The organism is Streptomyces sp. NPDC003042 (assembly GCF_053591315.1).
In genome coordinates, this window is sequence record NZ_JBSFTP010000029.1 from 1 (window position 1) to 54,955 (window position 54,955).

53 protein-coding genes (1 of these 53 cut by a window edge) are annotated in these 54,955 nt (G+C 72.5%); 18 read left to right on the top strand and 35 right to left on the bottom strand.

Annotated elements, in window-relative coordinates; translation table 11 throughout:
* Window positions 1-227: 227 nt before the first annotated feature.
* Window positions 228-1,181 (top strand): pirin family protein, encoded by a 954-nt coding sequence (locus ACWDYJ_RS16695; protein WP_451566279.1) that lies wholly within the window; start codon window positions 228-230, stop codon window positions 1,179-1,181.
* Window positions 1,182-1,267: 86 nt separating this feature from the next.
* Here the strand turns inward: ACWDYJ_RS16695 and ACWDYJ_RS16700 are convergent, their stop codons facing one another.
* The 14 genes from ACWDYJ_RS16700 to ACWDYJ_RS16765 all read right to left on the bottom strand — a co-directional run bounded on the left by ACWDYJ_RS16700 (window position 1,268) and on the right by ACWDYJ_RS16765 (window position 17,587).
* Complete coding sequence (locus tag ACWDYJ_RS16700) at window positions 1,268-1,567, bottom strand: response regulator (protein WP_451566280.1); 300 nt, start codon at window positions 1,565-1,567, stop codon at window positions 1,268-1,270.
* A 21-nt stretch (window positions 1,568-1,588) separates the two neighbouring features.
* Window positions 1,589-3,421, bottom strand: coding sequence for an ABC transporter ATP-binding protein (locus tag ACWDYJ_RS16705; protein WP_451566281.1), 1,833 nt, complete (start codon window positions 3,419-3,421; stop codon window positions 1,589-1,591).
* Window positions 3,422-3,448: 27 nt separating this feature from the next.
* Window positions 3,449-5,026, bottom strand: a complete 1,578-nt coding sequence (locus ACWDYJ_RS16710) for a transporter (RefSeq protein WP_451566282.1) — start codon at window positions 5,024-5,026, stop codon at window positions 3,449-3,451.
* Window positions 5,002-5,799: an ABC transporter ATP-binding protein gene (locus ACWDYJ_RS16715; protein ID WP_451566283.1), complete on the bottom strand. Its 798-nt coding sequence runs from the start codon at window positions 5,797-5,799 to the stop codon at window positions 5,002-5,004. Before ACWDYJ_RS16715 ends, ACWDYJ_RS16710 begins: the two co-directional genes overlap by 25 nt.
* 55 nt (window positions 5,800-5,854) lie before the next feature.
* Window positions 5,855-6,877, bottom strand: coding sequence for a T3SS effector HopA1 family protein (locus tag ACWDYJ_RS16720; RefSeq protein ID WP_451566284.1), 1,023 nt, complete (start codon window positions 6,875-6,877; stop codon window positions 5,855-5,857).
* Window positions 6,874-8,022, bottom strand: coding sequence for a class V lanthionine synthetase subunit LxmK (gene lxmK / locus ACWDYJ_RS16725; protein ID WP_451566285.1), 1,149 nt, complete (start codon window positions 8,020-8,022; stop codon window positions 6,874-6,876). The genes ACWDYJ_RS16720 and lxmK overlap by 4 nt, the downstream gene beginning before the upstream one ends.
* Window positions 8,019-10,670, bottom strand: coding sequence for an insulinase family protein (locus ACWDYJ_RS16730; RefSeq protein ID WP_451566286.1), 2,652 nt, complete (start codon window positions 10,668-10,670; stop codon window positions 8,019-8,021). Before ACWDYJ_RS16730 ends, lxmK begins: the two co-directional genes overlap by 4 nt.
* Entirely contained in the window at window positions 10,667-11,575 is a 909-nt protein-coding gene (locus ACWDYJ_RS16735) for a hypothetical protein (protein WP_451566287.1), read from the bottom strand. The genes ACWDYJ_RS16730 and ACWDYJ_RS16735 overlap by 4 nt, the downstream gene beginning before the upstream one ends.
* On the bottom strand, window positions 11,572-12,210 hold the full coding sequence (locus ACWDYJ_RS16740; protein ID WP_451566288.1) for a flavoprotein: 639 nt from the start codon (window positions 12,208-12,210) through the stop codon (window positions 11,572-11,574). The genes ACWDYJ_RS16735 and ACWDYJ_RS16740 overlap by 4 nt, the downstream gene beginning before the upstream one ends.
* Before the next feature lie 5 nt (window positions 12,211-12,215).
* Window positions 12,216-13,181: an LLM class flavin-dependent oxidoreductase gene (locus tag ACWDYJ_RS16745; protein ID WP_451566289.1), complete on the bottom strand. Its 966-nt coding sequence runs from the start codon at window positions 13,179-13,181 to the stop codon at window positions 12,216-12,218.
* 159 nt (window positions 13,182-13,340) lie between these two features.
* Window positions 13,341-13,526, bottom strand: a complete 186-nt coding sequence (locus ACWDYJ_RS16750) for an LxmA leader domain family RiPP (RefSeq protein ID WP_451566290.1) — start codon at window positions 13,524-13,526, stop codon at window positions 13,341-13,343.
* A gap of 56 nt (window positions 13,527-13,582) precedes the next feature.
* Window positions 13,583-13,918 carry a helix-turn-helix domain-containing protein gene (locus ACWDYJ_RS16755; protein WP_451566291.1) on the bottom strand — a complete coding sequence of 112 codons (336 nt, stop codon included), beginning with the start codon at window positions 13,916-13,918 and terminating at the stop codon, window positions 13,583-13,585.
* Between the two features lie 213 nt (window positions 13,919-14,131).
* Window positions 14,132-15,190 (bottom strand): AI-2E family transporter, encoded by a 1,059-nt coding sequence (locus ACWDYJ_RS16760; protein ID WP_451566292.1) that lies wholly within the window; start codon window positions 15,188-15,190, stop codon window positions 14,132-14,134.
* A gap of 54 nt (window positions 15,191-15,244) precedes the next feature.
* On the bottom strand, window positions 15,245-17,587 hold the full coding sequence (locus tag ACWDYJ_RS16765) for an ATP-binding SpoIIE family protein phosphatase (RefSeq protein ID WP_451566293.1): 2,343 nt from the start codon (window positions 17,585-17,587) through the stop codon (window positions 15,245-15,247).
* Between the two features lie 136 nt (window positions 17,588-17,723).
* Here ACWDYJ_RS16765 and aspS point away from each other — a divergent pair, with 136 nt between their 5' ends.
* Complete coding sequence (aspS, locus tag ACWDYJ_RS16770) at window positions 17,724-19,541, top strand: aspartate--tRNA ligase (RefSeq protein WP_451566294.1); 1,818 nt, start codon at window positions 17,724-17,726, stop codon at window positions 19,539-19,541.
* A 67-nt stretch (window positions 19,542-19,608) separates the two neighbouring features.
* On the opposite strand, the gene ACWDYJ_RS16775 is transcribed toward aspS, so the two are convergent.
* Window positions 19,609-21,183, bottom strand: a complete 1,575-nt coding sequence (locus ACWDYJ_RS16775; RefSeq protein ID WP_451566295.1) for a VWA domain-containing protein — start codon at window positions 21,181-21,183, stop codon at window positions 19,609-19,611.
* Between the two features lie 412 nt (window positions 21,184-21,595).
* On the opposite strand from ACWDYJ_RS16775, the gene ACWDYJ_RS16780 reads away from it, so the two are divergent.
* Complete coding sequence (locus ACWDYJ_RS16780; RefSeq protein WP_451566296.1) at window positions 21,596-23,671, top strand: PhoX family protein; 2,076 nt, start codon at window positions 21,596-21,598, stop codon at window positions 23,669-23,671.
* Between the two features lie 52 nt (window positions 23,672-23,723).
* On the opposite strand, the gene ACWDYJ_RS16785 is transcribed toward ACWDYJ_RS16780, so the two are convergent.
* From ACWDYJ_RS16785 to ACWDYJ_RS16800, 4 genes are all read right to left on the bottom strand, one after another.
* The gene (locus ACWDYJ_RS16785) at window positions 23,724-24,983 is read right to left on the bottom strand and encodes a sensor histidine kinase (RefSeq protein ID WP_451566297.1); all 1,260 of its coding nucleotides are present in this window, start codon (window positions 24,981-24,983) and stop codon (window positions 23,724-23,726) included.
* Window positions 24,971-25,657: a hypothetical protein gene (locus tag ACWDYJ_RS16790; RefSeq protein WP_451566298.1), complete on the bottom strand. Its 687-nt coding sequence runs from the start codon at window positions 25,655-25,657 to the stop codon at window positions 24,971-24,973. The genes ACWDYJ_RS16785 and ACWDYJ_RS16790 overlap by 13 nt, the downstream gene beginning before the upstream one ends.
* Window positions 25,658-25,918: 261 nt before the next feature.
* Entirely contained in the window at window positions 25,919-27,913 is a 1,995-nt protein-coding gene (locus ACWDYJ_RS16795) for an FUSC family protein (RefSeq protein ID WP_451566299.1), read from the bottom strand.
* Window positions 27,914-27,984: 71 nt separating this feature from the next.
* Window positions 27,985-28,812 (bottom strand): hypothetical protein, encoded by an 828-nt coding sequence (locus tag ACWDYJ_RS16800; protein WP_451566300.1) that lies wholly within the window; start codon window positions 28,810-28,812, stop codon window positions 27,985-27,987.
* A 154-nt stretch (window positions 28,813-28,966) separates the two neighbouring features.
* Between ACWDYJ_RS16800 and ACWDYJ_RS16805 the strand changes: the two genes are divergently transcribed.
* Window positions 28,967-29,377: a hypothetical protein gene (locus tag ACWDYJ_RS16805; RefSeq protein WP_451566301.1), complete on the top strand. Its 411-nt coding sequence runs from the start codon at window positions 28,967-28,969 to the stop codon at window positions 29,375-29,377.
* A gap of 55 nt (window positions 29,378-29,432) precedes the next feature.
* Here ACWDYJ_RS16805 and ACWDYJ_RS16810 read toward each other — a convergent pair whose 3' ends face one another.
* The 5 genes from ACWDYJ_RS16810 to ACWDYJ_RS16830 all read right to left on the bottom strand — a co-directional run bounded on the left by ACWDYJ_RS16810 (window position 29,433) and on the right by ACWDYJ_RS16830 (window position 31,470).
* On the bottom strand, window positions 29,433-29,603 hold the full coding sequence (locus ACWDYJ_RS16810; protein ID WP_451566302.1) for a hypothetical protein: 171 nt from the start codon (window positions 29,601-29,603) through the stop codon (window positions 29,433-29,435).
* A 60-nt stretch (window positions 29,604-29,663) separates the two neighbouring features.
* Window positions 29,664-30,023, bottom strand: a complete 360-nt coding sequence (locus tag ACWDYJ_RS16815; RefSeq protein ID WP_451566303.1) for a hypothetical protein — start codon at window positions 30,021-30,023, stop codon at window positions 29,664-29,666.
* Between the two features lie 102 nt (window positions 30,024-30,125).
* Window positions 30,126-30,371: a hypothetical protein gene (locus tag ACWDYJ_RS16820; RefSeq protein WP_451566304.1), complete on the bottom strand. Its 246-nt coding sequence runs from the start codon at window positions 30,369-30,371 to the stop codon at window positions 30,126-30,128.
* 16 nt (window positions 30,372-30,387) lie between these two features.
* Window positions 30,388-31,152, bottom strand: a complete 765-nt coding sequence (locus tag ACWDYJ_RS16825; protein ID WP_451566305.1) for a CbtA family protein — start codon at window positions 31,150-31,152, stop codon at window positions 30,388-30,390.
* Window positions 31,153-31,254: 102 nt separating this feature from the next.
* Complete coding sequence (locus ACWDYJ_RS16830; RefSeq protein ID WP_451566306.1) at window positions 31,255-31,470, bottom strand: CbtB domain-containing protein; 216 nt, start codon at window positions 31,468-31,470, stop codon at window positions 31,255-31,257.
* A 240-nt stretch (window positions 31,471-31,710) separates the two neighbouring features.
* On the opposite strand from ACWDYJ_RS16830, the gene ACWDYJ_RS16835 reads away from it, so the two are divergent.
* Window positions 31,711-32,223 (top strand): histidine phosphatase family protein, encoded by a 513-nt coding sequence (locus tag ACWDYJ_RS16835; RefSeq protein ID WP_451566307.1) that lies wholly within the window; start codon window positions 31,711-31,713, stop codon window positions 32,221-32,223.
* Between the two features lie 17 nt (window positions 32,224-32,240).
* Here the strand turns inward: ACWDYJ_RS16835 and pucL are convergent, their stop codons facing one another.
* Window positions 32,241-33,158, bottom strand: a complete 918-nt coding sequence (gene pucL / locus ACWDYJ_RS16840) for a factor-independent urate hydroxylase (protein ID WP_451566308.1) — start codon at window positions 33,156-33,158, stop codon at window positions 32,241-32,243.
* A gap of 285 nt (window positions 33,159-33,443) precedes the next feature.
* The gene (locus ACWDYJ_RS16845) at window positions 33,444-34,793 is read right to left on the bottom strand and encodes an aminotransferase class III-fold pyridoxal phosphate-dependent enzyme (RefSeq protein WP_451566309.1); all 1,350 of its coding nucleotides are present in this window, start codon (window positions 34,791-34,793) and stop codon (window positions 33,444-33,446) included.
* 297 nt (window positions 34,794-35,090) lie between these two features.
* Here ACWDYJ_RS16845 and ACWDYJ_RS16850 point away from each other — a divergent pair, with 297 nt between their 5' ends.
* The gene (locus tag ACWDYJ_RS16850; protein WP_451566310.1) at window positions 35,091-35,642 is read left to right on the top strand and encodes an ATP-binding protein; all 552 of its coding nucleotides are present in this window, start codon (window positions 35,091-35,093) and stop codon (window positions 35,640-35,642) included.
* Between the two features lie 19 nt (window positions 35,643-35,661).
* Here ACWDYJ_RS16850 and ACWDYJ_RS16855 read toward each other — a convergent pair whose 3' ends face one another.
* Window positions 35,662-36,459, bottom strand: coding sequence for a SigB/SigF/SigG family RNA polymerase sigma factor (locus ACWDYJ_RS16855; RefSeq protein ID WP_451566311.1), 798 nt, complete (start codon window positions 36,457-36,459; stop codon window positions 35,662-35,664).
* A gap of 161 nt (window positions 36,460-36,620) precedes the next feature.
* Between ACWDYJ_RS16855 and ACWDYJ_RS16860 the strand changes: the two genes are divergently transcribed.
* Window positions 36,621-37,013: a TOBE domain-containing protein gene (locus ACWDYJ_RS16860; protein ID WP_451566312.1), complete on the top strand. Its 393-nt coding sequence runs from the start codon at window positions 36,621-36,623 to the stop codon at window positions 37,011-37,013.
* A 15-nt stretch (window positions 37,014-37,028) separates the two neighbouring features.
* Here ACWDYJ_RS16860 and ACWDYJ_RS16865 read toward each other — a convergent pair whose 3' ends face one another.
* Entirely contained in the window at window positions 37,029-37,667 is a 639-nt protein-coding gene (locus ACWDYJ_RS16865) for a TetR/AcrR family transcriptional regulator (protein ID WP_451566313.1), read from the bottom strand.
* A 96-nt stretch (window positions 37,668-37,763) separates the two neighbouring features.
* Here ACWDYJ_RS16865 and ACWDYJ_RS16870 point away from each other — a divergent pair, with 96 nt between their 5' ends.
* The 3 genes from ACWDYJ_RS16870 (at window position 37,764) to ACWDYJ_RS16880 (ending at window position 39,878) form a co-directional block, all read left to right on the top strand.
* Window positions 37,764-38,813, top strand: coding sequence for an aldo/keto reductase (locus ACWDYJ_RS16870; protein ID WP_451566314.1), 1,050 nt, complete (start codon window positions 37,764-37,766; stop codon window positions 38,811-38,813).
* Between the two features lie 97 nt (window positions 38,814-38,910).
* Window positions 38,911-39,411, top strand: a complete 501-nt coding sequence (locus tag ACWDYJ_RS16875; RefSeq protein WP_451566315.1) for an RNA polymerase sigma factor — start codon at window positions 38,911-38,913, stop codon at window positions 39,409-39,411.
* Entirely contained in the window at window positions 39,408-39,878 is a 471-nt protein-coding gene (locus tag ACWDYJ_RS16880; protein WP_451566316.1) for a hypothetical protein, read from the top strand. The genes ACWDYJ_RS16875 and ACWDYJ_RS16880 overlap by 4 nt, the downstream gene beginning before the upstream one ends.
* Window positions 39,879-39,923: 45 nt before the next feature.
* Here ACWDYJ_RS16880 and ACWDYJ_RS16885 read toward each other — a convergent pair whose 3' ends face one another.
* Entirely contained in the window at window positions 39,924-40,262 is a 339-nt protein-coding gene (locus ACWDYJ_RS16885; protein WP_451566317.1) for a MerR family transcriptional regulator, read from the bottom strand.
* 392 nt (window positions 40,263-40,654) lie between these two features.
* Between ACWDYJ_RS16885 and ACWDYJ_RS16890 the strand changes: the two genes are divergently transcribed.
* Window positions 40,655-41,011 (top strand): hypothetical protein, encoded by a 357-nt coding sequence (locus tag ACWDYJ_RS16890; protein WP_451566318.1) that lies wholly within the window; start codon window positions 40,655-40,657, stop codon window positions 41,009-41,011.
* Between the two features lie 91 nt (window positions 41,012-41,102).
* Here the strand turns inward: ACWDYJ_RS16890 and ACWDYJ_RS16895 are convergent, their stop codons facing one another.
* From ACWDYJ_RS16895 to ACWDYJ_RS16905, 3 genes are all read right to left on the bottom strand, one after another.
* A complete protein-coding gene (locus ACWDYJ_RS16895; RefSeq protein ID WP_451566319.1) occupies window positions 41,103-41,417 on the bottom strand; it encodes an SCO5918 family protein in 315 nt (104 codons plus the stop codon).
* 67 nt (window positions 41,418-41,484) lie between these two features.
* Window positions 41,485-43,044 carry a DEAD/DEAH box helicase gene (locus ACWDYJ_RS16900; protein WP_451566320.1) on the bottom strand — a complete coding sequence of 520 codons (1,560 nt, stop codon included), beginning with the start codon at window positions 43,042-43,044 and terminating at the stop codon, window positions 41,485-41,487.
* 354 nt (window positions 43,045-43,398) lie between these two features.
* Window positions 43,399-43,602 carry a cold-shock protein gene (locus ACWDYJ_RS16905; protein WP_004986771.1) on the bottom strand — a complete coding sequence of 68 codons (204 nt, stop codon included), beginning with the start codon at window positions 43,600-43,602 and terminating at the stop codon, window positions 43,399-43,401.
* A 422-nt stretch (window positions 43,603-44,024) separates the two neighbouring features.
* Here ACWDYJ_RS16905 and ACWDYJ_RS16910 point away from each other — a divergent pair, with 422 nt between their 5' ends.
* The 3 genes from ACWDYJ_RS16910 to ACWDYJ_RS16920 all read left to right on the top strand — a co-directional run bounded on the left by ACWDYJ_RS16910 (window position 44,025) and on the right by ACWDYJ_RS16920 (window position 48,395).
* Window positions 44,025-46,535, top strand: a complete 2,511-nt coding sequence (locus ACWDYJ_RS16910; protein ID WP_451566321.1) for a hypothetical protein — start codon at window positions 44,025-44,027, stop codon at window positions 46,533-46,535.
* Window positions 46,536-46,678: 143 nt separating this feature from the next.
* Entirely contained in the window at window positions 46,679-47,671 is a 993-nt protein-coding gene (locus tag ACWDYJ_RS16915; RefSeq protein ID WP_451566322.1) for a GlxA family transcriptional regulator, read from the top strand.
* Between the two features lie 100 nt (window positions 47,672-47,771).
* Complete coding sequence (locus ACWDYJ_RS16920) at window positions 47,772-48,395, top strand: isochorismatase family protein (RefSeq protein WP_451566323.1); 624 nt, start codon at window positions 47,772-47,774, stop codon at window positions 48,393-48,395.
* 53 nt (window positions 48,396-48,448) lie between these two features.
* On the opposite strand, the gene sigJ is transcribed toward ACWDYJ_RS16920, so the two are convergent.
* On the bottom strand, window positions 48,449-49,402 hold the full coding sequence (gene sigJ / locus ACWDYJ_RS16925) for an RNA polymerase sigma factor SigJ (RefSeq protein ID WP_451566324.1): 954 nt from the start codon (window positions 49,400-49,402) through the stop codon (window positions 48,449-48,451).
* 145 nt (window positions 49,403-49,547) lie between these two features.
* Here sigJ and ACWDYJ_RS16930 point away from each other — a divergent pair, with 145 nt between their 5' ends.
* Complete coding sequence (locus tag ACWDYJ_RS16930; protein ID WP_451566325.1) at window positions 49,548-49,952, top strand: hypothetical protein; 405 nt, start codon at window positions 49,548-49,550, stop codon at window positions 49,950-49,952.
* Window positions 49,953-50,010: 58 nt separating this feature from the next.
* Here the strand turns inward: ACWDYJ_RS16930 and ACWDYJ_RS16935 are convergent, their stop codons facing one another.
* Both ACWDYJ_RS16935 and ACWDYJ_RS16940 read right to left on the bottom strand, forming a co-directional pair.
* Window positions 50,011-50,412, bottom strand: a complete 402-nt coding sequence (locus tag ACWDYJ_RS16935; protein ID WP_451566326.1) for a pyrophosphohydrolase domain-containing protein — start codon at window positions 50,410-50,412, stop codon at window positions 50,011-50,013.
* Window positions 50,409-51,785, bottom strand: a complete 1,377-nt coding sequence (locus ACWDYJ_RS16940; RefSeq protein WP_451566327.1) for a beta-ketoacyl-[acyl-carrier-protein] synthase family protein — start codon at window positions 51,783-51,785, stop codon at window positions 50,409-50,411. The genes ACWDYJ_RS16935 and ACWDYJ_RS16940 overlap by 4 nt, the downstream gene beginning before the upstream one ends.
* Before the next feature lie 169 nt (window positions 51,786-51,954).
* On the opposite strand from ACWDYJ_RS16940, the gene ACWDYJ_RS16945 reads away from it, so the two are divergent.
* The 3 genes from ACWDYJ_RS16945 to ACWDYJ_RS16955 form a co-directional block, all read left to right on the top strand.
* The gene (locus ACWDYJ_RS16945; RefSeq protein ID WP_451566328.1) at window positions 51,955-52,830 is read left to right on the top strand and encodes a helix-turn-helix domain-containing protein; all 876 of its coding nucleotides are present in this window, start codon (window positions 51,955-51,957) and stop codon (window positions 52,828-52,830) included.
* A 256-nt stretch (window positions 52,831-53,086) separates the two neighbouring features.
* The gene (locus ACWDYJ_RS16950; RefSeq protein ID WP_451566329.1) at window positions 53,087-54,088 is read left to right on the top strand and encodes a diiron oxygenase; all 1,002 of its coding nucleotides are present in this window, start codon (window positions 53,087-53,089) and stop codon (window positions 54,086-54,088) included.
* Window positions 54,085-54,955 carry the 5' portion of a 2Fe-2S iron-sulfur cluster-binding protein gene (locus ACWDYJ_RS16955; RefSeq protein WP_451566330.1) on the top strand. The gene runs 77 nt beyond the window's last position, so the window shows 871 of its 948 coding nt (coding positions 1-871); it begins with the start codon at window positions 54,085-54,087; its stop codon lies beyond the right edge, outside the window. The genes ACWDYJ_RS16950 and ACWDYJ_RS16955 overlap by 4 nt, the downstream gene beginning before the upstream one ends.

The window sequence follows — 54,955 nt, forward strand, 5'->3', positions numbered from 1 at the left end:
CGACCAACTCCGCTTGATGGGCAGTCGAGGTGGTGGCCAGATCAAGGTGCACGCGGTTCTTGGGCCGGGGATTCCCCGGCCCGCTTCGCCGCGTCTCCTCCCGGCCACCGGGACCCGCTCGGGGCAGGACGCCGCTGCGGGAATGAGTCGACGGGGGCCGCTGTTCTGCCGGGTGTGGCAGAAAGTTCGAGTTTCAACTAAACTCGACGCAGAAGGAGGTCCTGACCATGCCCGCAGTGACTGTTGAGAACCCGTTGACCCTTCCGCGTGTGGCCGAGCCGCGGACGGCCGCCGCCCGCAAGGTGCTGGCCGTGTCCACGGCCCCGGGTGGATTCGAGGGCGAGGGGTTCCCGGTGCGCCGCGCTTTCGCCGGGATCAACTACGAGTACCTCGACCCGTTCATCATGATGGACCAGATGGGCGAGGTGGAGTACGCGCCCGGCGAGCCGAAGGGGACCCCCTGGCACCCGCACCGCGGCTTCGAGACCGTCACGTACCTGATCGACGGAACCTTCGTCCACCAGGACAGCAACGGCGGCGGCGGAGTCATCAACGGCGGCGACACCCAGTGGATGACCGCCGGGTCGGGCCTCCTGCACATCGAGGCCCCGCCGGAGTCCCTCGTCGTCAGCGGCGGGCTGTTCCACGGCCTGCAGCTGTGGGTGAACCTCCCGGCCTCCGACAAGATGATGCCGCCGCGCTACCAGGACATCGGCGGCGGCCAGGTGCAGCTGCTGTCCACCCCGGACGGCGGTGCGCTGCTCCGCGTGATCGCCGGGGAGATCGACGGACACCAGGGCCCGGGCATCACGCACACGCCCATCACGATGATCCACGCGACCATCACGCCGGGCGCGCGGATCACCCTGCCCTGGCGCGAGGACTTCAACGCCCTCGCGTACGTCCTGGCCGGGCGCGGGTCGGTCGGCGAGGACCGCAGGCCGGTCCACACCGGGCAGACGGCCGTCTTCGGCGAGGGCGGATCGCTCACGGTGCGGGCGGACGAGTCGCAGGACTCGAACACCCCGGACCTGGAGGTCGTCCTGCTCGGCGGGCGCCCGATCCGGGAGCCGATGGCGCACTACGGCCCGTTCGTGATGAACAGCCGGCACGAGCTCCAGCAGGCCTTCGACGACTTCCAGGCGGGCCGGCTGGGGACCATCCCGGCCGGGAGCGTCTGACCGCGCCGCAGAACTGCGCGGCGATTCCGTCTCCCCCCGGTCAGCCGGTGCTCCGGCGCCGGGGAGGGGGCCGCGCAGGCCCGGCGTCAGGTCGCGCCCTCGGAGTTGACGGCTTCCGCGACCAGGTCCGGATGCGCGTACCGCCCGCCGGAATGCGCGATGCGGATCGCCGCCACCAGGTGCTCCGCCGACGCGGACTTCGACGCGACGGCCCGTGCCCCCACCCATAGCGCCTGTTTCAGCCGCCCCGACCGGCCGCTCTCCGTGATGATCACGGTGCGGCAGTCCGGCAGTCCTTCCCGTAGGGCCGCGGCCACTTCGACTCCGTCCGGCCCCGGTTGGCCGATGTCGAGAACGGCCACGTCCGGGCGGTGGGCCCGCGCCATCGCCGGCGCCTGCGGCGCCGGTCAGTCGGTGGCCGGCACCGTCCGCGCCTCGGTGGTGCCGAGCGTCTGGGTCGCGGCCAGCCGCGCGTACAGCCCGCCCTCCCGCAGGAGTTCGGCGTGCGTGCCGGCGGCCCGCACCCGGCCGTCCTCCAGGACGAGGATGCGCCGGGCGCCGGTCACCGTGGACAGGCGGTGGGCGATCACCAGGACGGTGGTGGTGCGTGCGATCTCCGCGATGGCCTCGCGCAGATCGCTCTCGTTGAGCGCGTCGAGCTGCGAGGTGGCCTCGTCGAGCAGCAGGAGCCGGGGCCGTCGCAGCAGCGCGCGGGCGATGGCGATGCGCTGGCGCTGGCCGCCGGACAGGGCCGCGCCGCGGTGGCCGACCTCCGTGTCGAGGCCCTGCGGCAGGCTGTCGACCAGCGCGGTGAGCCGTACCCGCTCCAGGACGCGGTGGAGTTCGTCCAGGCTCGCGCCGGGGGCGGCGAGCGTCAGGTTGTCGCGCAGGCTGCCCGCCAGCACGGGGGCGTCCTGCTCGACGTAGCCGATGGTCCGGCGCAGCTCGGCCGGATTCCAGTCGCGCAGGTCGCGCCCGTCGACGGTGATGCTGCCGCTGTCGATGTCGTAGAAGCGTTCCAGCAGGGCGAACAGGGTGCTCTTGCCGGTGCCGGAGGGTCCGACGACGGCGGTCAGGCCGCCGGGGCTGATCTCGAAGCCGGCCCCGTCCAGGACGGGCCGGCCGTCCTCGCGGTAGCGGAAGACGACGTCCCGGAAGACGATCTCGGCGCCCCCGGCGCCCCCGGCGCCCCCGGTGCCCCCGCTGCTCCCGCCGCCCGCGGCCGGGGCAGCCGGTGCCGCCCGGTGGCCGGCCGCGTCACCGGAGCCGCTCGGCTCCTCCCCGTCCTCGGGGGCGAGTTCCAGCACCTCGTGGACGCGCCGGACGGCGGCGGTACCCACCTGGAGGCCGCTGATCCCGCTCGCCAGCTGCGCGACCGGCCCCACCAGGTAGAACAGGTACAGCAGGAAGCCGATCAGCGAGGCGACGCTCATCGAACCGTTCGCGACCCGTGCCCCGCCCAGGCCCAGCACGGTCAGGAACGCCAGCTGCACCATCAGCCCGCTGGAGGTGCCGGCCACCGCGCCCCAGCGGGCCGCCCGTATGCCCGCCCGCCAGGCACCGTGCGCCGAAACCTCCAGGGCGGCGCTCTCCCGCTGCTCGGCGCCGCTCGCCTTGACCGTGCGGATCGCTCCGAGAAGCCGCTCCAGGCCCGAACCCAGCTCGCCGAGGGCCTCCTGGGCCTCCTTGCTCGCCCGGCCGATGCGGGGCATGACCAGCGCGGTGCACACGCCGGTGGCCAGGACGACGCCGAGTACGGCCAGGAAGAGCACGACGTCCAGCCAGGCCATCAGGACCAGCATGCCGAGCAGCGTGACGGAGCCGATGAGCGTGTCGACGAGGTTGTTGGTCGCCGCCTCGCGCAGCAGAGTGGTGTCGGCCGTCACCCGGGAGATGAGATCGCCGGGTGGGTGCCGGTCCAGGTCCGCGACCCGCAGCCGGGGCAGCCGTGAGATCAGCCGCCCGCGGGCGCCCAGGACCACGCTCTCGGCCGCCCGTTCGACGACGTACATGCCGAACGCGCTGGTCAGCGCCCCGCCCATGATCAGCAAGGCGAGGAGCAGTACCTGGCGGAAGACCGGCTCGTCGACGGCCAGCGCCTCGACGAACGACTTGGCCACCAGCGGCTGGGCGAGGCCGGCGACCCCGCCGAGCGCGCTCAGTGCCGCGCCCGCGATCAGGGCTTTGCGGTGCGGGCGGGCGTGCCCCAGCAGGGAGCGGGTCGCCGAGTCCTTCATCATCGTGGGTTCCTTCGTCCGGTCGGTGGGTCAGGACATCCGCAGGGTGGTGAGGATCTCGGGCGCCCTGTCGAACAGCCGCCGGCCCATGGTCCGCAGGGTGGCCAGGGCGACCAGCAGGCCGTACGCCGTACCCAGCGGCAGCAGCAGCCACGAGGACGCGGAGCCGTTCAGGGCGATCGCGCCCGCGATCACCGGGGCGATCGCCACCACGCCGAGGACGGAGCTGAGGAAGTTCGCCAGGTGGTAGCCGCCGCTCTGGCCGGGCGCACTCACGCTCCACGGGTCCTCGGGGTACGGGTAGGGGTGGAACACGCTGATGACCATGCCCGCCGCCGAGGTCACCCCGAGCAGCGCGAAGCTGACTCCGAGCGCGGCGGCGAGCTGGTCGGTGCGCCCGGTCGCGAGGGCGACACCACCGCCGACGGCGGTGATCCAGGGCACGATGACCGCCAGCTGGGGGAGCAGCCGGCCGGCGAGTTCGGCGCGGGCCTGCGCCACGGTGCGCAGCGTGGCGACGTTGCTCCAGATCGCGGAGCCGTCGAGGGCGAACAGCAGACCGGGGACGGTCAGTCCGAAGACCCAGGCGCCGCCGACGGTGACGTACGGGGTCCTCGCGCCGATCGGCACCATCACGACGGGGAACAGCAGCGCGTACGCCAGCGCCGCGATCATCGTCATCCGGTGCCGCGGAGCCCGTGCGAAGGCACTGAACTGGTGGTGGGCGACGAGCAGGGTGCGGCTGGAGGTGAGCAGGCGGGCCCGCGGTCCCGTCGTCCGGCCGGCCCGGACCTTGACGGCCTGGGCCGTGGAGGCGTCCGTCGTGGTCATCAGCCGGGCCAGGGAGGCGTGCCACCACACCATCAGCAGGGCGATCAGGGCGGCGGTCCCGGCCAGTTCGAGCAGGGCGGTGCCGGTCCTGCCGTCGGCGGCGGCCCGGACGGCGTCGGCCGGCCAGCCCGGCGGGGTCCAGCGCAGGACCCGTACGACGATGGGAGGCAGGTCCGGCCCCGAGCCGGCGGTGGTCAGCAGCAGGTACGCGGAGTAGCCGCCGACCGCGGTGAGCACTCCGCCGAGGGCGGCGGCGTCCTTGCCGCGCCGGCCGGTCAGCGCCCGTGCGAAGGAGGCCAGTACGGCCCGGGAGGCGACCACGCACAGCAGCAGGGTGAGCGGTACGGCGAGGACGGTGACGACCGCGGCGGGGAGGCCGGCGAACGCGCCCTCGGCGGCGCCGACGACCGCTCCGGTGATGAGGATGAGGGTGCAGAGCGGCCCCGGGCCGATGAGCGCGGAGGCGGTGGCCCCGGCGATCAGCCGACGCGGCCGGACGGGCAGTACGGCGAGCCGCGTCGGATCGGCGCTCTCGTCGCCGCCCGCGCCGAAGGACAGCGGCAGCGCCAGCCAGGCGACCGCCAGCCCGGCGAAGGCCAGGACCGCGAAGTCGGGCGCGTCGGGCTCGCCTTGGGCCAGGGCCAGGCCCACCGCCGCGTAGCAGGCCCCGGCCACACCGATGCCCGCGCCGGCCACGAAGCCCACGGTGCGGGCGGTACTGCGGCGCAGACTGCTGCGCAGAAGGGCGAGTTTCAGCCCGACGAAGACCCCAACCATGCGAGGCTCCCCCCCTTCGCCTTCGCGGCCGGGGCGCCGACCAGTTCCATGAAGCGCTCGTTCAGGCTCCGGCCGGCCCGTACCTCGTCGAGCGTGCCGTCGGCGACCACGCGCCCTTTGGCCAGGATGGCGACGTGGGTGCACAGGGCGGCCACGAGCTCCATGACATGGCTGGAGAAGATCACCGTCGAGCCGGTCGCGGTGTACTGGCGCAGCACCTCGCGGATCGTCTCGGCCGACACCGGATCGACGCTCTCGAAGGGTTCGTCGAGGAAGAGGACCGGCGGGTTGTGCAGCAGCGCGGCCGCCAGACCGATCTTCTTGCGCATGCCGGTGGAGTAGTCGACGACCAGCTTGTCGCCGGCCTCGGTGAGCCCGAGCACGTCGAGCAGCTCCTCGGCGCGCGCCTCGGTGTCGGCGGCCGGCAGCTCCCGCAGCCGTCCGGTGTAGCGCAGCAGTTCGCGTCCCGACAGCCGCTCGAACAGGCGCAGGCCGTCGGGCAGGATGCCGATGCGGTGCTTGGCCTCGTACGGGTCCTGCCAGACGTCGTACCCGGCGACGTTCACGGTGCCCGCGTCGGGCCGGAGCAGGCCGGTGATCATCGACAGGCTGGTGGTCTTGCCGGCGCCGTTGGGGCCGACCAGGCCGTAGAAGCTGCCCCGGGGGACGGTGAGGTCGACTCCGTCGACGGCGACCTTGCCGTCGAATTCCTTGCGGAGCCGACGCACTTCCACGGCCGCCGGGACCGCGTCGCCTTCGGGTGGGTGGTGCATGGTGATGCCTTCCGCCTGGGGGTGGGGGGATGGGGGGCCTACGGGGCCGGCCCGCTCAGCGGGCGGGGAGGTCCGGTGAGGCCAGGTTCCGGTAGGGGGCGCCCGGGACGATGCCCGCGCTGCTGAACGCCTCGTGCGCGCTCTCGGAGCCGGCTGTGGTCCGTACGGCCGCCTCGGCCAGCGCCGCGGCGCGGTGCTGGCCGAAGCTCAGCCCGCCCGCGCCGGGCCGGGGGTCGTCCGGCTCCCAGGCCACCGCCGTGCCGGGCCCGAGCCGGTGGGCGAAGACCGAGGTGTCGGGGCCGATGCCGGGCAGGGCGCGGACGGCGTCGGCGACCGTGTGGCAGGCGCCCCGGGACTCGTTGCCCAGGTAGACGACGAGGGCGTCGCGGCGCGGGTAGTCGGCGGGACCCGACAGCACCTTGGCGTGGTAGCCGGCTCCCGCCGCCTCCAGGTGCTCCAGTACGGTGCCCCAGATCCGCGGGGCACGTCCCGGTTCGGTGATGTGGACGTAGACCCGGAGCAGTTCGTCGTCGAAGCGCGGCTCGCGGGAGCCCATGGCGTAGAAGAACCCGGGCGAGAGCGCGGGGCGGGCCGGGGAGACGGGGGCGCGTACCTCGGTGCCGACGACGAGCGGGCCGTCGGCGGTCAGCCGGTCCACGGGCACCCGGACGCGTACGCCGTCCCAGGACACGAGCGCCTCACCGCTGCCCGGCTCCCGCGGGGCCCGGAGCAGGACACCGGTGCGCTGGATCTCGCGGTGGGGCAGCGCCGCCGCCAGCTCACGCTCGAAGCCGGGGTCGCGCGGGGTCAGGCTCCGGCGGCGGGTGTCGGCCTCGGCGCGGCCCGTGTGGAACACCTCGTACAGTGCCGCCCCCAGCCGCTGCTGGAGCTCGCGGGCGGATTCGCCCTCGATGGTGCGGGGCCCGACGGTGGCGGTGCGGCCGTCGGCGGAGAGCTGGATCCGCGCCAGGGCGTCAGCGAGGGCGGGGGCCAGGAGGGAGGCCGACGCCGGTTCGGGGGTGCCCGGTGCGGGGGTGACCGGGGTGACCGGCTCGGTCGGGGCTGCGGCTGTGGTCACGAGGCGTCTCCGAGTCCGATGACGTGGGTGAAGCGGGCGGGGTCGAGCAGGGCCGTGCGGCCGATGCCGGCAGCGGCCCGCTCGATGCCGAGCAGGCGGTTGGAGCGGGTGGCCCCGGCGAGCAGCCGGTCCAGCAGGTGCCAGCCCGCGAAGGCGGTGGCGCGCTCGGCCAGGCCCGGATCGGCATCGGGCCGCGCGTCGCGGTAGCCGCGCCAGAACTCCTGGACGACCGGGCGCAGCCGCGTGAGTTTCTCGGCGCCGCGGGCGAGCACGTTCTCGCGCGTCATGGACAGCCCGGCGAAGGCGGCGGTGTCGGCGTCGCCGCGGGAGGTGACGATGTCGTGCACGGCGCGGTGCAGCCATTCGCCGGCGAAGCCGCCCACGTCGCGGGCCGGGTCGGCGAGGCGGAACTCCTCCCAGTCGGCCACGTGCAGCCGCGTGTCCGGCCCGGGGTGGCAGGTGATCAGGAACTGGTCCATCCGCAGATCGCAGTGGGCGGGCACGCGCGGCGCCGCCCGTTCGTCGGCCAGCAGCCGGTGCACCGCCCCGATCAGCGGCGTGTCGTTCTGCAGCAGGCGCCAGGTCTCCAGCTCCGCCCCGCTGAGCTCCTCGAACGCGGCGGCGGGCAGCGCCTCCAGCAGTCCCGGCGAGGGCAGGGCGGGGGCGCTCCGCTCCAGCCGGTCCCGCTGTCCGATGGGGCAGGCGTGCAGTCGCCCGAGGGCGGTGCCGGCGCGGTGTGCGAGCTCGGGCGCGAAGTCCTGGTCGGCCATCAGTTCAGCGCCGCTGCGGGCGTCCTGGAGGTAGTCGAAGGCGAGCAGCGCGGCGTCCGGGTCGCTGCCCAGCAGCGCGGGTCCGCGCAGGACGCCGGCCGGGGCGTCCGCCATCATCCGTTCGTAGCCGAGCGCGCGGTCCATCCGGGCCCGTACGTCCTCCTTGGGACCGGTCAGGCGCTTGACGAAGACGTGGGCGCCGCCGGTCGTGCGGCCGGCCCAGGTGTCGTTGCGGCCGGGCAGCGCGGTGAGGTCCGCGCGGTCGAAGGGGCCGGTGCCGATGCGCCGCAGCAGGGCGTCGACCTCGGGCGCGGTGTCGAGGTCGACGGGCTGGAACCGCAGTTCGGTGCGGGGGGCGGTGGTGGTGCGGGTCACGGCGTCTCCTCGGCCGGGTCGGCCGCCGGTGTGGCGAGCACGCCGGCATAGGCGGGCTGGGCGAACAGGTGGGCGCAGTCACGGGCCACCTCGGCGGCCGGCACCCCGTACAGGGCCTCGGGGAAGCCGACGAGCTCGGCGGTCCGGCGCCCGGTGGCGAGCCAGGCGCTCAGCTGGTCGGCCAGCGAGCCCTGGGTCTGCGGCATGAGGGCGAACTGGCCCGCGCAGTACCGCCGGGCGGCGTCCACCTCGGCGCCGGTGGGCGGCTCGGCGCCGGCGCGCCGCAGCTCGTCACGGACCAGGTCGGCGGCCTCGACGGCGTCGGCGGGCGGCAGCTGGGCGTGGACCTGGACGAGCGCCCGGGTGCCCGCGTGGTCGCCGAAGCGGCCCGCGTACGAGGAGAAGCCGTACGGGGCGTGTGGCGTGCGCAGCGCGGCGAGCCGGGCCCCGGGCTGGCCGCCGCCGAGCACGGCCACCGCCAGCCAGCGGGCGGCGAACGGCACGGTCAGTGGCGGCTCGGGGGTGGCCCACAGCAGGTGGGCGGCGGTCGCGGGAAGGGCCGGGGGCAGGCTCAGCAGCGCGAGGCCCTCGCTGACGGCGGGGAGCGACCCGTGCGCGCCGGGCGGTGCGTCGAGGGCCGACGTGAGCGGGCGCAGGGCGGCGGTCGCCGCCGCGACCCAGACCTCGGGATCCAGGTCGCCGACGGCGGTGAGCTCGACGCCGCCCGCGTACGGCTGGGTCGTGAGGGCCGCGGGGGCGGTGCCCGGGTCGGGTCGGCCGTGGGCCGGCAGGCGCTGTCGCAGGGCCTGTTCGGCGAGCCAGGCGGGGCTGCTCACCCGGGCTCCCATGCGGGCGCGGGCCCGCGGTTCCACGGCGGAGAGTTCGGCGGCCGTGGGCGGGGCGCCGAGCAGGCCGGCGAACAGCACCGGGTCGGGGGCGGGTCCGGGCAGCCAGGCGTCGAGCAGGACGGCGTCGCCCTCCACGGTCGCGGACACGGACCCGCGTACGGGGAACCGGGCCGTCCAGCGGTCGGCGAGGACCAGGGCGAGCCGTTCGCGATCGGCGGGCGCGGCCGCGCGGGGCGCGGGCAGCCGCAGGCGGAGTTCGACGAGGGGCGCGCGGGTGTCGCGTACGGCGGCCACGGCGGGCTCGGCCGGGCGGCCCGCCGCGGGGCCGGGTCCGGTCTCGGTGAAGGCGGGCAGCCGCAGCGCGGGCGGGGCCGTCGGGGTGGTCAACCGCAGGGCCGGGACCGGGGCGGGGACCGGGGTGCCGGGGGAGACGGGGGAAGCGGGCGCGGGCACCGGCGCGGAGGCGCGGACGGCCGCTCCCAGGCCGCGGAACGGGACCGGTTCGCCGCCCGGGAGCAGAGCCAGCACCGCCCGGTGATCGTCGGCCAGCGCGCCGGCAGCCGCGCGGACCCGTCCCGCGGCGAGGGCCCGCAGGCGGGCGGGCAGCTCGTCGAGGAGGGCGGGCTCGCCGAAGAGGATCTCCAGCCGGCCGAGCGCGCGGGCCCGGGGGCCCGGCCCGTGATGGGCGCGCAGGTGGTCGTCGGCGAGCCCGCGGGCCGCTTGTCGGACCTCGGCGTCGGCGACGTCGGCGAGGGCGCGCAGCGCGTCGTCGATCCGGTGCAGCGCTGCCCGTACCCCGTCCTCGTCGGCGGCGGGCAGGGTGATGACGAGGGTGTCGGGGTCGAGCGCGTCCAGCGGTGCGAAGAATCCGCAGCCCGCGTCGACCGGTGGCACGGTCAGGAGCCGGGCGACCACGAGCCGGGCGAGGTAGCCGTCGAGGTCGGCCGCGGGGTCGGGCAGCCGGTAGCCGAGGCAGACGGCGCCCCCGCCGGGCACGGTCCGCATGCTCACCCGGTCCGCGGTGAGCGGGGGTTCGGCCAGGACCGGGCGGTGCGTGGCGTCGGGCCGGGAGGGCCGGGAGGGCCGGGAGGGCCGGGAGGGCCGGGAGGGCCGGGAGGGCCGGGCGGGCCGGGCGAGCCCGGCGGGCCCGGCCGGCACCGCGGCGAAGTGCCGGGTGACGAGGGCGGCGACCTGTTCGGGGTCGTCCGCGCCGCTCACCGTGAGTACGGCGTTGCCCGGGGCGTAGTGCTCGCGGAAGAAGCCGGCGCAGTCCTCGGGGGTCAGGCGGGCGAGGTCGGGCAGGTCGCCGTAGCCGTCGTGGCTGTTGGCCCAGCGGTCGTACAGCAGTGCGGGCAGCAGCGGCCAGGGCAGGCCGCCGAGCGGTGCGTCGTACACGGCGGCCTTGACCTCGGCCTCGATACCGGTGAGTTGCTCGGCGAGGGAGGCCGCGGTGAAGCGGGGGGCGCGCATCCGGTCGGCCTCGGAGGCCAGTGCGCGTTCCAGTGCCGCGGTGGGAACGACATGGACGTAGTCCGTGTAGTCCTGGTGGGTGGTGCCCTCGGCGGACAGGCCACTGGCCAGGAGGTCGGCGAAGTAGGCGCGGTCGGGGAAGTGTTCGCTGCCCTCGAACATCATGTGTTCCAGCAGGTGCGCGAGGCCGCCGCGGCCCGGGGGCTCCGAGCGGAAGCCGACGCCGTAGTGCACCGCGACCGCCGTGAGGCCGCCCGCCGCCGTGGTGTCGATCAGTACGCGCAGCCCGTTGCCGAGGGTCAGCCCGCGGATGCCCGTGCCGCCGGTCATGCGGCCGCCTCCTCGGTGAGCGTGGAGGCGAGCACGCCGTACAGGCGGGCCTGGCCGGTCGAGTCCGGAACGTACGCGGCCGTGTCGTGGGCGTGCAGCGCGACGCGCAGGGCGGCGCCGCGCAGGCGGCCGTCGCGCGCGGCGGCGGCGTCGCCGTAGCCGTCGAAGAGGGCGTCCAGCAGCTGCTGCCAGGCCCGCGGGTCGGCGGTGGTGCCCAGCAGCCAGCGGAACTCGACGAGCTCGCCGGCCAGCCAGCCCAGATCGACATGGGGCGGGGCGGCGCACAGGTCCTCGCCGGTCAGCAGCACCGCAGGGGCGGCCGTGTCCGCGGCGGGGACGAGCGAGCCGAGGCCCGGCGCGCCGTGCGACAGGACGTGGCCGTCCGCGGGGCCGGCGGCTTCCGCCGCCCAGCCGCGCAGGGGGGCCACGGCCGCCTCGCCCAGCAGGTCCGCGGCGGTGGCGCCGCCGGCGGTCGTACGGCCCGACAGCCAGGCGTGGAGCCGGACGACCGCGCGTGCGGGCCGCCGGGCCTCCTCGGGGACGGGCCGGCCGTGCAGTGCGGCGAGCAGCGCGCCGACCTCCCGGAGGGTGCCGGCGAGCGCGCGAGGACCGCCGGGGACGGCGTGCGGTCCACCGCCGGTGATGAGCCAGTGGGCCGAGGAGTACGGGCCGGGGGCGGCGTACGTCCGGGCGCCGTCCGGCGCGGGATCCCCGGTCAGCAGGCGGGCACCCGGGCCGGGGGAAGTCTCCTCGACGAGCTCGCGCAGGCGGGCGGTGAGCGGTGCGAATGCCTCCGGAGCCCCCGTGCCGGGCCGGCGCAGCCAGCGGTGGCCGCCGTCGGGCAGGGCGGTGACGGTCGTGGCGAGCAGGCCGGTCGCATAGGTGTCGATCACGACAGCGCTCATGGCGTCGGCTCCGCGGTGAGCCCGCGGTGCAGCGCGGCCAGGCTGCCGAGTACGTCGGGCAGCGGGGCCGCGGCCCAGCTGTCGGTGCGCCCGGTGGTCAGGCTGAGCGCGGGCACCGGCGGCACGACGACGCAGTTGGGGCGCTCCGCGAGGGCCTCCGCGTGGCGGCGGTAGGCGTGGCTCTGGGCGCCGCCGGGTGGCAGCGCGGGGGCGACGGCGACGGGCGCCGCCGTGCACTGCGCGGTGAGCAGCGAGGGGCTGTCGGCGAGGCCGAGCGCGAGGCGGGCGGTGTACGAGAACGTCGCGGGGTAGACGAGGACGGCCTCGGCCCAGGCGGTCAGGTCGACGTGCGGGGCGCGCAGCACGGGCTCCTCCGGCCAGGCATCCACCAGGGTGCGGCGGCTGGTGAGCAGGTTGAGGGCCTCGCGCGTGACGAAGCGCTGGGCGCTGCGGGTGAGGACGGTCTGGATCTCCAGAGTGGGGTGGGTGGAGCGCAGCCAGATGATCCAGGAGGGCAGTTCGGCGGCGGAGACGGAGCCGGTGGCGATGAAGAGGAGCCGGGTGAATCCGAGCCCTGCGGGCTCGGCGCGTGCGGCGGGACCCGCGTCCCCGGTCGGCTCGGTTCGGTCGACCACGGCGGCTACCAGCCGTTCCCGTTGAACAGGGCTTCCAGGTCGCGCAGTACGGCCCGCGGTCCCTCCAGCATCCCGACTCCGGCGTTGTTGAGGACCACCTCGTCGGCACCCGCCGCGTGGTACGCGGCGATGCCCGCGGCCAGTTCCGCGGGATCGCCGGTGAGGGCTCCCCCTGCGGCGAGCAGGCTCTTGGCGGTGGCCGTCGGGTCCTCGCCGTCGACCTGGACGCCGGCGTGGGTCAGCATGTCCCGGTAGTGCGGCGCGGAGAAGTGGCCGGAGCTACCGGTTCCGAGGACGGCCGGGGTGTCCCTGCCGTCGGCCGCGGCGGCCATGGGGACGATGGACACGACGCGCGGCACGGGCCGGCCCGCGGCTTCGGCTCCTTCGCGCAGCGCGGGGACGATGACGTCGCGCACGTACGACGGCGGGGTGAGCCAGGTGATCGCCACGTCGGCGCTCTCCCCGGCGATCCGGGCCATGCCCGGGCGCAGCACCCCGAGTCCCACTTCGACGGGAGGTGCGGGCGAGCGTGGGATGGATCCGGTGTAGGAGAAGTAGGTGCCGCGTTGGTCGACCTCGTCGCCGTCGAGCAGTCCGCGGACGATGTTCAGGTATTCGCGGCAGGCCGTCAGCGGGCTCTTGTAGGGCTCGCCGAGCACCATTTCCTGGAAGGCACGTGCACCGGGCCCGAATCCGGCGGTGACCGGGTGGCCGGACGCCGCGGCGAGGGTACGGGCCTCGATGGCGGCCTGGACGGGATGGCGCAGCGGCATCAGCGAGACACCGATCCCGAACGGGACGCGCAGGCCCGTTCCGCTCAACTGCGCGAGGATCTGGTGCTGTTCGTTGAGGAGTACCTGCCCCTGCCACAGTGCCCGCGCTCCGCGCCACTGCACGAACGCGGCGAAGGGCGCCGCCTGCTCCGCGCGGGTCGGAACGATGGGCAGGAGAACAGAGACACTGCGGCTCATCGCCGGACCTCCGGGAGTCACGGAAGAGGAAGGGCAGGAAAGAATGGGGGGTGCCCGGCCCGGGTCGGACCCGGAGCACGGGACTGCGGCGGTCCTGGGCGCCTTGCCCGCGCCCAGGACCGCTCGGATCAGCCGTTGCCGGCCGCCCCTACTGCTGGATCAGCAGGTCCACTTGATGGAGGCGGCGGTGCCCGCGACGCTCACCTTGGTGTAGGCGATGGTGGTGAGGGTCGGGGTGATCGCCGGGGCGTCGGCCGACGCCTCGAAGTTCAGCTCGGCAGCCTCGGCGTAGGCCTCGAAGCCACCGACGAGCTCCATGATGTCGACGTTCTCGATCTTCTGCATTGCGCTCTCCAGCTCATGGGAAACGCCCGCCTCTTGTTCCGGCGGACGTCTTCCAGTCAACAACCAGGCGCTGCGGTACGGGTATTGGCCCTTGGTGACGTGTCCCTTGGGACACTGTCGCCCGTGCAGATGAGCGGGTGGTGCAGATGGGCCATCAGCGCGGCTTCGAGCCGGGAACTGACGCCGAGCTTCTCCACGATGCTGGCCACATGAGCCTTCGCGGTCCGCTCGACGATGCCCAGCCGCCGGGCGATGAGCCGGTTGGGCATTCCGTGGCCGAGCAGTGTGAGCACCTGCCGCTCACGCCCGGTCAGTGTTTTGATCCCGCGTGGATCCTTGACGGCATCGCGCAGCGGTGCGCAGTCGCAGATGCCCGCGGTGTGGGCGTCCAAGTCCGCCAACTCCGAGTGCTGGTCAGGCACTCGGACGGCGTCGGACGCGTGACGGGACTCCGTGTCGTGCAAAGCAGTCATCTCCCCAGATGGACTGTTCGAAATATGATCATAAGCATCTGGTAACGGAGAGGCAAAGTTTCAGCGGGTGAGGCAGCCCACATGGTAATGCGGGAACCGGCGGAGCGTCAGATCGTCCGCCCGGCCCCGCTGTTACGTGTCAAGAGGACCGGACACCGTGGCCGGGTAGCGGAGCCGCAGCTCCGAGACCACCCCGAAGACGGCCGCCGTCAGGGGTACGGCGAGCAGCATGCCGAGGATCCCGGCGACGCTCGCCCCGGCCGTGATCGCCAGCATGACCACCGCCGGGTGCATCTGGACGGTCCGGCTCTGGATCACCGGCTGGAGCACGTTGCCCTCCAGCACCTGGACGGCGAGCACCACGCCCAGCGCCCACAGCCCGATCACCCATCCCCGGTCGGCGAAGGCGACGAGGACCGCCACGGCGCCGGAGAGGAACGCGCCGAGGTAGGGGATGTAGGCGGTCACGAACACCAGCGCGCCGAGCCCGAGGGCGCCGGGGACCCGCAGGACGAGCAGGCCGACGGTGATGAAGGCGGCGTCGATGAGCGCGATGAAGGTGGTCCCGCGCATGAAGCCCTCGACGGCCTGGTAGGCGCGGCGGGCCATCGCCTCGAGCGTGTCACCGGCCCCGCGCGGTCCGATCGAGCGCAGGGCGCCGGCGGCGAGGTGGGAGTCGCGGAGGAAGAAGAAGACCAGCAGGAGCGCCAGGACCGCGGTGGCGATCATCTCGCCGACGACGCTGAGCCCGCTGATGACGCCGGAGGCGGCCGTACTGCCGAACCTGGACAGCAGCTCCTTGGCGTTCTTGGCCAGGTCGTCCAGGGAGGCCCCGGCGGCCCCGAAGTGCTCGGCGAGGTCCTGGCCGGCCCGGCGCAGGGCGCTGATGATCTGGTCGCCGGTCTCGACGAGCGCGGCGGCGACCACGTACGAGGCCCCGCCGACGACGGCCACGACGGCCAGGCAGGTCAGCGCGGCGGCGGCGGAGCGGTTCACCCGCATCCGGATCAGCCGCCGGTGCATCGGCGCGAGCAGGGCGGTGCCGAGCAGGGCGAGCAGCACGGGCGTGACGGCGGTCTTGAAGATCACGCACAGCAACACCGCGACAGCGGCCACGCCGGTGACCAGCAGGAAGACGGCGCACCAGGCGGCCAGCCGGCGCACGGGCTCGGGCAGGAGAGGGGTCGGCATGGCCGCATCCACCTTTTCGGGCTGTCGCGGGGCCGGGCGCGAGCCCGGACCCCGTCAGGCGCCCGAACCCGTGTCCCCGACCTCGATGTCGTTGTCGACGTCGTTCTCGTCTTCGTCTTCGTCCGGTTTGGACCGCTCGTACAGCTCGAACCAGATCGACTTGCCTTCGCCTCGCGGGTCGACGCCCCAGGTGTCGGCCAGCATCTCCATCAGCAGCACGCCGCGCCCGCTCGACGCCATCTCGCCGGGCTGGCGCTTGTGCGGCAGCTCGTCGCTGGCGTCCGCCACCTCCACGCGCAGCCGCCGGACGCCCAGCTCGCCCACGGCCTCGGCGACGAGCAGGGCGTCGCCGTCGGTGTGCGTCAGGACGTTGGTCACCATCTCGGAGACCATCAGCACCGCCGAGTCCACCTGCTCCGCGTCGGCCCAGTCGTGCAGCAGCTCGCGTATCTGGCCGCGCGCGCCCGCGATCCGCTCCGGCTCCGCCTGTGCCACGGTCAGCATCGTGCGCCGGGCGAGCCGGGCCGGGTGCGGCAGCGGGGTGCCGCAGCCGCAGTCATCGGCCTCGCGGCACAGCAGCACGACGGCTATGTCGTCCTCGCGGCGGTCGGCCAGCGGCCCGGTGGTGTGGTGCGAGGACGGCCCGTGGACGGCTTGGACCAGCAGGTCGGCCAGCCGCTCCAGGTCTCCGCTCCCGCGAGGTCCGCTCCCGCGAGGTCCGCTCTCGCGATGTACGGCCTCGCGATGTACGGCCTCGTGGCCGTCCGCGGCCACGGCCGCCTCGTGCGGCGCCGGCTCGGACTCCAGGATCGCCCGCAGCCGCGCCCAGCCCGTGTCCAGGTCGTGCCCGCCGGTCTCGATGAGCCCGTCGGTGCACAGCATCATCGTCTCGCCGGGTTCCAGGGTGAACCGGGTCGTCGGGTAGTCGGTGTCGGGGACGATCCCGAGCGGCAGCCCGCCCGCCGTCGGCCGCATCAGCACGGTGCCGTCCGTCATCCGGATCGCCGGATCGGGGTGGCCGGCGCGGGCCACCTCCAGCGTTCCGGTCTCCGGATCGCACTCCACGTAGAGGCAGGTCGCGAACCGGGGGCTCTGATAGTCGGACTCCGTGCCCGAGCCCGCGGCCAGGCGCGCGGCCGAGCCCCGCCCCGCGTCCGCGTCGGCCTCCTCCTGGGAGGAGCACAGCCCGGCCAGGAAGCGCGAGGCCCGCGACAGCACCGCGTCCGGCCGGTGGCCCTCGGACGCGTAGGCCCGTACGGCGATCCGCAGCTGGCCCATCAGCCCGGCGGCCCGTACGTCGTGCCCCTGGACGTCGCCGATGACCAGCGCGAAGCGGCCCGAGGGCAGCGGGATCATGTCGTACCAGTCGCCGCCGACCTGGAGCCCGCCCCCGGTCGGGACGTAGCGGGCCGCGATCGTCATGCCCGGGATCTCCGGCCCGAGCTGCGGCATCATCGACCGTTGCAGGCCGGTGGTGAGTTCCCGTTCGGATTCGGCCACCCCGGCCCGCTGGAGGGCCTGGGCGAGCATCCGGGCCACCGTCGTCAGGACGGACCGCTCATCGGGCGAGAAGGACACCGGGTGCTTGAAGGCGGCCATCCAGGCGCCCATGGTCCGCCCGGCCACGATCAGCGGCAGGAAGGCCCAGGAGGCCCGGCCGAAGCGCTGGGCGAGCGGCCAGGTGGCCGGAAAGCGCCGTTTGTAGTCCTCGGATGTGGGGAGGTAGATCGCCCGTCCGGTACGGACGACCTCGGCGGCCGGGTAGTCCGTGTCGAGCCGCATGTCCGAGAAGGGCCCCTCGTCGCCGGGACTGTGCCCGTGGTGCCCGATGACGGACAGCTGCTCCCCGGCCACCCCGAACACCGCCAGCCCGTCCGGGCTGAAGCCCGGCATGGACAGCGAGGCCGCCACCCTCAGCACCTCGGCGGTGGACCGCGCCTCGGCCAGCGCCCGTCCGGCGTCCAGCAGGAAGGCCTCACGGGAGCGCCGCCAGTCGCCGGTGATCGGGGTGTGCGCGGCGGTGGTGCCCGGCTGCGGCTCGGCGATCTCCTGGATGGTGCCGATCAGCTCGTAGTCGAGCCACCCGTCGGCCGTACGGTTCTCCACCGGCTTGGAGCGGCTGCGTACGGTGCGCAGCACGCGCCCGTCCTCGTCCATGATCCGGAGCCGGGCCTCGGCGAGGGTTCCTTCGGCGACGGCGAGGTTCACGATGCCGTTGATCTCGTTCCAGTCCACCGGGTGGAACCGCGACCGTACGGCGACCTCCGGCAGGACGGCGGGTTCGGCGGGCAGCCCGAGCAGCCGGGCGGCCTCGCTGTCGAGGGTGACCGTCCCGGAGGCGTTGTCCCATCGCCACAGACCCGTCGCGATGGCGGCCAGGACGTCCTCGGTGCGCACTCGGTCATCTTTACAGGTCATCCCACCGACGGCCTGTTCAGCGGCCCTCTCCGGGCGTGCCCGCGCGGCGCCCCGCCCGGACGGTAACCTTGGCAGGGTTGAGTCCACCCTGGTATCGCGAAGAACTGGATGACTGATGCATCGGTACAGGTCCCACACGTGCGGCGAGCTCCGTGCCTCCGACGTCGGCTCCGACGTCCGGCTGAGCGGCTGGCTGCACAACCGTCGAGACCTGGGCGGCATCCTCTTCATCGATCTGCGTGACCACTACGGCATCACGCAGCTCGTGGCCCGTCCCGGCACCGCCGCGAACGAGGCGCTGAGCCACGTCACCAAGGAGACCGTCCTCCGCGTCGACGGCAAGGTCGTCTCGCGCGGCGCGGAGAACGTCAACCCGGAGCTGCCCACCGGCGAGATCGAGATCGAGGTCTCCGAGGTCGAGGTGCTCGGCGCGGCCGGCCCGCTGCCCTTCACCATCAACACCGACGACGGGGTGAACGAGGAGCGCCGCCTGGAGTACCGCTTCCTCGACCTGCGCCGCGAGCGCATGCACCGCAACATCATGCTGCGCTCGGCCGTCATCGCTTCGATCCGCTCCAAGATGGTGGCGCTCGGCTTCAACGAGATGGCGACCCCGATCCTCACGGCGACCTCCCCCGAGGGCGCCCGTGACTTCGTCGTCCCCTCCCGTCTGAACCCGGGCAAGTTCTACGCCCTGCCGCAGGCGCCGCAGCAGTTCAAGCAGCTGCTGATGATCTCCGGCTTCGACCGGTACTTCCAGATCGCGCCCTGCTTCCGCGACGAGGACGCCCGCGCCGACCGCTCGCCGGGCGAGTTCTACCAGCTCGACGTGGAGATGTCCTTCGTCGAGCAGGAGGACGTCTTCCAGCCGATCGAGCGCCTGATGACCGAGATCTTCACCGAGTTCGGCAAGGGCCGCCCGGTCACCTCGCCCTTCCCGCGGATCCCGTTCCGCGAGTCGATGATGAAGTACGGAAACGACAAGCCCGACCTGCGCTCCAAGCTGGAGCTCGTCGACATCAGCGACGTGTTCGCGGGCTCCGAGTTCAAGGCGTTCGCCGGCAAGCACGTGCGCGCCCTGGCCGTCCCGGACACCGCCGGGCAGCCGCGCAAGTTCTTCGACGGCCTCGGCGAGTACGCGATCTCGCTGGGCGCCAAGGGCCTGGCCTGGGTCCGTGTGGGCGAGGACGGCGCCCTGACCGGCCCGATCGCCAAGTTCCTCACCGAGGAGAACGTCAAGGTCCTCACCGAGCGTCTGGGCCTGGCGGCCGGGCACGCGGTGTTCTTCGGCGCGGGCGAGTTCGACGAGGTCTCCAAGATCATGGGCCCGGTCCGGGTCGAGGCCGCCAAGCGCGCCGGCCAGTTCGAGGAGGACGTCTTCCGCTTCTGCTGGATCGTCGACTTCCCGATGTACGAGAAGGACGAGGAGACCGGCAGGATCGACTTCTCCCACAACCCGTTCTCCATGCCGCAGGGCGGCATGAAGGACCTGGAGGAGAAGGACCCGCTCGACATCCTGGCCTGGCAGTACGACATCGTCTGCAACGGCATCGAGCTGTCCTCGGGCGCCATCCGCAACCACGAGCCCGAGGTCATGCTGAAGGCCTTCGAGATCGCCGGTTACGAGGCCGAGACGGTCGAGCGAGAGTTCAAGGGCATGCTGAAGGCCTTCCGCCTCGGCGCCCCGCCGCACGGTGGCATCGCCCCGGGCGTGGACCGCATCGTGATGCTGCTGGCCGACGAGCCGAACATCCGCGAGACGATCGCCTTCCCGCTGAACGGCAACGCCCAGGACCTGATGATGGGCGCGCCGACGGTGCTGGAGGAGTCCCGTCTGCGCGAGCTGAACATCGCCCTGCGCAAGCCGGTCGAGACCAAGCCGGCGGACGCCAAGCCGATCGCCGAGGCGGTCCACCCGGACGCGGCGCGGTAACCGTACGCGTCGGATGACAACGGGAAGGGCCCGGGATCCAAGGATCCCGGGCCCTTCCCGTTGTCGGTCAGAACCGCTCCAGGACGCCCTTGAGGAGGGCGGCCGAGGTCAGCTCGGTGGGGGCGGGGCCGGCGTGGAAGAAGCCGGCGTTCTCGGCGTCCAGCTTGCGCAGGAAGTCGAATGCCTTCGCGTCGTGGTCACCGAAGGCGACGAACTGCCAGTGGATGTCGTGGACGGCCGCTTCGGCGATCGCCTGCCGGGCGGGCTGGCGGTTGTCGGGCGCGCCGTCCGTCTGGAAGACGACGAGGGCAGGCCCCGTGCCGCCGTCCTTCTGGTAGCGCTCGACGACCGCCTCGACGGCCACGTGGTAGCTGGTGCGGCCCATCCGGCCGAGCTCGGCGTGGCGGGCCTCGACCCAGGCCTCGTCGTGGCTGTCGAGGGTCAGCTCGGCGGTGCCGTCGACCTCGGTGGAGAAGAACACCGTGTGCACGGTGGCGTCCTCGTCGAGGTGCGCGGCCAGGGCGAGGGCGTGGTCGGCGAGGTACTGGGCGCTGCCGTCCTTGTAGAACCCGCGCATCGAGCCGGAGCGGTCCAGTACGAGGTACACCTTGGCCCGCGCCCCGGCCTTGCCCTTGCCGCGCAGCACCTGGCCGGCGGCCTTGTACGCCCCGGCCACCCCGGGAGCCCGCCGCCGCACGTCCGCCGCCGCGAAGGCGGGCCCCTGCGCCTCACCGCCGACCACGTCCACCACCTCCGACTCGGTGGCCGTGTCGGCCTCCGGCTCGGTGACGGCTTCGGCCGCGACGGGTTCGGTCTCGGCCTTCGGCTCGGTGACGGCCTCGGCCGCGACGGGTTCGGTCTCGGCCTTCGGCTCGGTGACGGCCTCGGCTGCGACGGGTTCGGTCTCGGCCTTCGGCTCGGTGACGGCCTCGGCCGCGATGGGTTCGGTCTCGGCCTTCGGCTCGGTGACGGCCTCGGCTGCGACCGGTTCGGTCTCGGCCTTCGGCTCGGCGACGGCCTCGGCCGCGATGGGTTCGGTCTCGGCCTTCGGCTCGGCGACGGCCTCGGCTGCGATGGGTTCGGTCTCGGCCTTCGGCTCGGCGACGGGCTCGGCGGTGACCTCGGCTGCGACCGATTCGGCCTCAGCCTTCGGCTCGGCGACGGGCTCGGCCGTGACCTCGGCCGCGACGGGTTCCGCCTCGGCCTTCGGCTCGGCGATGGGCTCGGCCGTGACCTCGGCTGCGACCGGTTCGGCCTCAGCCTTCGGCTCGGTGACGGCGTCGGCGGTGACCTCGGCTGCGACCGGTTCGGCCTCGGCCTCCGGCTCGGCGGCTGCCGCGACTTCGGCCTCCGCCTGGGCGTCTCCTTCCGGCGCCTGCGGCTCGGCATTCGCCGGCGCTTCCTCGACCGTGGTCGCTTCAGCTGCTGCCGGCGCCCCGGCGGGGGCCGCCGCGACGTCGGCCGTGGCCGGGGCGGCAGGCTCCGTGACCGCCGGAGGCGACGGGCGGCGGGCCTCCGGAACCGTCGGGTCCGGGGTCGTGGCCGGGGCAGTGAGCAGCGTGCCCGGCTCCCGGTCGCGCGCCGCGGACTGCGGCGGCACCGTCGGGTTGTCGAAGGACGCAGCCACCAGTTCGGCGGCCACGTCCAAGGGGGTGCGTTCTGCTTGGCTCGGAAGGGTCGCAGAAGCGCCTTCCGACGTCTCCGGAACCGCCTCCGCAGGCCGTCCGAACACCTTGCGCAACAAGCTCCGAATACCCATGGGCCAGGCCTTTCGCATGAGTGCGTGCGTCAATTTGTCCGTGCTGCGCGGATGATCCCTGCCCAGAGTGGACACGTAAGGTTATCGGCCCCGTGGCTGGAACTTCGGCAGGGGCACCTTTCGTGGCGCCCGACTGTCCACACAAGCCAAGGGTCGAGCGAACTGCCGCACCGCCGTGCCGGGTTCATCCGGTGTTCATCCCCGCGCCGCCGCATCGGCCCAACCGGCGCTTAGCGTCACGGCTGGATTCGTTCCGACACGTTGTCGGCGCCGTGCACTTACCGGAGGACACCTCGTGCGCAAGCTTCTGCCGCTCCTCGGCAACCCGCATGGAAGCGGCCGTTCCGCTCTCACCTGCCGCTACCGCTGCGGCGACGCATGCTTCCACGAGGTGCCCAACACCAGCGACAACGAGTACGCCGGCGACGTCATAGCCCGCGCCTACTCCCGCCGCTCGATGCTGCGCTCCGCCGCGGTCGTCACGGTCGCGACGGCCGCCGGTACGGCCGTCACCCTCGGCGCCGGCGGTGGGCAGACCGCCGACGCCACCCCCACGGCCGAAGCGCAGCGCCCCGGCGAGGCCGCCCGCGGTCTGCGCTTCCAGGCGGTCGCGCCGAACACCCACGACAAGGTCACGGTCCCCGAGGGCTACGAGCAGAACGTGGTCATCCGCTGGGGCGAGCCGATCATCAAGGGCGCCCCGGCGTTCCACGCGGACCGGCAGACCGCCGCCGCCCAGGCCGGCCAGTTCGGCTACAACAACGACTTCCTGAGCCTTCTCCCGCTCGGCGGCCACTACGAGCGCCAGCAGCTGCTCGTGGCGAACCACGAGTACACGGACGAGAACCTCATGTTCAAGGGCTACGACCCGGCCAACCCGACCCGCGAGCAGGTCGAGATCGCCTGGGCCGCCCACGGCCTGTCCGTGGTCGTCGTCCAGGAGGACCACCGCAGCGGCAGGCTGACCGCGGTCACCCGCCACCAGCTCAACCGCCGCCTGACCGCCACCAGCGAGTTCCGGCTGACCGGTCCCGCCGCGGGCGGCGCCCTGCTGAAGACCTCCGCCGACGCGACCGGCACCAAGGTCCTCGGCACCCTCAACAACTGTGCCGGCGGCACCACCCCCTGGGGCACGATCCTGTCGGGCGAGGAGAACTTCAACCAGTACTTCGCCAACGGCGCCGGCGTCACCGACCCGGTCCAGGCCGCGCGCCTCAAGCGCTACGGCATCACCGGCGCGGCCTCGGAGCGCAAGTGGGAGCGGTTCGACAAGCGCTTCGACGTCACCCAGGAGCCCAACGAGTCCCACCGTTTCGGTTACGTCGTCGAGCTCGACCCGTACGACCCGAACTCCACCCCGCGCAAGCACACCGCGCTCGGCCGCTTCAAGCACGAGGCCGCGCAGCCCCGCCTGACCGAGGACGGCCGCCCCGTCATCTACATGGGCGACGACGAGCGCTTCGACTACTTCTACAAGTTCGTCTCGTCGAAGCAGATGAAGAAGGGCAATTCGCGTACGGCGAAGGAGCACAACCTCACGCTGCTCGACGAGGGCACCCTCTACGTCGCCAAGCTCACCGGTGACGCCCCGGCGGGCCAGATCGACGGCTCGGGCAAGCTCCCCGCCGACGGCGAGTTCGACGGCTCCGGCATCTGGATCAAGCTGGCCACCGGCAACGTCTCGCACGTCGAGGGCATGACCGCCGAGGAGGTGTACGTCTTCACGCGCCAGGCCGCCGACAAGGTGGGCGCCACCAAGATGGACCGCCCCGAGGACGTGGAGCCGTCCCCGCGCACCGGCCGCGTCTACGTCGCGCTGACCAACAACAAGGACCGCGGCGCGGCGGGCAAGGCCCCGGCGGACGAGGCCAACCCGCGCAACAGCAACAAGCACGGCCAGATCCTGGAGCTCGCCGAGAACTTCGACGACCCGACGAGCGACGGTTTCGCCTGGCGGCTCTTCCTGGTCGCGGGTGACCCGAACGACCCGTCCACGTACTTCGCGGGCTTCCCGAAGGACAAGGTCAGCCCGATCTCCTGCCCGGACAACGTGGCCTTCGACCCGCACGGCAACCTGTGGATCTCCACGGACGGCAACCAGCTCGGCACGCACGACGGCCTGTTCGGTGTCGCGACCGCCGGTGACCGGCGCGGCGAGCTGAAGCAGTTCCTGACCGTCCCGGCCGGCGCCGAGACCTGTGGGCCGATCATCCAGGACAAGCGCGTCCTGGTCGCCGTCCAGCACCCGGGCGAGATCGACGGCGCGTCCGTCGAGACGCCGAAGTCGGTGTGGCCCGACGGTCCCGGCAAGCTCGTCCGCCCGGCGGTCGTGTCGGTCTGGCGCAAGGACGGCCGCAACATCGGTGTCTGACACCCGCAGTTGAGGGGGGTGCGTGTTTCACGTGAAACACGCACCCCTCACCTCAACTCCCCTCCCCCAGCCGCCCCACCGGTAGCCGGAGCGTGGTCACGGCGCCCCCGTCCGGGGCGTTGGCGAAGCTCAGGTCGATCCCCAGCACCGCCGCCTGGCCCGCCGCGATCGTCAGGCCCAGCCCGTGGCCCCGGCCGCGTCCGGGGTCTCCGGTGCGGAAGCGCTGCGGGCCCTGTTCGATCAGCTCGGCCGGGTAGCCGGGCCCGTGGTCGCGGATCACCACCACCGGGCCCCGCACCGTCACCTCGATCGGCGGTTGCCCGTGCTTGTGGGCGTTGACCAGCAGGTTGGCCAGAATCCGGTCCAGGCGCCGCCGGTCGGTGAGCACCACCGTGTCCCGCACGACCTGGACCGAGGCGGCCAGCCGGGTCGCGGCGACGGCCCGTTGTACCGCCCGGCCCAGCTCCACCCGGGCCAGGTCGGCCCGTTCCACGCCGGAGTCCAGCCGGGAGATCTCCAGCAGATCCTCGGTGAGCAGGTGCATGGCCTTGAGCCGGTCGTTGATCATTTCCTTCGGCCGACCTTCCGGCAGCAGCTCCGCGGCGGCCAGCGAACCCGTCAGCGGGGTCCGCAGCTCGTGCGCGACATCCGCGGTGAACCGCTTCTCCGCCTCCAGCCGTTCCTGGAGCGAACCGGCCATCGAATCCAGTGCGTGCGCCACGTCCCGCACCTCGTCCCGGGATCCGAGAGCCCGCGGCTCGTCCCCGTCGGCGGGAAAGTCCACCCGGGCGTCGAGATCCCCGGCGCTGATCCGGCGGGCCACGGCGGCCGTCGTCGCGAGCCGGTGGCTGATCCGGTTGGCGAGGAACAGACCGGCCAGGGCCACCACCCCGGCCGCGAGCGCCGAGGAGGCGAGGATCGCGGCGTCGATGTCCCGCAGCCGTGCACGGGTGCTGTCGTAGGGCACCCAGACGGCCAGGGCGGTCCGGTCCACGGGTCCGGCAGCCCACATGACCGGCTTTCCCCCGTACTCGCCGACCATGCTGCCGGTCTCCCCGCGCCCCACCAGCTCACGCAGCGGGCGCGGCAGGGCGGGCGGGTCCAGGGCGACGTTCACATCGCCGTGCGTGGTGCCGTACTGGTAGTGGGCGAGGGCGTGCTCCAGGTCCCGGGCCACGTCCTTGCGGACCTCTCCGACGATCTGCCGGGAGACGACGTTGTGCACCAGGATCCCCAGCGCGGCGGCGACCATGCAGCACACCGCCGTCGTGGTCAGGGCGATCTTCCACCGCAGACTGCTCAGGGCCCGCATCGCCCACCCCCGCTCGGGCAGTCGTCGAGGGTGAGCTGGGACAGGTTCATGATCCCGGCCTTCGGGTCCCACACGTAGTCGGAGATGGAGATGTACGCCGGGTTGGAGGTCGGCTCGCGGACCGCCAGGTGCTCGGCGGCCACCTCGACACCCTCCAGCACCCCGCGCCGGGACAGGATCCGGGCGATGCGGCCGTCGTCCTGGACGGTGTAGACGCGCAGCTCACTGAGCCGGCCGTCGATGTCCAGGGCGGTGATCAGCTCCGCCTCGCCATTGCCCGTCAGGTCGTGCAGGACGCCGGGCCGCACGGGACAGTCGGGGCCGCCGTCCACAGCCTGTGTGCAGAGGGCGAGCCGTCGGGCGGCCCGGGGGTCGACGAGCCGTCCGGTGCCGCCGTCCTGGGCGAGGTCCGCCGTGATGTCGGCGCGTACGACGGCCAACGCGTCCACCCCGCGCATGGAAGGCCCGGCCGCCTTGGGCAGGCCGGGCACGACGGCCGCCGTCCCCGGCCGCTGGCCCGGGCCGGGCGGGTCGGGGCGGATGTCCTTCCACAGGCTCTGCGGCGCCCGGACCGTGCCCAGGTCGCCCTCGCTCTGCAGCCCTTCCACATCCGCACACCCGCCCGCGCCCGCCACCAGCACGGCCAGCACCAGGAGCCGAAACGGGGGCCTCATACCCCGATGCTCCCCCGCCCGTCCCCATGGCGCCCTGACCGACCGGCCATACGGGGGACACCAGGCCGGGGACGGGGACGGGGTGGGGTGTTGGCCGGGACGTAAAACGTGATGTGTGGCGCGACCGAGGTCTCACCCCTGTGACCCGGATCAGGCGCCATAAATCATGCAGTCCCGGACGACACCCCACCCCGGCACCGGCACCGGCCCCAACCACACCCCGCCCGGCCAGGGCAAAGGCCCGGCCAGGGCAAGGTCCCCCTACGGCCCCGACCAGGCAATGGCACGGGCCGCCGCGATCTCCTGGCGGACCGGGGCCAGTACGGAGTCCTCCGCGCCCCCCGGCAGCGGCCCGCGGGCCTCCGCCGGGCTCTGGTCACTGCGTACCCGCTCGGCCAGCGCGCGCAGCGAATCGGTGATCGCCGCCACCTCCTCACCGCCGGGGGCCCGCGCGCCGTGGTTGACCCGGACCCGCGCCGCGGTGGTGGCGTCCACGATGCGCTCCACGGCGACCACCAGCGGCCACCACGCGGCGGCCCGCGCCCCGGTGGGCGGGGGCTCGGTCAGGGCCCGCTGGAACTCGCTCCGTACGTCCGACAGGTCCCGGTAGATCCGGCGCCGGGCCTGGAGCCGGGACTGCCGGACGGCCCGCAGCGCGGCCTCGTCCGCGACGGGGGAGAAGGCCCGTTCCACGTAGCGGGCGGCGTCGTCCACGGCGTCGGCGAGCCGGTCCCCGATCCGGGTGTGCCAGCTCTCGGGCCACAACAGGTAGCCGGCGATCAGGGTGATGGCGCAGCCGATCAGGCTGTCCAGCAGCCGCGGCCGGATGAGGTCGAAGCCCTGGTGGTTGAGCAGGTCCGACAGCAGCAGGATCACCGGGGTGATCGCGGCGGTCTGGAAGGCGTACCCCTTCGTGGAGAAGGCCGGGATCAGCGCGGCGAGCCCCACCATCACCGGCACGTCCCACCAGCCGCGCGGCACCTCCGCGAGGACGGCGGCCGCCAGGACGAGCCCGGCCGCCGTTCCCAGGGCGCGCAGGACGGCCCGGGAGAACACGGAGCCGAAGTCCGGTTTGAGGACGAAGGTCACGGTCAGGGCGACCCAGTAGGAACGTTCCACCTCGATGAGCGACACGAGCGACTGCGCGAGGCCGATGCACAGGGCGAGGCGGAGCCCGTACCGCCAGGAGGCCTCGGACAGCATCATGTCGCGCACGGCCCGCCGGGCCCGGACGCCCAGGGCGGCGGGCCGGCCGAGGCGGTCGTCGACGTTGTAGGGGTCCGGTTCGGCGAGGTGGACGATGTTCGCGGCATGACGCAGTGCGGTGTCGACGGCCCGCTCCGACTGGCTGTGCGGTGTGGGCAGGGTGAGGACGGGGGTCCCGGTGCGGCCCTCTTCCACGGCGGTGGCCAGTTCCCGTACGGCCGCCGGGATCCCGGGCGGCAGCGGACGGCCGCGCAGGTGTGCGGCGGGAGCGGCCTCGACGAGCGGGATCAGCACGTTCAGCTGGGCGAGCAGCCGCACCAGCGCGGGGCTGCGCCCGTGCACCCGGGCCCGGCGGCCCAGGACGAGGTCGTAGGCGTGGTTCAAGGCGAGGGTGACCTCCCGGCGGTGTTCCTCGTAGTCGGGGCCGCCCGCGGTCTCCAGGGTGTCCGCCAGGGCCCGGTAGGCGCCCGCGACGGCCTCCCGCTCGGGCTGCCGTCCGCGCAACGGCCAGCCCAGCAGGGTCAGCGCGAGCACGAACAGGCCGCCGGTGGTCAGCAGCAGCGGCGCCGTCCACCACGGCTCGGGCATCGGCAGGCCCGCGCCGACGACGGCGTTGAGCAGGAGCAGCAGCCCTGACACGGAGGCGACCGAGCCGATGGAGGAGATCATTCCGGAGACGAGGGCGATCAGGGTGAGGACGCCGACGGCGATCCAGCCGTGCCCGAAGACGAGGGTGCCCAGGGCGACCCCGATCGCGCCGAAGAGCTGCGGGACGGCGATGTTCAGGATCCGCATCCGGTACGCGTCGGCGGTGTCGCCGATCACCCCGGCCAGGGCGCCCATGGAGACGAGCGCGCCGTACTCGGGCTCGTCCAGGGCGAAACCGACGGCCAGCGGCGCGGCCAGCGCGATGCCGGCACGGACGACGGCGGCCCAGGGGATGGGGGCGCTGCTCGGCCGCAGGCCCGCGAGCAGCCAGGCGGGGGGAACCAGAGGATTCGGCCGGGGCCGCTCGGGCGGTATGTGATCGGTGCGTCGTTCGGTGGTCATTCCGCTTCCGTGTCGCCGCTCGCGAATCGGTTCTTCTGGGGAGTTCTGCGGAGGTTGGGTACCTTCCGAGCTTATGGGGTGCGTCGCACCCGGCCCATCAGCCATGCGGCCAGCGCGGCGGCGAGTCCCACGGCGAGGACCACCCAGGCGGTGGTCCGCAGGAACGCCGTGAGCGCGTCGTACACGGCCGCGGCGGCCCGGCGGTCGATGTCGGGCGGCAGGTCGTCCAGGGTCAGCCTGCGGCACAGGCGCACCGCGAGCCAGAGCAGCCCGGCCCCGACGGCGAGCCCGATGCCCGTGGCGAGGACGGCGCGCCGCCGCCGGACGGCGACGCCGATGGCCGCCGCGGCGAGCACCAAGGTGAGCACGGGAAGCCAGACGCCGGCGATCTGGAGCATGCGGAAGCCTTCCCGGAGGGCGCCGAGGTTGTCGTACTCCATGACTTTCACCGAGACGTGGGTCTCCGGGATGCGGTCCGCGAACGGCACCCCGTCGGCGACCAGTTCCCCCTTGACCTGGGCGATGACGGGCGCGAGGTCGATCGTGACGGCGTCCCCGTGGCCGGTGGTGAGTGCCTTGAGGAAGGCTGCGTGCGCGGCGCGGTTCGCGGCGTCCCAGGCCGTTCGGTAGGCGGAGGTTTCCGCGAAGGACCTCAGGGCCTCACCGATCAGCGCGTCCACGCCACCCTGGAAGGGGCCCGCGTCGATCTGTCCGGCCAGGGCGCGGGTGGCCTGGGTGACGACCACGCCCTGCACGGCCGGGTCGGCGGCGAGCGGGGACATGGCGGCGGTGTAGCGGTCGGCGTCGCCCAACTCGTGGTCGGCCCAGTACGCGACGGCGCTCGCGGGCACGAGGAGCGCCACGAGCACGATGAGGACCGCCGACAGGAAGGTGCGCACGTCACCAGGGAACGGCGGGGCGGTGCGCGGCGCCACCCTTGTTGCTGCGAGGGGGTGGCGTGGATGCCCGGCCGGGTGCCGCCCGACCGGGTGATCCACTTGCCGCCCGGGGGTGGCGGGTGTGCTCTGGAGGATGGAAGAGAGGAGCCCCGCCATGGCACACGCGGCACCCACCGCCCCCCGGGGGCACCGCCCGACGAGATCGGCTGACGCGCACCACATCAGCCGGAGCGCCCTGGTCGGCCCGCTGCTGCTCGGCCTCGTCTACGGGGTCTGGGCGGCCTTCATCGCGCGCCAGATGGGCCCGGTCGACGCGGGCAACGTTCTCTACGGGATCCTGTGCGGCGTCCTCTTCGCCGCCTGCGTGTTCGCCCTCGCCCGGATCGGCCCCAGGCTGAAACGGGAGATGCACGCGACCGCTTACGGAGCCTTCGCCGGCATCGCCGCGGGCTATCTGCACAGTCTCACCAATTCCTCCGTGCTCCGCGCCACCACGATCGGCCTCTTCGTCGGCGCGGGCGTCGGGCTCATCGCGTTCTACCGCTACTACACGCGCGAGGACTGAGCGGTCGGCGCGGCGCCGGTTCCCGTCCGGGAACCGGCGCCCGTCCGCTTCAGCGCTATGCGGTCGAGTCAGCCGTGTTCTGGTGCTGTTCAGCCTCGGCTTGTGCTTCAGTTTCGGCCGTGGCGGCCTCGGGCGCCGGCTGCTCCGCCCGCCGGGTCGGCGGTGCGAAGCGGGCGGCCTCGGCGCGGATCATGGCGTTCAGCGCTGTGTACGGGTCGATGGGCATGGCGGAACCTCACGGTGGTGCGAAGGGGTGTGGGGGGATGCGCGCTGCTGCTCGGTCCGCTCAGCAGCGCAGGACCACACTCCGTACCGCTCGACAGGACAGGGCCGGTACGGCCGCCTCGCAGAAGGTCGCGCGGGACGCCGGACCCGCATGTTTCACGTGAAACATCCTCGGCGGCAGCCGCGGCACGGTCGGCGTCGCGCGGGTGAGCGTCCGCAGGGCGGCCCGTGCCTCGGGATCCGAGGCCGGATCCGACTGCCCTTCGGTGGGCTCGGCCGGAGCGGACGAGGCGGAAGACGCGGCGCGGGACTCCATGGCGGTCGTGGCCGCCGGACCCGCACCGAACAGGCACAGCAGGACGACGCAGGCCACCGTCAGGACCCTCGCCGACACCGTCCGTGCGAACCGCGCACCACTCATGCCCGCTCTGTGCCCCGACACGCCGGGACATTCCCGGCCGAGCGCCGAGAAGCCCCCGACCGGCGGACGAAGACACCCCCCGCGAGTGAGGCCCGGCAGCGGTCAGACCACTACGACCGCCACAGCCGCCGCCCCCATGAGGGCGGCGGCGATATGCATCGCGGAGTGGCCGTAGTCACCGAACCACAGCTGGCGGGCCAGGCCGCCGAGCGCGGCCAGGGCGGTGATGACACCGATCTGGGCGAGCAGGGTGGCGGCGGTGAAGGGCGCCACGAGCAGAAGTAGCGAGTTCAGCCAGAACGGTGCGGCGCCGGTCCAGCCCCGCCATTGCCAGATCGCGGTCTGCATGTCCCGGCTCCCACCTTCAACGTGTCGGCTGCTCAGCCTCCTTGGGTGTGACGGCGGGGACAAGGGCGCGTTCGGCTAGAAACGCGAAAACGAGGCCGAAAGTCGCCCACAGCGCGGCCTGGATGGCCAGGGACGCGATGCGGAACTGCCAGATCAGCGCCGCCGGGAAGCCGCTCGGCACCTCGTCGACCGCCGGCAGGAACGCGTACGAGATTCCGACCGCCGCGACGAAGGCGAGCGAGGCGACGACCGAGGCGTTCCAGTTGCCGAGGCCCGGCGCGAGCCGCCGGCCCAGGACCAGCGCGCCCGCCGCCAGCAGCGCGCTGAGCGCGATCATCAACAGGTAGAGAGCGGTTCGCCGGGCGGCCGTGTCGGGGTCTCCGACGGCGGGCGGGTTGGCGGGGTACTTGAAGAACGGCACCAGGGTCATGGTGACGAACAGGGCTCCGGTGACCAGGGCCGCCGTGGCCCGGGGGCCGAAGCGTCCGATGCGGCCCAGGGCGAAGCAGTGGACGAGCGCGGCGATTCCGCCGAGCGCGACTCCGTAGAGCAGGACGCCGGTTCCGAGGCCGGCCGTGGCCTGGAGGGCCCGGCTGACCGGGGGTTCATCGCCGTGGTCGTGGCCGCCCACGGCGGCGCCCGCCTCCTCGATGGCGATGGCCGCTTCCACCTGGGATTCACCCAGGAGGTAGGCGACGAGGAAGGCGACCGCACCGGCGGCCAGACCGGCCAGCATGCCCCGCACGAGCAGCGCACCCGGCGAGACCGACTGCGGCGACACCGACTGCGGAGAGGTGGACGGAGGAGAGGCGGACGGAGGAGAAGTGGACGGAGGAGAGGTGGAATTCACGTGGATCCCTTGCGTGGTTGAGATCAGCAGGGATCAGTGGCAGGGGAATCCGAGGAGGTGGCGCCCGTCGTGCAGCCACTCGTGGACGGTCTCGCCCTCGAAGACGGCGGTGGCGCCCTGTTCGACGCCGACGAAGTACAGCAGGGTCAGGATGACCACGCCCGCGAAGGCGGCCCATGGAGCCAGCGCGGAGAGGGAGATCGGGGTGACGGCGGCGGGAGCCGTCGTGGGCACGGCGGAGTGGGCCATGGCAGAACCTCCAGAGGGAACACGCGTCCCGGTCAGTGGTGCTCTCGAAGAAGGTGGCGGGTCTGACTTCCCTCCCCAGTGCCGCGGGAGGATTCACAGTGGCGCGACCGTGCCGGATTCTCACCGGTACTTCCGTCATACCTTCGTCATGTCGTCCGAGACCGTACCGCGCGAGCCGCTTGAACACCACGGCGTGCGACCACCGTCTCGCGCCCCGGGCAGGCGTTCTACGCTCGCCCCATGGCTTCCGTACGGCTCCACCTCGCCACGCCCGCGCTCGGACTCGCCGCCCGCCAGGGACGGTTCGGGTACGCGGAGCCCTGCCCCGGCCACCCGGGCCTGGCCGGGCCGGCGATGGGGGAGTGGGCCGGCCGGACCCTGGACGAGGTCGCCGCCGAGGATCCCGGGGCGGTCCGCCGGTGGCTCACGGATCCCGGTTACGCGCCGCCGGGCGGCGGGGAGTCGGTGGCCGCGCTGATCGCCCGTACGGGGGCGCACCTCGCCGGCCTCGCTCCCGGCCCGCACCACGCGCTGGTCGCGCAGGCCGTCGTACGGGCGGCGGTCGTGGCCGCCCTGGAACTGCCGGCCGGGGCCTTCTGGCGGCTCGACGTACGACCGGAGACCGTCACGACCCTCAGCGGGCGCGCGGGCCGCTGGAACCTCCTCGTCGGCCAGGCCCCCGAGCACACGGCCGCACACACGGCCGAGCAACGCGGCGGCCCGGACCCCGCGACGCGGTCCGGGCCGAACTGAGCGCTACCGAGGAGTCGTTACGCGACGATCCAGTCCGACGTCGCGATCACCGGCCGCACGCCCTCACGGTGGATGGTGCCCTCGATCAGGCCGTACATCCGGTCCGCGGCGAAGTAGACCTCGTTGTCGTTCTTGAGTCCGAAGGGCTCCAAGTCGACGAGGAAGTGGTGCTTGTTGGGCAGGTTGAGCCGCACCTCGTTGACCTTGGGGCAGTGGTCGAGCACCCGCTCGGCCATCTGGTTCAAGGTCTGCTGGAGGGAGTAGGAGTACGTCTCCGCGAAGGCTTCCAGCATGTGCTTGCGGACCTGCCTGTACGCCCGGTCCCAGTCGTACGCGGGGTCGTCGGCGGCCAGCGCCGAGTGCGCCCAGCGGGAGGTGACCTTGGTCGCCAGGATGCGGTCGTACGCCTCCTGGAGGGTCGTGTACTTGTCCTTGATGTAGCCGTGGAACTCGGAGTTCGTCGAGTTCATGACCGTCAGGTCCTTCAGGCCCGAGATGACCTGGAGCCCGGTGGTCTCGCTGTACGTGATCTGCGCGGTGCGCACCTCCTGGCCCTTGCGGACGAAGGAGTGCTGCTCCTTGCGCGTCGGGACCGGGATGCGGTCCCAGACGTACTCCTCGATACGGATCTGCGCCTCGCGGATCGGCGCTTGCGAGGAGACGAAGTGCTTGGCGAGCAGGATGCCGAAGGCCTCGGGGGAGGCGATGCCGTGCTCCTTGCCGAAGGCGTACACCGTGTTCTTGGTGGTGTCGGTCGGCAGGCAGTTGGCGTTGTCGCCGGTCAGGTGGACGTCGCGGAAATCGCCGCGGAGCGCGACCGAGACGTTGAGGTCGCGGATCTCGTGCCAGGAACCGTCGTTGCCCTTGCGGGTCACCTTGACGATGCGGTTCTCGGCCTTGCCGTACTGGTTCTGGGCCAGGACGTGCTTGCTCATGGTGTCTTCCTTCGGGTACTCGGGAACACGGAGTCCGGTTGTCTGGATCCCGTACGCCCGGCGTCCAGCGCCCGCCCCGTTGAAGGACGTCCCGCTCCCCGCCGTTCGGCCCCGCGGGGCCGCCCCGGGACTGACGTGCATCCCGGTCCGTAGGTGCTTGGTGCTCGGCCTGCCTGTCGGCCGAACCGCCTGCACGGATTGCACCATGTGCACGGCCGCCGAACCATCGCACGGATCATCCGAACACCAGCACCCACGGATTGGGCGACCGCACAGCCGTGCAGGTCAGGCCATGTGCGCGTCCGCGACCGACAGGGCCTCGTCGAGGATCGTCAGCCCCGTGGCCACGTCCTGCGCGGAGACGTTGCAGGGCGGGGCGACGTGGATGCGGTTCCCGGCGGTCAGCGGCCACAGGCCGCCCTTCTTGCACGCCGCGGCGAAAGCGGCCATCGGCGCGTTGTCGCTCCCGGCGGCGTTGTACGGCACCAGCGGCTCGCGCGTCCGCGCGTCCCGTACGAGTTCCAGCGCCCAGAAGGTGCCCAGGCCCCGGACCTCCCCGACCGAGGGGTGCCGCTCGGCGATCGCGCGCAGGCCGGGGCCCAGCAGCTCGGCGCCGGTGCGGGCGGACTGCTCGACGATGCCCTCCTCCTCCATCGTGTTGATCGTCGCGACGGCGGCGGCGCAGGCCAGCACGTGCCCGGAGTACGTCAGCCCGCCCGGGTAGGGCCGGCGGGCGAAGGTCTCGGCGATCGCGGCGGAGATGGCGACGCCGCCGAGCGGCACGTAGCCGCTGGTGACGCCCTTGGCGAAGCAGAGCAGGTCGGGGGTGACGTCCCAGTGCTCGGCGGCGAACCACGTGCCCGTCCGCCCGAAGCCGACCATGACCTCGTCCAGGATGAAGACGATGCCGTACCGGTCGCAGAGCTCGCGCACGCCCGCCAGGTAGCCGGACGGCGGCACCAGTACGCCGGGGGCGCCGCCGACGGTCTCCAGGATGACCGCGGCGATGGACTGGGGCCCCTCGAAGACGATGGTGTCCTCCAGGTGGCGCAGGGCGCGCTCGCACTCCTCGGCCTCCGTCGCCGCGTGGAAGGGCGAGCGGTAGAGGAACGGCCCCCAGAAGTGCACGACACCGGCGGTCGCGCTGTCGTTGCCGAAGCGGCGTGCGTCACCGGTCAGGTTGATCGCGGCGGAGGTGGCGCCGTGGTACGAGCGGTAGGCGGAGAGCACCTTGTGGCGGCCGGTGTGCACCCGGGCCATGCGTACGGCGTTCTCGACCGCCTCGGCCCCCGCGTTCGTGAAGAAGATCTTGTCGAGGTCGCCGGGGGTGCGCTCGGCGATCAGCCGGGCCGCCTCCGAGCGGACGTCCACGGCGAAACCGGGCGCGACGGTGCAGAGCTTGGCCGCCTGCTCCGCGATGGCGGCGGCCACCTTGGGGTGCTGGTAGCCGATGTTGGTGTAGACGAGCGCACTGGAGAAGTCGAGATAGCGATTGCCCTGGTAGTCCCAGAAGTGGGAACCCTCGGCTCCCGCCACGGCGAGCGGGTCGATGAGTTCCTGCGCCGACCAGGAATGGAAGACGTGCTTCCGGTCGGCGTCTTTCACGGCGGCGAGGGCGTCGGCTTCTGCGTTCATGTCCTGAGCGTAGTTGTCCATGATGTGGACCCGGGTCTGCCTCCTCCGCCGCGCTGGGGCCGGGCGGGGGACTTGGCGGACCGAAGGCCCGGCGTTCGACGGGGCCGACGGGCCCGGCTCGGCGTGGCCCGGCGGCCGCTCCGCGGGGGAGAATGGCCCGGCCCGCCCCTCCTGACCTGCGTGTCGCCCCTCCGCGACCGACTCGGACGCCGGTGGTGCGGGAAAATGGGGGTTGTCCGTTCCTGGCCGGGGGTAGGTGCGGCGCCGGGGGGAACGGGTGCGGAGACGGGAGAGCCTGTGGCCGAGCAGACACGGAGGCTGGTCCTGGGCGGCGCCACGGCCGGGGTCGTCACCCGGTGCCGGGACTTCACCCGGAGGGCACTCGTGGACTGGCGGTGGCCGCCCGGCGCGGATGCGGTGGACGACACGCTCCTGCTCGTCTCCGAGGTCGTCACCAACGCCTGCCTGCACGCCGGCGGCCCGCGCGAACTGGTCCTGCGGCACAGCCCGGGACTGCTGCGCGTCGAGGTCAGCGACGACAGCCCCGAGATCCCGCACCGCCGGCTGCCGGGCGACCGGGCGCGGCCCGGAGGCTACGGACTGGTCCTGCTGGAGCGGCTCGCGAAGAGCTGGGGATGGGAACCCTCCGGAACCGAGGGCCACGGCAAGACGGTGTGGCTTGAGATCCCCGGCCCCGGCCCCAGCCCGAAGCCGAGCCCCGAATCAGCCGCGAGCCCGAGCCTGACCCCGAACCCGAGCCTGACCCCGACCCCGACCCCGGCGCCGACCCCGACCCCGGCGCCGACCCCGACCCCGGCGCCGACCCCGACCCCGGCGCCGGGCACCTGAGCCCGGGGCTCCGGCAGGCCTAGGCGTCGGTCAGGAGGCCGCCGCGCAGCCGGCTCAGCGTCCGGTTCAGCAGCCGGGACACGTGCATCTGGGACAGGCCGAGCCGGTCGCCGATCTCGGACTGCGTCAGCTCCTGCCCGAACCGCAGCGCCAGCAGCGCCCGCTCCCGGGGTGGCAGCTCGGCCAGCATCGGCTTGAGGGACTCCAGGCACTCGATCCGGTCGTACGCCGGCTCCTCCTCGCCGAGCGAGGGCCGCTCGACGTACGGGTCACGCTCGGCGTCCTCCTGCGCCGGAGCGTCGAGCGAGCGCGCGGAGTAGGCGCGCGCCGCCTTGCGGCCCTCGCTGAACTCCTCGGGCGTGACGTCCAGCTGCTCGGCCACCTCGGCGTCGGTGGGCTCGCGGCCGAGGTCCTGTTCGAGCGCGTCGTGCGCCTTGGCCGTGTCGATCCGCAGCTCCTGGAGCCGGCGGGGGACCTTGACGGCCCAGCTGGTGTCGCGGAAGAACCGCTTGATCTCTCCTGTGATCGTCGGCATCGCGAACGAGGTGAATTCCACCCCGCGCGCCGGGTCGAACCGGTTGATGGCCTTGATCAGTCCGATCGTGCCCACCTGGACGATGTCCTCCATCGGCTCGCTCCGGCCGCGGAAGCGGCGGGCGGCGTACTTCACGAGGCTCAGGTTGAGCTCCACGAGGGTGTTGCGGACGTATGAGTACTCTTTCGTACCCTCCTCCAGTTCGGCGAGCCTGCGGAAAAGGGCCACCGACAGGGCCCTGGCCTCGTGGGTCGTGACATCTGTGAGGTCTGTACGATCCATCGCTCTGCGCTCCTCGGACGGAGGGTCCCGGGGTGGGGGCCGTCGTCATGCGCGGTCGCTGTCCAGATGGATATACCCGGACAAGCGCAGTGAAACCCGTAGATTTCGTCCAGGTCGGCGCCGGGGGAGGGGCCGGGCCAGGCCTGGCTAGGCTGCCGCCCATGGAGTCCTACACGATCGGCCAGGCAGCCCGGCTGCTCGGCGTCAGCAGTGACACCGCGCGCCGCTGGGCGGACGCGGGCCGCTTCCCGACCCGCCGCGAGGGCAACCGGAGGATCGTGGACGGGCCCGACCTGGCGGCCTTCTGCGTCGAGGTGGCCCAGGAGGCCGCCGAGGACGAGGACGCCCCGTACACCTCGGCCCGCAACGCCTTTCCGGGGATCGTGACCCGCATCAAGCTGGGCTCGGTCAGCGCACAGGTGGAGATCCAGGCCGGGCCCCACCGGGTGGTGTCCCTGCTGACCCGTGAAGCGGTGGAGGAGCTCGGCCTCGAGGTCGGAATGCGGGCCACCGCCCGCGTGAAGTCGACCAGCGTGTTCGTCGACCGCACCTGACGGCGGCCCGGCCGCTCAGCCGAGGGGGGCGCCCGCCCCGCCCGTGAAGGCCCCGGCGCGCGCCGCCGCGACGGCGGCCCGCGCGGCTCGCTGCGCCGCCGCCTCGTCGAGGGGCGCGTCGGTGGTCAGGAAGCGGTAGTAGAGCGGGGCCGAGACGGCGCGGATCACCTCGGCGGCGTCGGTGTCCCGCGGCAGCTCCCCCCGCTCGACGGCCTGCTCGACGCAGGGCGCCCACTCCTGGACGCGGACCTCGTAGAAGCGGTGCAGGGCCTCGGCCGTCCTCTCGTCGCTCGTGGCCGCCGCGATCACGGCCTTGAACAGGGCTCCCTGGCGTGGGTCGGCCAGGGTGCGCCGTACGAGAGCGGCGTTGGCCAGCAGGTCCTGGAGCAGCGAGCCGGTCTCGGTGCGCGGCAGCGACTGCTCGGCCATGTCGGTCAGCAGGTCGGCGACGAGTCCGGCCACCGTCCCCCAGCGGCGGTAGACGGTCGTCTTGCCGACTTCGGCGCGGCGGGCGATCTCGGCCAGGTCCAGCGCGTGGAAACCCTGCTCGGCCAGGGTGTCCCCGGCTGCCTCCAGGACCGCCGCCCGAACTCGTGCCGTACGGCCTCCGGGGCGGACGGTTCCCGGCTCGGCGGCGGCATCATGGGGCGCCATAACGGGTCTCCGGTTCCATTAGTGCTGATCTCCTGTTACGTTGAGATCACCTTAAAGGGTCTGCGGTGCCATTACTGTTCGCTGGAGGGATCCGTCATGGAATACAGGCAGCTGGGTACGTCCGGTCTGAAGGTTCCCGCTCTGAGTTTCGGAGCCGGCACCTTCGGCGGGCAGGGTCCGCTCTTCGGGGCCTGGGGCACCACCGACGCGCAGGAGGCCCGCCGACTGGTGGACATCTGCCTGGAAGCGGGCATCACCATGTTCGACAGCGCCGACGTGTACTCGGCCGGAGCCTCCGAGGAGGTGCTCGGCCAGGCCGTCAAGGGCCGGCGCGACCAGGTCCTGCTGTCGACCAAGGCCGGCCTGCCGATGGGCGACGGGCCCACGGACGCGGGAACCTCCCGCTCCCGCCTGATCAAGGCGACCGAGGACGCCCTGCGCCGCCTCGGCACCGACTACGTGGACCTCTTCCAGCTGCACGCCTTCGACGCCGCCACCCCGGTCGAGGAGGTGCTCTCCACGCTCGACCAGCTGGTGCGGGCCGGCAAGATCCGCTACGTCGGCGTCTCCAACTTCGCCGGCTGGCAGCTGATGAAATCCCTGTCCGCCTCCGACCGGCACGGCTTCCCCCGCTACGTCGCCCACCAGGTCTACTACTCGCTCGTCGGCCGCGACTACGAATGGGAGCTGATGCCGCTCGGCCACGACCAGGGCGTCGGCGCCATGGTGTGGAGCCCCCTGGGATGGGGCCGCCTGACGGGCAAGCTGCGCCGAGGCCACCCGCTGCCGGAGCAGAGCCGCCTGCACCGGACCGCCGACTACGGCCCGCCCGTGGAGGACGCGTACCTCTACGACGTGGTCGACGCCCTCGACGAGGTGGCCAAGGAGACGGGGAAGACCATCCCCCAGGTGGCCATCAACTGGCTGCTGCGGCGGCCCACCGTCTCCTCGGTCATCGTCGGCGCGCGCGACGAGGAGCAGCTCCGCCAGAACATCGGCGCCGTCGGCTGGAGTCTGACGTCCGAGCAGACGGCCCGCCTCGACGCCGCGAGCCACAAGCCGGCGCCGTACCCGCACTTCCCTTACGAGCGCCAGGAGGGCTTCGCACGACTCAACCCGCCGATGATCGCGGGCCCGGCCTCCTGATGTGACGCGGGTCACGGGAATGTCCGGCCGGTCCGCCCCCTCTTCCTTCCCGAGGCCGCGAGGCCCCCGGGGCGCCGTCGAGGAGGAAGAGGCCCGCATGACACCGCCCGACCTGCCCGCGCTCGTGGGCGCCGCCCAGCGCGGTGACCGGCTGGCCGTCCAGGAGCTGCTGGACCTGCTCACCCCGTACGTCGGGCGGCTGTGCGGGCCCATCGCGCTCCAGGACGGGCCGGACGCCACGCAGGAGGCGCTGATCGTGATCTTCCGCGGTATCGGCGGTCTCCGCGAGCCGGCGGCCCTGTTCGGCTGGGCGCGGGTGATCGCCGTACGGGAGGCCGTTCGGATCGCCCGTGCGGGAGCGCGGACCGTCGCGGACCCGCTCGACGAGGTCCCGGCGCGCGGCGACCCGCAGCTCGCCGCCGATGTGCGCGACGTACTGGAACGGCTCTCCCCTGCGCACCGGGCCGTCCTGGTCCTGCGCGATCTCGAAGGGCTGGACGAGCATGCCGTCAGCGCGCTCCTCGGCGTCCCCGAAACCACCGTGCGGACCCGGCTGTTCCGGGCCCGCCGCACCTTCCGGAAGGCGTGGGAACGTTGAACGACTCCTGGCCGGTCGCCGAACTCGACGCCGTCCGCAGGCTCCGGGTGATCGCCCGCACCACTCCGGGCGCGGCCTTCGCCGAGGACCTGATCGACGCGCCCTTCGACCGGGTGTGGGCGCTCGCCTCCGACCTCGAAGAGCAGATGCCGCGGCTGATCAGCGACATCGGCACCTTCACCGTGACCTCCCGGGCCGGGGAACGCCTCGAAGCCCGCGCCCGCGGCCGCCTGGGCCCGCGGGCGCGGTTCGACATCGTGCTGCGGCCGGGCTGGTGCCTGATGCAGAGCCGTTTCGTCGTCGGAGGCATGGCCGCGGTCGCGGAGGGGGAGGGCACCCGGTTCGCCTTCTTCGGCGCCCTGCGGATCCCCGGCATCCGCCTGGTCGACCGTGCGCTGCACCCCCTGATGGACCCGCTGGGCGCCAGGGCGCTGAAGCGGTTCACCGACCGGCTCGACCTCGCATGACGGACGACCCCGGCTGCCGTGTGCCGCGGGGGCCGTCCGCCCGCCTCAGGACGAGCTGTCGTGGGCGGTGCCGGCGGCGCGGCGGAATTCGGCGTTGATGCGCTGGGCCTCTTCCAGCTGGTCCTCGAGGATGACGATGCGGCACGCGGCCTCGACCGGCGTGCCCTGGTCGACCAGTTCCCGGGCGCGGGCGGCGATGCGCAGCTGGTAGCGGGAGTAGCGTCGGTGCCCGCCCTCGGAGCGCAGCGGAGTGATCAGGCGGGCCTCTCCGATGGCGCGCAGGAAACCGGGGGTCGTGCCGAGCAGTTCGGCGGCCCGGCCCATCGTGTACGCGGGGTAGTCATCGTCGTCCAGCCGCCCACCGAGCGAATCATCCGCTGTCATCTGCACCTCTTCTTGGGAATGCGTCGAGGGGCCTCAGTGCGCACGGCACCGAGGCCCCGAAGGAAATTCAACACCATCTGTCGGCCTTAGCGCTGCGCCGACCTACTGGATACGTGACCGGGGACCACCTTCCATTCCGGGGCCGTGCGGTACCCGGGCCGGCGGCTGCGCGCCCGGGGATCCTGATGGTGTCTGCCTCCTCCGTTCTTCCTCTGGGTGAACCAGGACTCTTCGATCTCGACTACGACAGAAACCATAATCGCGCTGTTGGGCAATGTCTACTGTGGCGAGGATAGATTTTCTTGCGTTCGACGAGCAGGCAATCCACTTCGAACGGAGCAGGCCGCCGCAGGAGCGGCCGGGAGGCCCACCGGTGCATAGACTCGGCTTTCATGTCGAAGCCTGACGAGCTGCTCGTTGACGTCGCCGCGATGGTGGAGTCCGGGCACAGCAATCAGATGTCCCTGACCGTCGTGACCGGTGGCGCTGTCATCACCGGACGACTGGCCCCCGAAGCCGTGTGGAGACAGCGCGTGTCAGAGGTCCTGACCGACTCGGCCCGCCTGGGCGAGTTCTCCGCGATCTTCACGGCCCCTACGCGCAAGGACGGACCGCCCACCCATCTGCACTTCCACGTCGCCCGGATCCTCCAGGGCACGGTCGGCATCCCTGAGACGGGCGGGATGTACCGCGTCTCGATCGACGACGTCAGCGCCTGGACCATGGGCGACTTCAGCTACTCCGACTGAGGCACGGCGATACGCGAAAGGGCCCGACCGGCATGTGCCGGTCGGGCCCTCTTCGCTGTTCCGTGGCGGCTCCGCGCCGCCGTCCCCGTCGTTAGACGGACGCCGTGGCGCCGAGCATCGCCGAAGCCCTCTGGAGCGGGGTGAGCGCCGCCCGCGCGGGCGCCGGGGCCTCGGGAAGGCCGCGGCAGGTGAAGCCGAGGGCCGTCATGGCCCGGATGACCTCGCCGGCGCTGAAGTCGCGCCGGTCCTGTCGGGTGATGACCTGGCCGACCTGCTTGACCGGGTACTGGCGGCGGCCGATGATCACGGAATCGCCCGTGACCGGCTCGGGCTTGATGCCCTTCATCGATTCCAGAACGCCGGCCTTGGTCAGGTCGAACGGGAAACGTGCGATGACGCAGCGCATGATGCCTCACAGGGGGAAGAGAGGGACGATCTCATCGGGGTGCGGCCGGGTCGGGCCGCGGGCCGCGCTACGCCGCGGCGTTGAACGAGGACGGACGGCCGGTGCCGCGCCGGGCCGCCGACCCGGTGCCGCGGCGGCCGCGGGAGGTCCCGCCGCTGCGCTTGGGGCGCTCGCTCACCGGGGCGGTGATGACGACCGGGACGCCAGACGGAGCCTGCGCGCCGGTGATGCGGTTCAGCTCGGCCTCGCCGGCGCGGACCTGGGTGATCTGCGGCTGGATCCCGGCGTCCGCCATGAGGCGGATCATGTCACGGCGCTGGTTGGGGGTGACCAGGGTGACGACGCTGCCGGACTCGCCGGCGCGGGCCGTACGGCCGCCGCGGTGGAGGTAGTCCTTGTGGTCGGTCGGCGGGTCCACGTTGACGACCAGGTCGAGGTTGTCGACGTGGATGCCGCGCGCCGCGACGTTGGTGGCCACCAGCACGGTCACGTGCCCGGTCTTGAACTGCGCCAGGGTCCGCGTGCGCTGGGGCTGCGACTTGCCGCCGTGCAGGGCGGCGGCGCGTACGCCGCTGGTCAGCAGGTGCTCGGTCAGCCGGTCGACCGCGTGCTTGGTGTCCAGGAACATGATCACCCGGCCGTCGCGCGCCGCGATCTCGGTCGTCGCCCGGTGCTTGTCGGCGCCGTGCACGTGCAGGACGTGGTGCTCCATCGTGGTGACCGCACCCGCGGACGGGTCGACGGAGTGGACCACCGGGTCGGTCAGGTAGCGGCGGACGAGCAGGTCGACGTTGCGGTCGAGGGTGGCGGAGAACAGCATCCGCTGGCCCTCGGGGCGCACCTGGTCGAGGAGCGCCGTGACCTGGGGCATGAAGCCCATGTCGGCCATCTGGTCCGCTTCGTCCAGGACGGTGATGGCGACCTGGTTGAGGCGGCAGTCGCCGCGGTCGATCAGGTCCTTGAGCCGGCCCGGCGTCGCGACGACGACTTCCGACCCGGCGCGCAGGGCGCCGGCCTGCTTGCCGATCGACATCCCGCCGACCACCGTGGCGAGCCGCAGCTTCACCGAGCGGGCGTACGGGGTGAGCGCGTCGGTGACCTGCTGCGCGAGCTCGCGGGTGGGTACGAGGATCAGCGCCAGCGGCTGGCGGGGCTCGGCGCGCTGTCCGGCCGTACGGGCCAGCAGCGCGAGACCGAAGGCAAGGGTCTTGCCGGAGCCGGTACGGCCACGGCCCAGGACGTCACGGCCGGCGAGGGTGTTCGGCAGCGTGGCCCCCTGGATCGGGAACGGCATGCTCACGCCCTCGGCGCCGAGCGCGGCCAGCAGCGGCGCGGGCATGTCGAGGTCGGCGAAGGCCTCGACGGCGGGCAGGGCCGGGGTGATCGTCTTGGGGAGGGCGAACTCACCCTGGACGGCGGCGGGCCGACGTCCGTAGCCGCCCGAACGGCGGGGGGCGGCGGAGCGGCCGCCGGAGCTCGACCCGTAGCCGGAGCCGGAGCCGGAGCCGGAACGCGAGCCGGAGCTCGATCCGTAGCTGGAACCGGATCCGGAGCTGGATCCGTAGCTCGAGCCGTAGCCGGCGCTGCGGGTGCGGGGGGAGCGTTCATTCGTGCGCATGCGGTTCATACGGAACCTTCCTTGATAGCGGCACGTATCAAGGAATTCCCGCAGCGGTGTGCAGCGCGGAGAATTGCAAGAAGCGGGCCGACTCGAAAGCTGAAGCGAAAGCGACTCTGGCCGACTGGAATTTCTGTGGGCACAGGTGCTGAGATGAGTGACGCGTTCCGGACGTGAAATCCGGGGCGTCGACCGAGAGGAGCTCGGGGGGACATCCGCGTGTGATGCGATCGCGGATTCCTCGACATCGTTCCGCAGGTGGAACCACTGCGGGGCGACGGAGAGGGCTGAGCCCTGAAATGCGTGCAGCTGAGACCCGCACCCCGAAGGATGCGGGCCCCAGCTACGAAGTACGCGTCAGCGTTAGGCCGGAACGATGTTCTCGGCCGTCGGGCCCTTCTGGCCCTGCGCGATGTCGAAGGAAACCTTCTGGCCTTCGAGCAGCTCGCGGAAGCCCTGGGCGGCGATGTTCGAGTAGTGGGCGAAGACGTCAGCGCCGCCACCGTCCTGCTCGATGAAGCCGAAACCCTTTTCCGCGTTGAACCACTTCACGGTACCAGTAGCCATGTCATATCTCCTTTGGGGCAGTACACCGGCCTCCGCACTGTGCGGATGCCGTTGTCGCCGCGATGATTACCCCGACCGGAAATGACCGGAAATACAAAAGCGCTCCCACCGGCACGAAGCCGAGCGGGGGCACTTGAAGTTTTGGGAACCACAACTGCAACTGAGATCGACAGTAGCACGTCATGGCCGTCCGTGTGGGGTGAACAATTCCACTCCGCCCGTCGGGGTAAAAACCCTCTCCGCGGGGCTCGCTAAACCCTCACACGGCGAGCACAGATATATTGATTCGCCAGCAGCGCAACGGCGCCGCGCCCCGGTTCTGGTGGCCGGGCGCCCCCGCACGGCGGTACACGGCGCGGCACATCCGGTCCGCCCGGCGAATACTCGGTGGGGAAACCGCCGGAGGCGACCTGGAGGTAGGCATGGCCGAGATCGTCCTGGACATCCGCGCCCGGGCTGCCGTCCAGCAGCGCCCGCAGCCGGTGGAGATCGCGTACCTCAAGGCCTTCGAGAAGACCGAGGGGCTGCCGCCGAGCGCGCGTGACACCGTACGGATCACCCTCGACGCCTCGCTGAAGGGCTCGGTCACCCTCCCTGACGTGGCCCCCGGCAGCACGATCGAGCTGGTCTTCCTCGCCGACTCGGGACGGCCCCGGCTGATCCGCCGGGCGACCGCCCCGTCCGGGGACGACCAGGTCGACGTCGAGCTCAGCGCGGCCGACACGGCGGCACTCGCGGAGGCCGACCCGCTGCCGACCGAGCCGGCGGCGGCCGGGCCGGCGACGGTGGTCGCCCGGGCCGGACGGTTCGTACCGGTGGGCGACGCACCGGTCGACTTCGCCACCGCCCGCCTGGAGGTCGCACCGCTCACCCTCGCCACCGACTGGCAGGCGGCCGGGCTGGACGCGCTGTTCGGCAGCCGGACCCCGGCCGCCACCACCACCGCCATGGCCGTCGAGCTCGCCGTGCCCTGGTCCGGGTACGGCAGCCTGTCCTGGACTCCGAGCCGTCTGGGCGCCGACGGCGCATTCGCGGCGGAGTTCGCCGAGGGCACGTACGACGCGTGGGTGTGGTGGCTGTCCGGCAGCCGCTCGGCCCTCGGCATCGTGCCGGACGATCTGTCGAAGCCCGCGTCCCGGCGCTTCGCCCTCGCGCTTCCGCCCTTCGCCGAGGTCGCCGAGGTCGCCGAGGACCCCGAACGCGTCCTCGGCGAGCGGCGCTTCAACGTCGTCCTGCGCGTCGAGCAGCCCAGCGCCGACCCGGACCCCACCCTCCGCGGCAGCGGCCTCCTCGTCCTCGACCCGGAGATCCGTGACGTCTCCCCCGGCCGCCCCGCACGGTTCGTCGACAGCCCGTGGCCCAGTGCCGACGAGGCCGCCGCGATCACCCGCGGACACATCTTGGAGTACGCGCTGCGCTGGCGGTCCGACGGACACTCCCCGGGCACGGTCGCCAGTACGCTCACCCTCGCTCCGGGCCGGTCGAAGCGGATCCGGAAGGTCCTGCGGGACCGGGAGGCCGCCTCCGGCACGGTCATCGGCGAGCGGGACTACGAGGACGAGGTGCGGGCGAGCCTCGACGCGTGGGCGCGCGGCGCGGTCGCCGGGGAGGCCGACGGTACGGTCGGCCCGTTCCTCATCGGCGGCGGCGGCGGGCACAGCACCGCCTCGTCCGGCTCCGCCCAGGACGACGGCCCCCGCGCCGTGGCCGACGAGGAGCGGCGGCTGCGGGAGACGACGCGGTGCGTCGCCGAGTCCCTGCGGCGCGCGGAGAGCGCCGTCGTCGTCTCGGAGGTCGGCCGGGAGGAGGCGGTCACCGGCACCACCGAGGTGGTCCGCAACGACGACCACGGCCACGCGCTGACGGTGATCCACCACCGGATCCTGCGGCGCCTGCGGGTCGAGACCGTTTTCACCGGCGTACGCGAATGCGTCTTCGTGCCGTTCGCCGTCAGCCCCTTCACCCTGCTGCGCGCCTACCGCTGGCGCGAGTCGATCCGGGCGGGGCTGCGCGACCAGCGCCACGCGCGGGCGCTGGCACACCTGGACGACGTGGTGACCGGCTTCAGCCAGTCGGGCATCCCGGCCGGGCGCCGCTGCGACCAGCCGGTCCGGCACATCGCCGGCTCCCTCTTCCTGACGCTCGCCGAGGAGCGGCCCGACCGGCAGCTCCCGCGGGAGGACGCCTCCCGGATCGCGGCGGGCTGGGTGGACGGCCTGCGGCTGTCGGCGAGCGGCCAGTCGCTGCGCGCGGACTTCGGACTGGCGAGCGGCCGCCAGTGCGACGGCCAGGTCCGGGTGGACTTCTCGGTGCCCGTGCCGGCCGGGCAGCGGGTGACGCGTGAGCTGCTGTCCTCCTGGCGGGTCCTGGCCACGGGTGACCTGCCGCCGGGCTCGGTCGCCCACCTGACCCGTATGTCGTTCGAGTACCAGACGGACACCTTCCGCCACTCCGTCGGCGTCTCCCCGGGCACCCCGGACCTGGTCACGGTGGAGTCGGGCCTGCTGGACCCGTCCGGCGCCGTCGTGTCCGCGCCGCCGGATCCCTGGGAGCGCGAGGACGAACAGCTGGCGCTGAGCCGCGCAGCCCAGGAGCTGGTGCAGCACCTCAACGAGCACGTGGAGCACTACCACAAGGCCATCTGGTCGCACATGGACCGCGACCGGCTGCTCACGCTGCTGGACGGCTTCCACCTGCCGAGCGCGCCCGCCGTGAGCGTGGCAGCCGTGGTCGATCACGATCCCGTCGCGATCGTCGGCAATTCGCTGGTGTTCCGGGTGACGGCCGGTTCGTTCCTCGGACTCGGAGGCACGGACACCCCCGAGGCGCTGCACCGTTACTACGCGACCGGGTACTCGGCGCAGCAGCCGCTGCACATCAGCCTGCCCACCGACGGCCTGTACGCGCAGACGATCACGACCGCTGAGGCGTGACGGCCGGTTGTACCGATGCGGTACCGGTACCGGGTGTCGAGGACCGCGTTCCGCAGGGGATCCTTCACACGCATGGCATCCATGTCCGGATGTGACGGGGAATCGTCATTGCGGCCATGGGCGGCCGCGCTGAGGATGGGTTCATGCCCACTTCGCACCGTGTCGTCATCGCGGTCTTCCCCGACGTCGATCTCCTCGACGTCACCGGCCCGGCCGAGGTCTTCGCGCTGGCCAACCGGGAGACCGCGGGCCGCGCCGGCTACGAGGTCCGCCTGGCCGGGCCGGTCGCCGGTGCGGTCCGTACGTCGGCAGGGGTGCGGCTGCTGCCCGACCTGACCTTCGAAGAAGTCGGCGGGCGCGTGGACACCCTGCTCGTGCCCGGCGCGGTCGACATGACCGAGGCGGGCCCGGTCGCCCGTATCGACAACGGTGTCGTGGAGTGGGTGAAGGCGACCGCCCCACACGCCCGGCGCGTGGCGTCGGTGTGTGTGGGCGCGCACGTGCTGGCGGCGGCAGGGCTGCTGGACGGGAAGACGGCGACCACCCACTGGTCGACCGCCGCCCAGCTCGCCGCCGACCACCCGGCCGTGACGGTCGACCCGGATCCGATCTTCGTCCGGACCGACCGCGGCCGGCTGTGGACCGGGGCCGGGATCAGCGCCTGCCTGGATCTCGCCCTGGCCCTGGTGGCCGAGGACCAGGGTGAGGACGTCGCCCTGGCGGTGGCGCGGCAACTGGTGATGTACCTCAAGCGCCAGGGCGGCCAGAGCCAGTTCTCCGTGCCGCTCAGCCGCCCCGCCACCTCTCGCCGTGACATCGACGAGCTGCGCCTGTGGATCGCCGACCACCTCGGTGACGATCTGTCCGCGGCTCCTCTGGCGGCCCGGATGTGCCTCAGCGAGCGGCACTTCGCCCGGGTGTTCAAACAGGAGACGGGCACCACGGTGGCCGACTACGTCGAAGCCGCCCGGGTGGAAGCGGCCCGCCGGCTCCTGGAGAGCACCGACCACCCCCTCGACCAGGTGGCCGACCTGGCCGGGCTCGGCTCGGCCGAAACCTTGCACCGCGCGTTCAGACGCCAGCTCGCCACCACCCCCGCCGCCTACCGCCGCCGCTTCCGCACCCAGACCGTCTGACGCCCGACCCCCTGAAGACGCCTGGCGGTGAGCTTCGCCATGCCTCCGTCCCTCCATGCCTCCGTTCCTCCATGCCTCGTTCCTCCATGAAAGGCACCCCATGAGCACGAACCAGCCCTCCACGACCCTGCGCGACGTCATCGGCCTGGACAACCAGCCGCCCAAGCTGAGCGACTCCGTCCTGATCATGATCGACTTCCAGAACACCTACCGCACCGGCGTCATGGCCCTGGAAGGTGCCGAGGAAGCCCTCGCGGCCGGCGCCCGCCTGCTGGAGCGCGCCCGCGCCGCGGGCATCCCGGTCGTCCACGTCATCAACGACGGCGGCGAGAACACCCCGTACGACATCCGCGCCCACATCGGCGCCATCAGCGACGAAGTCGCCCCGGCGGACGGCGAGGCGGTCGTGGTCAAGCAGTTCCCCAACTCCTTCCACCTCACCGAACTGGAGAAGACCCTCACCGACCTGGACGCCGCCCCGGGCAGCGGCAAGGACTTGGTGCTGGCCGGCTTCATGACGCACATGTGCGTCAACTACACCGCCCAGGGCGCCTTCAACTTCGGCTACCGGCCCACGGTCGTCGCCGAGACCACGGCCACCCGCGCCCTCACCGCCCCGGACGGCACCGTCCTGCCCGCCGCCACCCTCCAGGCCGCCGCCCTGACCGCGATCACCGACCTCTTCGGCACCGTCGTCCCCACCGTCGACACCCTCCCCGCCTGAATCCGAGTCCTTCCTCGGCTGACCGGGCGCGGTGTCGGATCCATGGCGCCCGGTCAGCTCTGTCCGTTCTCGGTCCACGCACGGAGCTTCTCCGGGTTGCGTACCGCCCAGATGCGACTGATGCGGCCGTCGGCGAGGCTGAACGCCGCCACGGTCACGGTGACACCGGCGTGCTGGGCGACCAGGCCGGGCCTGCCGTTGACCGTCCGCTCCAGGAGCGTCAGTCCAGGGGCTTTGTCTGCGATGTGGATCAGGTACTGGGCGATGCGCTCACTGCCCTCGACCGGGCGCAGGACGGTGCCGACCAGGCCGCCGCCGTCGGCGGTCATCGTGGCGTCGGGGTCGAGGAGGCCGACGAGGGTCTTGATGTCCCTGGCCTCCCACGCCTCTTTGAAATGCCGCACCAGGCCGGCCTGCCCGGCCGTCGCAGCCGCCGACGCCTGCGCGGCGCCGATACGTCGACGGGCCGAGGACGCCAGCTGCCGACAGGCCGCGGGCGTCCGGCCGACGATCTCGGCGATCTCGGCGAAGGGGTACCGGAAGACGTCGTGCAGGATGAACGCCACGCGTTCGGCCGGCGTCATCGACTCCAGTACGACGAGGAAGGCCATGTTCACCGACTCGTCCAGGGTGACCTGGTCGGCGGGGTCGGCCGGCGCGGCCCTGCCGCCGCCCGTCCGCCCGCCGAGCCACTCCGTACGGTCGGGCAGCGGCTCGGGTATCCATGCGCCGACGTAGCGCTCGCGGCGGACCCGCGCCGAGCCGAGCACGTCCAGGCAGACGCGGCCGGCCACCGTCGTCAGCCAGGCGCCCGGCGACTCGATGGCCTCCCGCTGTTGCCGTGACAGCGCGAACCAGCGGGCGTAGGTCTCCTGCACGGCGTCCTCGGCCTCGGCCAGCGAACCGAGCAGCCGGTAGGCGAGGTTGATCAGCCGGCGTCGCTCACCGACGATCGCGCCCAGGCCCGGCTCGGACCGGTCGCGCCCTGGCTCGGACGGTGTGCTCATGGTCGCGACCGCTCCCTGGTTCTTCTCGTCCGCTTCCGCTCTCGGCACTTGGTCCGCGCTCCGCCTCACATTTCGCGGACCCACGTCGTCGGACCACCGAGACACTACCGACCCACCGCCGCGAGGCAGAAGAGGAGGCCACGTCATGGCCACACCGACGACGGCAGTACAGGGCAGATTCACGTTCCTGCGGGTCGCGATCGCCCTGCAGACCTTGTCCCTCTTCTTCCAGGCGGTCACCGCCGGAATGCTGCTGTCCTCGTCCCTCGGCGCGGTGCTGCACGACGCCGGATCGCGCGTGATGTACGGCGCGTCGATGCTGTACGTGCTCGCCGCGATCCTGGCGTGGCGGCCGGGCGGCGGGTCACCCCGCCCCGTCCTCTACGCATCCGGCTTCCTCGTACTCGCATCGGTGCAGGTGGTGCTGGGCATCGCGCACATGCCGTCGCTCCATGTCCCCCTGGGCATCCTGATGTTCGGCCTGAGCATGTTGGCGCTGGGCCAGGTACTGTCCACCCGCTTGTCGCAGCGCTCAGACACCCGGCCGTAGCCGCCGCGCGCCCTGCTCTACCGCCCTGACCGGCACGCGGTGGCACGCTTGCCGCGTGTCAGGACTGCTCGCGCAGGATGTCGGCGACCTGCGGCGGACGGTATGACGCGCCCTTGAGCACCTTCCCGTCCTCGCGGTACGAAGGGCGGCCGTCCGGGCCGAGCTTGGACATGTTGGCGCGGTGGACCTCGGCCAGGACCGCGTCGAGGTCGATCCCGTGCACGGCGGCGGTCCCGTACGCGATGTAGACCACGTCGGCCAGCTCGTGCGCGATGTCCGCCAGGTGGCCGGAGGCTGTCGCCTCGGCGAGCTCGGCCACTTCCTCTTCCAGGAGGACCTGGCGGTGCCGGGCCAGTTCCGGCGTGACGTTGGCGGGGGTGGATCCGACATCGAGGCCGAAGGCCCGGTGGAACGCGCGCACCAGCTCCTGGGGAGTGGGAGCGGGGGTGCTGTCGGTCATGCGGCTGTCTCGCCTTCTTCCGTGCGGTCCGTGCGGTCACTGCGGTCACTGCGGTCCGAGCCGTCGCGGCGGAGGGCGAGGACCGCGTTGTGGCCGCCGAAGCCGAAGGAGTTGCTCAGGACGACGTCGCCGGCGGCCGGCAGGTGGCGCGGCACGTGCGTGACCACGTCCAGGTCGCAGGCGTCATCGAGGTCGTCGCATCCGATGGTGGGCGGGACGCACCCGTGGTCGAGGGTGAGGGCGGCGACCACGGCCGCCACCGCACCCGCGGCTCCCTGGAGATGGCCCAGGTTGCCCTTCACGGCCGTCACGGGGACCCGGGGCGCCCGCGCTCCGCGCTCGTCCAGGAGCCGTCGCAGGGCCGTGGCCTCGGCGAGGTCCCCGTCCACGGTGGCGGTGGCGTGCGCGTTGATGTGGACGACGTCGCCCGGTACGGATCCGGCGTCGGCGAGCGCGCGGCGCAGCGCGAGGACGATCCCGTCACCCGAGGGGTCGGGTGCGACGAGGTGGTGGGCGTCCGCGGACAGGCCCCAGCCCGCCGCCTCGCAGTAGACGCGTGCCCCGCGCGCCAGGGCGTGCTCCTCCGCCTCCAGGACGAGCAGCCCGGCGCCCTCGCCGTGGACGAAGCCGTCGCGGTCCTTGGCGAACGGGCGGGAGGCCCGCTCGGGCTCGTCGTTACGGGTGGACAGGGCACGCATGGCGGCGAAGGAAGCCATCACCGACGGGGTGACGGCAGCTTCCGTGCCCCCTGCCAGGACCATGTCGAGGTGCCCGTGGCGGATGCGGTCGATGGCCTGCCCGATGGCTTCGGTGCCCGAGGCGCAGGCGCTGACGACGGTGCGTGCCTCGCCGGTGATCCGCAGGTCGAGGGATATCTGGGCGGCCGGCTGGGACGGCACGGTCATCGGAGCGGTGAGCGGGGAAACGCCCCGCGGTCCCTTGTCGCGCAGTCGGCGGTCACCGTCGACCAGGACGGGGGCGCCGCCGATGATGGTGCCGACGGACACGCCGACCCGGCTCGGGTCGATGCCGCTGCCGACGGTCCCGGATGCGGCGAAGCCCGCGTCGCGCCATGCCTCGCGGGCGGCGACCACCGCGAACTGGGAGGCTCGGCTCATCCGCCGTGCCTGGGGTCGGGGCAGCAGCTCGGCGGGGTCTTCGGGCACGGTCCCGGCGATGCGCACGGGCTGACCGGCGAACTCCTCACCCTCCAAGCACCGCACGCCACTTCGTCCTTCGAGCAGCCCGTGCCACAGGTCCGGAACGCCGACACCGAGGGGTGTGATCGCACCCAGACCGGTAATAACGACCCGCCGCTTTGTTGCCTGGGTCACTTCGACTGGCCGGCCGTGGGGTGGGGTCGGCTGGTACATGGTGATCTGCTTTCCTGTTGCACTCTTTCAACCGCCGTGGGGTGGTGGGCAGTTGGTTGCATGAAAGCGGCTTCGCGGGTGTTCGCGCAAGGCTCTGAGACATATGTCGCGCTGTACACTGCGACGTCAGACCATGAGTCGATTACCACCATCGCGGGGAGAGTTAACCATGGGGACAAGTGGCGTTCACCATCGCCCTTTTGCGCCCGACCCCACCCTTCAGACCCTGGAGTTGCCGCAGCTCCTCCGCACCTGGCGAGTTGACGCAGGTGTAAAGCTGCGGCGGGGAAAGGCAATTTCCCAGAAGGAGGTTGCCGAACTCATGGGTGTGAGCGAGCGCTGGTATCGAAGCCTGGAATCGGGGGATTCCGTATCGCTTTCCAGTGACATATTGGGCCGGCTTTCCGAGGCATTGGTGCTGGGTCCCGACGAGCGGATGGTCCTGTACAGCCACGCCCTCGACGGCGCCAGCGTCGCCCTCGTGGATGACGAGGGTGCGGCCGAGGACCAGCTCGCGCTGCTGCGGTTGGTCACGGGGCAGGCCCAGTTCCCCGCCTATCTCACGGACGGCAGCTGGAACATCCTGGGCTACAACACCCTGATGGCCACCTGGTTTCCCTGGGTGCGCGAACCGGGTGCCAATCTCATGCACTGGGCGCTGACCTGCCAAAAGGCCCGTGAACAGATGCTGGACTGGCGGCACCACGCCGAGATTTATCTCGCGATGCTTCGCTTCGCCATGGCCACTGGCTCCGACAAGGCGTCGCTCGACCGTCTTCTCCAGCGGATCCTGCAGGATCCCGAATGCCGTCTGATCTGGGCGCGGGGACCGAAGGTCATCGCCTTCCGCCAGGGTCACCGCTACCGGCTGAGCCTTCCCCACGTCTCATCCGAACAGATCACCGTCACCTCGCAGGTGCTCCTCCCCGCCTACCAGCACGGAATGCGCTGCGTCATGCTGCTGCCGCAGAACCCCGTCCTGTCCGCGCATCCTCGTATCCCCCCGCAGCAGAAGGGCAGTTCGGCGGAATTGCGAACACTCTAACACGGCCCCATACGGCCGTAAGCGGCAAACATTTGCCGCTTACGCGCTCTCTTCGACCGGCGACCGGCAAACATTTGCCGGTCGCCTTTCATTTGTCCGATTCGACGTTTTCCCAATGATGACGAACCGGACAACTCCGTACAGCGGCAAACTTCTGCCGCTTGACGGGCACTTGTGTCGATGGACATCCTCCAGCCAACGACACCACCAATACAGGTCACACGACGGCCTGAGCAGTCACATGAAGGTTTTGAACATGGCACTGCAATTCGCGAGAACGGCGAACCGGACTGTTCTCGCCCGCCGGCACCAGAATCGCCTCGACCAGGCTTTCGTCGAAGCCGACTACCGCAGCCGCTTCCGTACTTGGGAGCGAGTCGCCACCGTCCGAAACAGCCCGACGCGGGTCCTGGAAGGCGACGGAGAACTGTTCTTCAGCCCGGAGCTCGTCCCCGCCCTCTCGCACCCGATCCTGGAGCAGGCCGAGCCGCGCGTCCGTGAGACCGTCCTGGTCCACCGCCTCTACGAATACCTCAAGTTCACGATCGACCTGGAGCAGAGCGCGGTCATCCCGGTCACCGGCCACATCAGTCGCGGCATGTCGGGACTCGACCTGCCCGAGCACATGCTGCTGGACGCCTTCAAGATCGTGACGGACGAGGCCTGGCACGCGCAGTTCACGTACGAGATCCTGCGCGAGGTCCGCAACCGTACGCGGATCGCCCCGGCCCTCCCGGACACGCCGACCTTCACGGCCGAGCTCGCGCGCATCCACGAAGAGCTGCCGAGCCAGATCCGCGGCCTGGACGAGCTGCTGTTCGCCATCGTCAGCGAGACGCTCATCTCCTCGATCCTCGACGAACTGCCCCAGGACAAGCGGCTCCCCGAGGGCGTCCGCGAGATGGTGGCCGACCACGCCGTCGACGAGGCCAAGCACCACTCCTACTTCTCGACGCTGCTGCGGTTCCTGTGGCCCGCGATGACGAAGCGGGAGCGGGAGCTGGCGGGCCCGTACATCCCGCGGCTGATCTTCGCGTTCCTGGAGCCGGACTACGCGAGCGCGGCTCTGGGACTGAGGGCGTCCGGCCTGGCCGGCCACGAGGTGGAACAGATCATGAGCGACTGCTACACGCGCGACAAGGTGGTGGACGATGTGCGCCGTGGCGCCGGGCCCACCCTCCAGTACTTCGTCGAGGCGGGGGCCCTGGAGCACACCGCAACGCTCGAGGCGTTCCAGGAATCGGGGTTGATCGCGTGAGGACCGAGACCGTTCGGCCCGCGACCGTCCAGGCCGCGCGCGCCCTGACACCGAGCGTCACCCAGTACTGGCTCGCCGGTGCGCCCGGCGGCGCGCCGCTGCCGGCCGCCGTGCCCGGCCAGCACCTCACCCTGCGCGTGGGACCGCGCTACATGACCTACACGATCCTGGCGTCCGGCGACGAGGGCTACGAGCTGGCCGTCCGCAACCGCCACAGGGGCGGTCGGCGCGACCACCTCTCGCCCCGCCTGCACGTCGGAGCATCCGTCAGGGTCTCGGCCCCGGGCGGACACTTCACCGCCGAGGACGCCACCCCCTTCACCCACTTCGTGGCCGGCGGCGTGGGGATCAACCCGATCCTCGCGGTCCTGTCCGGTGGCCGGTTGCGCGACTGGCGGCTCTTCTACGTGGACCGGGGCGCGGAGGAGTTCCCCTTCCTCGAACGCGTTCAGGAGCTGGCGCGGGAGCAGAACGGCAGTGTCGTCACCTTCGACACCGGCATCCAGGGCCGCCCGGACTGGGACGGGGTCGTCGCCGGCATCCCCGTCGGCAGCAGCGTCGGCGTGTGCGGACCGGCCGGGATGGTCGCGGCGGTGCGTGACGCCGTCGAGCGCGCTCCGGGCTCACGGCAGCTGATCACCGACGGCTCGTCTGCGGATGCCGCCGGCGGCATGCCCCGCTCCGTCGAAGTGGAATGCGTCAAGACCGGCATCACCTTCGAGGCCGCCCAGCATCAGCCGCTGCTCGATGCGCTGAACCGCAACGGTGTGGGCGTCCCGTCGTCCTGCCGGCAGGGCATCTGCGGGACCTGCGAGGTCGAGGTCCGCACCGGCCGGATCGACCACCGCGACGAGGTGCTCACCGACC

Coding starts and splice junctions, on each gene's coding strand:
- aspS (WP_451566294.1), top strand. CDS start 17,724: ATGCATCGGTACAGGTCCCACACGTGCGGCGAGCTCCGTGCCTCCGAC.
- ACWDYJ_RS16920 (WP_451566323.1), top strand. CDS start 47,772: ATGAGCACGAACCAGCCCTCCACGACCCTGCGCGACGTCATCGGCCTG.
- ACWDYJ_RS16940 (WP_451566327.1), bottom strand. CDS start 51,785: ATGTACCAGCCGACCCCACCCCACGGCCGGCCAGTCGAAGTGACCCAG.
- ACWDYJ_RS16860 (WP_451566312.1), top strand. CDS start 36,621: ATGGAGTCCTACACGATCGGCCAGGCAGCCCGGCTGCTCGGCGTCAGC.
- ACWDYJ_RS16790 (WP_451566298.1), bottom strand. CDS start 25,657: ATGAGGCCCCCGTTTCGGCTCCTGGTGCTGGCCGTGCTGGTGGCGGGC.
- ACWDYJ_RS16820 (WP_451566304.1), bottom strand. CDS start 30,371: ATGCAGACCGCGATCTGGCAATGGCGGGGCTGGACCGGCGCCGCACCG.
- ACWDYJ_RS16845 (WP_451566309.1), bottom strand. CDS start 34,793: ATGAACGCAGAAGCCGACGCCCTCGCCGCCGTGAAAGACGCCGACCGG.
- ACWDYJ_RS16855 (WP_451566311.1), bottom strand. CDS start 36,459: ATGGATCGTACAGACCTCACAGATGTCACGACCCACGAGGCCAGGGCC.
- ACWDYJ_RS16875 (WP_451566315.1), top strand. CDS start 38,911: ATGACACCGCCCGACCTGCCCGCGCTCGTGGGCGCCGCCCAGCGCGGT.
- ACWDYJ_RS16915 (WP_451566322.1), top strand. CDS start 46,679: ATGCCCACTTCGCACCGTGTCGTCATCGCGGTCTTCCCCGACGTCGAT.
- ACWDYJ_RS16760 (WP_451566292.1), bottom strand. CDS start 15,190: ATGCCGACCCCTCTCCTGCCCGAGCCCGTGCGCCGGCTGGCCGCCTGG.
- ACWDYJ_RS16705 (WP_451566281.1), bottom strand. CDS start 3,421: ATGATGAAGGACTCGGCGACCCGCTCCCTGCTGGGGCACGCCCGCCCG.
- ACWDYJ_RS16715 (WP_451566283.1), bottom strand. CDS start 5,799: ATGCACCACCCACCCGAAGGCGACGCGGTCCCGGCGGCCGTGGAAGTG.
- ACWDYJ_RS16810 (WP_451566302.1), bottom strand. CDS start 29,603: ATGCCCATCGACCCGTACACAGCGCTGAACGCCATGATCCGCGCCGAG.
- ACWDYJ_RS16905 (WP_004986771.1), bottom strand. CDS start 43,602: ATGGCTACTGGTACCGTGAAGTGGTTCAACGCGGAAAAGGGTTTCGGC.
- ACWDYJ_RS16935 (WP_451566326.1), bottom strand. CDS start 50,412: ATGACCGACAGCACCCCCGCTCCCACTCCCCAGGAGCTGGTGCGCGCG.
- ACWDYJ_RS16735 (WP_451566287.1), bottom strand. CDS start 11,575: ATGAGCGCTGTCGTGATCGACACCTATGCGACCGGCCTGCTCGCCACG.
- sigJ (WP_451566324.1), bottom strand. CDS start 49,402: ATGAGCACACCGTCCGAGCCAGGGCGCGACCGGTCCGAGCCGGGCCTG.
- ACWDYJ_RS16890 (WP_451566318.1), top strand. CDS start 40,655: ATGTCGAAGCCTGACGAGCTGCTCGTTGACGTCGCCGCGATGGTGGAG.
- ACWDYJ_RS16695 (WP_451566279.1), top strand. CDS start 228: ATGCCCGCAGTGACTGTTGAGAACCCGTTGACCCTTCCGCGTGTGGCC.
- ACWDYJ_RS16870 (WP_451566314.1), top strand. CDS start 37,764: ATGGAATACAGGCAGCTGGGTACGTCCGGTCTGAAGGTTCCCGCTCTG.
- ACWDYJ_RS16830 (WP_451566306.1), bottom strand. CDS start 31,470: ATGGCCCACTCCGCCGTGCCCACGACGGCTCCCGCCGCCGTCACCCCG.
- pucL (WP_451566308.1), bottom strand. CDS start 33,158: ATGAGCAAGCACGTCCTGGCCCAGAACCAGTACGGCAAGGCCGAGAAC.
- ACWDYJ_RS16900 (WP_451566320.1), bottom strand. CDS start 43,044: ATGAACCGCATGCGCACGAATGAACGCTCCCCCCGCACCCGCAGCGCC.
- ACWDYJ_RS16885 (WP_451566317.1), bottom strand. CDS start 40,262: ATGACAGCGGATGATTCGCTCGGTGGGCGGCTGGACGACGATGACTAC.
- ACWDYJ_RS16745 (WP_451566289.1), bottom strand. CDS start 13,181: ATGAGCCGCAGTGTCTCTGTTCTCCTGCCCATCGTTCCGACCCGCGCG.
- ACWDYJ_RS16945 (WP_451566328.1), top strand. CDS start 51,955: ATGGGGACAAGTGGCGTTCACCATCGCCCTTTTGCGCCCGACCCCACC.
- ACWDYJ_RS16930 (WP_451566325.1), top strand. CDS start 49,548: ATGGCCACACCGACGACGGCAGTACAGGGCAGATTCACGTTCCTGCGG.
- ACWDYJ_RS16910 (WP_451566321.1), top strand. CDS start 44,025: ATGGCCGAGATCGTCCTGGACATCCGCGCCCGGGCTGCCGTCCAGCAG.
- ACWDYJ_RS16700 (WP_451566280.1), bottom strand. CDS start 1,567: ATGGCGCGGGCCCACCGCCCGGACGTGGCCGTTCTCGACATCGGCCAA.
- ACWDYJ_RS16950 (WP_451566329.1), top strand. CDS start 53,087: ATGGCACTGCAATTCGCGAGAACGGCGAACCGGACTGTTCTCGCCCGC.
- ACWDYJ_RS16835 (WP_451566307.1), top strand. CDS start 31,711: ATGGCTTCCGTACGGCTCCACCTCGCCACGCCCGCGCTCGGACTCGCC.
- ACWDYJ_RS16815 (WP_451566303.1), bottom strand. CDS start 30,023: ATGAGTGGTGCGCGGTTCGCACGGACGGTGTCGGCGAGGGTCCTGACG.
- ACWDYJ_RS16865 (WP_451566313.1), bottom strand. CDS start 37,667: ATGGCGCCCCATGATGCCGCCGCCGAGCCGGGAACCGTCCGCCCCGGA.
- ACWDYJ_RS16710 (WP_451566282.1), bottom strand. CDS start 5,026: ATGGTTGGGGTCTTCGTCGGGCTGAAACTCGCCCTTCTGCGCAGCAGT.
- ACWDYJ_RS16730 (WP_451566286.1), bottom strand. CDS start 10,670: ATGACCGGCGGCACGGGCATCCGCGGGCTGACCCTCGGCAACGGGCTG.
- ACWDYJ_RS16785 (WP_451566297.1), bottom strand. CDS start 24,983: ATGCGGGCCCTGAGCAGTCTGCGGTGGAAGATCGCCCTGACCACGACG.
- ACWDYJ_RS16805 (WP_451566301.1), top strand. CDS start 28,967: ATGGCACACGCGGCACCCACCGCCCCCCGGGGGCACCGCCCGACGAGA.
- ACWDYJ_RS16795 (WP_451566299.1), bottom strand. CDS start 27,913: ATGACCACCGAACGACGCACCGATCACATACCGCCCGAGCGGCCCCGG.
- ACWDYJ_RS16895 (WP_451566319.1), bottom strand. CDS start 41,417: ATGCGCTGCGTCATCGCACGTTTCCCGTTCGACCTGACCAAGGCCGGC.
- ACWDYJ_RS16750 (WP_451566290.1), bottom strand. CDS start 13,526: ATGCAGAAGATCGAGAACGTCGACATCATGGAGCTCGTCGGTGGCTTC.